Source organism: Pseudomonas sp. P105, assembly GCF_032614175.1.
Classification (GTDB): domain Bacteria; phylum Pseudomonadota; class Gammaproteobacteria; order Pseudomonadales; family Pseudomonadaceae; genus Aquipseudomonas; species Aquipseudomonas rhizophila.
This window is the reverse complement of record NZ_CP126694.1, coordinates 1-57671: the sequence shown is the minus strand read 5'-3', so window position 1 is coordinate 57671 and position 57671 is coordinate 1. Positions and strand designations below refer to the sequence as shown.

55 protein-coding genes (1 of these 55 running past the window's edge) are annotated in these 57671 nt (G+C 54.2%); 9 read left to right on the top strand and 46 right to left on the bottom strand.

Annotation, left to right across the window (positions count from 1 at the left end):
* Positions 1-1117: the 3' portion of a phosphoadenosine phosphosulfate reductase family protein gene (locus QOM08_RS28535; RefSeq protein WP_316913346.1), read on the top strand. The gene continues 659 nt to the left of window position 1, outside the view; 1117 of the gene's 1776 nt are visible here — the last part of the coding sequence; the start codon falls outside the window, past its left edge; the stop codon is at positions 1115-1117.
* Between the two features lie 9 nt (positions 1118-1126).
* On the opposite strand, the gene QOM08_RS28530 is transcribed toward QOM08_RS28535, so the two are convergent.
* A complete protein-coding gene (locus tag QOM08_RS28530; protein ID WP_316913345.1) occupies positions 1127-1771 on the bottom strand; it encodes an SOS response-associated peptidase in 645 nt (214 codons plus the stop codon).
* 201 nt (positions 1772-1972) lie between these two features.
* Between QOM08_RS28530 and QOM08_RS28525 the strand changes: the two genes are divergently transcribed.
* Complete coding sequence (locus QOM08_RS28525) at positions 1973-2401, top strand: translesion error-prone DNA polymerase V autoproteolytic subunit (protein WP_316913344.1); 429 nt, start codon at positions 1973-1975, stop codon at positions 2399-2401.
* Positions 2391-3674, top strand: a complete 1284-nt coding sequence (locus tag QOM08_RS28520; protein WP_316913343.1) for a Y-family DNA polymerase — start codon at positions 2391-2393, stop codon at positions 3672-3674. Before QOM08_RS28525 ends, QOM08_RS28520 begins: the two co-directional genes overlap by 11 nt.
* 50 nt (positions 3675-3724) lie before the next feature.
* Here QOM08_RS28520 and QOM08_RS28515 read toward each other — a convergent pair whose 3' ends face one another.
* From QOM08_RS28515 to mobI, 15 genes are all read right to left on the bottom strand, one after another.
* A complete protein-coding gene (locus QOM08_RS28515; protein ID WP_316913342.1) occupies positions 3725-5659 on the bottom strand; it encodes an AAA family ATPase in 1935 nt (644 codons plus the stop codon).
* A gap of 182 nt (positions 5660-5841) precedes the next feature.
* The gene (locus tag QOM08_RS28510) at positions 5842-6039 is read right to left on the bottom strand and encodes a hypothetical protein (protein ID WP_316913341.1); all 198 of its coding nucleotides are present in this window, start codon (positions 6037-6039) and stop codon (positions 5842-5844) included.
* A 130-nt stretch (positions 6040-6169) separates the two neighbouring features.
* The gene (locus QOM08_RS28505; protein WP_316913340.1) at positions 6170-6736 is read right to left on the bottom strand and encodes a hypothetical protein; all 567 of its coding nucleotides are present in this window, start codon (positions 6734-6736) and stop codon (positions 6170-6172) included.
* A 24-nt stretch (positions 6737-6760) separates the two neighbouring features.
* Positions 6761-7243, bottom strand: a complete 483-nt coding sequence (locus QOM08_RS28500; protein ID WP_316913339.1) for a ParB/RepB/Spo0J family partition protein — start codon at positions 7241-7243, stop codon at positions 6761-6763.
* Positions 7244-7331: 88 nt separating this feature from the next.
* Positions 7332-8081, bottom strand: coding sequence for a hypothetical protein (locus QOM08_RS28495; protein WP_083182202.1), 750 nt, complete (start codon positions 8079-8081; stop codon positions 7332-7334).
* Between the two features lie 13 nt (positions 8082-8094).
* Positions 8095-8442 carry a hypothetical protein gene (locus tag QOM08_RS28490; protein ID WP_244182650.1) on the bottom strand — a complete coding sequence of 116 codons (348 nt, stop codon included), beginning with the start codon at positions 8440-8442 and terminating at the stop codon, positions 8095-8097.
* A gap of 19 nt (positions 8443-8461) precedes the next feature.
* The gene (locus QOM08_RS28485) at positions 8462-8872 is read right to left on the bottom strand and encodes a hypothetical protein (RefSeq protein WP_083182200.1); all 411 of its coding nucleotides are present in this window, start codon (positions 8870-8872) and stop codon (positions 8462-8464) included.
* Positions 8873-8892: 20 nt separating this feature from the next.
* A complete protein-coding gene (locus QOM08_RS28480; protein WP_083182199.1) occupies positions 8893-9090 on the bottom strand; it encodes a hypothetical protein in 198 nt (65 codons plus the stop codon).
* A gap of 96 nt (positions 9091-9186) precedes the next feature.
* Positions 9187-10581 carry an exodeoxyribonuclease VII large subunit gene (gene xseA, locus QOM08_RS28475; RefSeq protein ID WP_316913338.1) on the bottom strand — a complete coding sequence of 465 codons (1395 nt, stop codon included), beginning with the start codon at positions 10579-10581 and terminating at the stop codon, positions 9187-9189.
* Complete coding sequence (locus tag QOM08_RS28470; RefSeq protein ID WP_316913337.1) at positions 10568-10780, bottom strand: exodeoxyribonuclease VII small subunit; 213 nt, start codon at positions 10778-10780, stop codon at positions 10568-10570. The genes xseA and QOM08_RS28470 overlap by 14 nt, the downstream gene beginning before the upstream one ends.
* Before the next feature lie 73 nt (positions 10781-10853).
* Complete coding sequence (locus QOM08_RS28465) at positions 10854-11483, bottom strand: hypothetical protein (RefSeq protein WP_316913336.1); 630 nt, start codon at positions 11481-11483, stop codon at positions 10854-10856.
* Between the two features lie 320 nt (positions 11484-11803).
* The gene (locus QOM08_RS28460; protein ID WP_316913335.1) at positions 11804-12505 is read right to left on the bottom strand and encodes a DUF2786 domain-containing protein; all 702 of its coding nucleotides are present in this window, start codon (positions 12503-12505) and stop codon (positions 11804-11806) included.
* 29 nt (positions 12506-12534) lie between these two features.
* Complete coding sequence (locus tag QOM08_RS28455) at positions 12535-13056, bottom strand: hypothetical protein (protein WP_316913334.1); 522 nt, start codon at positions 13054-13056, stop codon at positions 12535-12537.
* Between the two features lie 583 nt (positions 13057-13639).
* Positions 13640-13930: a hypothetical protein gene (locus tag QOM08_RS28450; RefSeq protein WP_316913333.1), complete on the bottom strand. Its 291-nt coding sequence runs from the start codon at positions 13928-13930 to the stop codon at positions 13640-13642.
* Between the two features lie 583 nt (positions 13931-14513).
* Positions 14514-15008, bottom strand: a complete 495-nt coding sequence (gene mobI, locus QOM08_RS28445; RefSeq protein ID WP_083182193.1) for a conjugative transfer protein MobI(A/C) — start codon at positions 15006-15008, stop codon at positions 14514-14516.
* 259 nt (positions 15009-15267) lie between these two features.
* Here mobI and QOM08_RS28440 point away from each other — a divergent pair, with 259 nt between their 5' ends.
* The 5 genes from QOM08_RS28440 to QOM08_RS28420 all read left to right on the top strand — a co-directional run bounded on the left by QOM08_RS28440 (position 15268) and on the right by QOM08_RS28420 (position 18642).
* Positions 15268-16248, top strand: coding sequence for a ParM/StbA family protein (locus QOM08_RS28440; protein WP_316913332.1), 981 nt, complete (start codon positions 15268-15270; stop codon positions 16246-16248).
* A gap of 36 nt (positions 16249-16284) precedes the next feature.
* The gene (locus QOM08_RS28435; RefSeq protein ID WP_316913331.1) at positions 16285-16557 is read left to right on the top strand and encodes a hypothetical protein; all 273 of its coding nucleotides are present in this window, start codon (positions 16285-16287) and stop codon (positions 16555-16557) included.
* The gene (locus tag QOM08_RS28430; RefSeq protein WP_316913330.1) at positions 16550-17119 is read left to right on the top strand and encodes a transglycosylase SLT domain-containing protein; all 570 of its coding nucleotides are present in this window, start codon (positions 16550-16552) and stop codon (positions 17117-17119) included. Before QOM08_RS28435 ends, QOM08_RS28430 begins: the two co-directional genes overlap by 8 nt.
* A 10-nt stretch (positions 17120-17129) precedes the next feature.
* Positions 17130-18164, top strand: coding sequence for a hypothetical protein (locus tag QOM08_RS28425; RefSeq protein WP_290467328.1), 1035 nt, complete (start codon positions 17130-17132; stop codon positions 18162-18164).
* Between the two features lie 115 nt (positions 18165-18279).
* The gene (locus QOM08_RS28420) at positions 18280-18642 is read left to right on the top strand and encodes a hypothetical protein (protein WP_316913329.1); all 363 of its coding nucleotides are present in this window, start codon (positions 18280-18282) and stop codon (positions 18640-18642) included.
* Between the two features lie 64 nt (positions 18643-18706).
* Here the strand turns inward: QOM08_RS28420 and QOM08_RS28415 are convergent, their stop codons facing one another.
* From QOM08_RS28415 to QOM08_RS28390, 6 genes are all read right to left on the bottom strand, one after another.
* A complete protein-coding gene (locus QOM08_RS28415; RefSeq protein ID WP_316913328.1) occupies positions 18707-21922 on the bottom strand; it encodes a conjugal transfer protein TraG N-terminal domain-containing protein in 3216 nt (1071 codons plus the stop codon).
* An 11-nt stretch (positions 21923-21933) separates the two neighbouring features.
* Positions 21934-23334 carry a conjugal transfer protein TraH gene (locus QOM08_RS28410; RefSeq protein ID WP_083182186.1) on the bottom strand — a complete coding sequence of 467 codons (1401 nt, stop codon included), beginning with the start codon at positions 23332-23334 and terminating at the stop codon, positions 21934-21936.
* The gene (gene traF / locus QOM08_RS28405; RefSeq protein ID WP_316913327.1) at positions 23331-24356 is read right to left on the bottom strand and encodes a conjugal transfer protein TraF; all 1026 of its coding nucleotides are present in this window, start codon (positions 24354-24356) and stop codon (positions 23331-23333) included. The genes QOM08_RS28410 and traF overlap by 4 nt, the downstream gene beginning before the upstream one ends.
* A 120-nt stretch (positions 24357-24476) precedes the next feature.
* Positions 24477-25592: a toprim domain-containing protein gene (locus QOM08_RS28400; protein WP_316913326.1), complete on the bottom strand. Its 1116-nt coding sequence runs from the start codon at positions 25590-25592 to the stop codon at positions 24477-24479.
* Positions 25593-25640: 48 nt separating this feature from the next.
* Positions 25641-26264 (bottom strand): DNA primase, encoded by a 624-nt coding sequence (locus QOM08_RS28395; protein WP_316913325.1) that lies wholly within the window; start codon positions 26262-26264, stop codon positions 25641-25643.
* Positions 26261-26569 carry a hypothetical protein gene (locus QOM08_RS28390; RefSeq protein WP_011078001.1) on the bottom strand — a complete coding sequence of 103 codons (309 nt, stop codon included), beginning with the start codon at positions 26567-26569 and terminating at the stop codon, positions 26261-26263. The genes QOM08_RS28395 and QOM08_RS28390 overlap by 4 nt, the downstream gene beginning before the upstream one ends.
* Positions 26570-26977: 408 nt before the next feature.
* On the opposite strand from QOM08_RS28390, the gene QOM08_RS28385 reads away from it, so the two are divergent.
* Positions 26978-27664: a DUF1845 domain-containing protein gene (locus tag QOM08_RS28385; protein ID WP_083182182.1), complete on the top strand. Its 687-nt coding sequence runs from the start codon at positions 26978-26980 to the stop codon at positions 27662-27664.
* Between the two features lie 259 nt (positions 27665-27923).
* On the opposite strand, the gene QOM08_RS28380 is transcribed toward QOM08_RS28385, so the two are convergent.
* The 24 genes from QOM08_RS28380 to QOM08_RS28265 all read right to left on the bottom strand — a co-directional run bounded on the left by QOM08_RS28380 (position 27924) and on the right by QOM08_RS28265 (position 57290).
* On the bottom strand, positions 27924-28616 hold the full coding sequence (locus QOM08_RS28380) for a nuclease-related domain-containing protein (RefSeq protein WP_244182649.1): 693 nt from the start codon (positions 28614-28616) through the stop codon (positions 27924-27926).
* 49 nt (positions 28617-28665) lie between these two features.
* On the bottom strand, positions 28666-29670 hold the full coding sequence (locus tag QOM08_RS28375) for a TraU family protein (RefSeq protein WP_410479152.1): 1005 nt from the start codon (positions 29668-29670) through the stop codon (positions 28666-28668).
* Between the two features lie 34 nt (positions 29671-29704).
* Positions 29705-30946, bottom strand: a complete 1242-nt coding sequence (locus QOM08_RS28370; RefSeq protein ID WP_083182179.1) for a TrbC family F-type conjugative pilus assembly protein — start codon at positions 30944-30946, stop codon at positions 29705-29707.
* Positions 30940-31512 (bottom strand): S26 family signal peptidase, encoded by a 573-nt coding sequence (locus QOM08_RS28365; protein ID WP_083182178.1) that lies wholly within the window; start codon positions 31510-31512, stop codon positions 30940-30942. Before QOM08_RS28365 ends, QOM08_RS28370 begins: the two co-directional genes overlap by 7 nt.
* The gene (traC, locus tag QOM08_RS28360; RefSeq protein ID WP_083182177.1) at positions 31512-33977 is read right to left on the bottom strand and encodes a type IV secretion system protein TraC; all 2466 of its coding nucleotides are present in this window, start codon (positions 33975-33977) and stop codon (positions 31512-31514) included. Before traC ends, QOM08_RS28365 begins: the two co-directional genes overlap by 1 nt.
* Before the next feature lie 11 nt (positions 33978-33988).
* Positions 33989-34702, bottom strand: coding sequence for a DsbC family protein (locus QOM08_RS28355; protein WP_083182176.1), 714 nt, complete (start codon positions 34700-34702; stop codon positions 33989-33991).
* A gap of 118 nt (positions 34703-34820) precedes the next feature.
* Positions 34821-35165, bottom strand: coding sequence for a TraA family conjugative transfer protein (gene traA / locus QOM08_RS28350; RefSeq protein WP_316913323.1), 345 nt, complete (start codon positions 35163-35165; stop codon positions 34821-34823).
* A gap of 139 nt (positions 35166-35304) precedes the next feature.
* Positions 35305-42699: a DUF4165 domain-containing protein gene (locus QOM08_RS28345; RefSeq protein ID WP_316913322.1), complete on the bottom strand. Its 7395-nt coding sequence runs from the start codon at positions 42697-42699 to the stop codon at positions 35305-35307.
* A 128-nt stretch (positions 42700-42827) separates the two neighbouring features.
* A complete protein-coding gene (gene traV, locus QOM08_RS28340) occupies positions 42828-43325 on the bottom strand; it encodes a type IV conjugative transfer system lipoprotein TraV (protein WP_316913321.1) in 498 nt (165 codons plus the stop codon).
* A 10-nt stretch (positions 43326-43335) separates the two neighbouring features.
* Positions 43336-44652: a TraB/VirB10 family protein gene (locus QOM08_RS28335; protein WP_316913320.1), complete on the bottom strand. Its 1317-nt coding sequence runs from the start codon at positions 44650-44652 to the stop codon at positions 43336-43338.
* A gap of 12 nt (positions 44653-44664) precedes the next feature.
* Positions 44665-45705 (bottom strand): type-F conjugative transfer system secretin TraK, encoded by a 1041-nt coding sequence (locus QOM08_RS28330; RefSeq protein WP_316913319.1) that lies wholly within the window; start codon positions 45703-45705, stop codon positions 44665-44667.
* A 184-nt stretch (positions 45706-45889) separates the two neighbouring features.
* Positions 45890-46528: a TraE/TraK family type IV conjugative transfer system protein gene (locus QOM08_RS28325; protein ID WP_316913318.1), complete on the bottom strand. Its 639-nt coding sequence runs from the start codon at positions 46526-46528 to the stop codon at positions 45890-45892.
* Positions 46528-46815, bottom strand: a complete 288-nt coding sequence (gene traL, locus QOM08_RS28320; RefSeq protein WP_278917684.1) for a type IV conjugative transfer system protein TraL — start codon at positions 46813-46815, stop codon at positions 46528-46530. The genes QOM08_RS28325 and traL overlap by 1 nt, the downstream gene beginning before the upstream one ends.
* Positions 46812-47597, bottom strand: coding sequence for a DsbA family protein (locus QOM08_RS28315; RefSeq protein WP_083182169.1), 786 nt, complete (start codon positions 47595-47597; stop codon positions 46812-46814). The genes traL and QOM08_RS28315 overlap by 4 nt, the downstream gene beginning before the upstream one ends.
* An 87-nt stretch (positions 47598-47684) precedes the next feature.
* Positions 47685-48332, bottom strand: a complete 648-nt coding sequence (locus QOM08_RS28310) for a DUF4400 domain-containing protein (RefSeq protein ID WP_083182168.1) — start codon at positions 48330-48332, stop codon at positions 47685-47687.
* Complete coding sequence (locus QOM08_RS28305) at positions 48325-48681, bottom strand: hypothetical protein (RefSeq protein ID WP_083182167.1); 357 nt, start codon at positions 48679-48681, stop codon at positions 48325-48327. The genes QOM08_RS28310 and QOM08_RS28305 overlap by 8 nt, the downstream gene beginning before the upstream one ends.
* Positions 48682-48695: 14 nt before the next feature.
* Entirely contained in the window at positions 48696-50525 is a 1830-nt protein-coding gene (traD, locus tag QOM08_RS28300; protein WP_316913317.1) for a conjugative transfer system coupling protein TraD, read from the bottom strand.
* A complete protein-coding gene (mobH, locus tag QOM08_RS28295; protein ID WP_316913316.1) occupies positions 50522-53083 on the bottom strand; it encodes a MobH family relaxase in 2562 nt (853 codons plus the stop codon). The genes traD and mobH overlap by 4 nt, the downstream gene beginning before the upstream one ends.
* A gap of 100 nt (positions 53084-53183) precedes the next feature.
* Complete coding sequence (locus QOM08_RS28290) at positions 53184-54227, bottom strand: YqaJ viral recombinase family protein (protein ID WP_316913315.1); 1044 nt, start codon at positions 54225-54227, stop codon at positions 53184-53186.
* Between the two features lie 185 nt (positions 54228-54412).
* The gene (locus QOM08_RS28285) at positions 54413-54916 is read right to left on the bottom strand and encodes a hypothetical protein (protein WP_083182163.1); all 504 of its coding nucleotides are present in this window, start codon (positions 54914-54916) and stop codon (positions 54413-54415) included.
* Positions 54897-55076: a hypothetical protein gene (locus QOM08_RS28280; RefSeq protein WP_278917681.1), complete on the bottom strand. Its 180-nt coding sequence runs from the start codon at positions 55074-55076 to the stop codon at positions 54897-54899. Before QOM08_RS28280 ends, QOM08_RS28285 begins: the two co-directional genes overlap by 20 nt.
* A 95-nt stretch (positions 55077-55171) precedes the next feature.
* Positions 55172-55381 (bottom strand): hypothetical protein, encoded by a 210-nt coding sequence (locus QOM08_RS28275; RefSeq protein WP_316913314.1) that lies wholly within the window; start codon positions 55379-55381, stop codon positions 55172-55174.
* Between the two features lie 234 nt (positions 55382-55615).
* Positions 55616-56707 (bottom strand): RecT family recombinase, encoded by a 1092-nt coding sequence (locus tag QOM08_RS28270; protein ID WP_316913313.1) that lies wholly within the window; start codon positions 56705-56707, stop codon positions 55616-55618.
* Positions 56708-56774: 67 nt separating this feature from the next.
* On the bottom strand, positions 56775-57290 hold the full coding sequence (locus QOM08_RS28265; protein ID WP_316913312.1) for a single-stranded DNA-binding protein: 516 nt from the start codon (positions 57288-57290) through the stop codon (positions 56775-56777).
* Between the last annotated feature and the right edge of the window lie 381 nt (positions 57291-57671).

The window sequence follows — 57671 nt, the reverse complement described above, 5'->3', positions numbered from 1 at the left end:
AGGCGGGCACGACTGGGTACTCAGCCCTATCGCTGAAATGACCACCATGGACGTGTTCAGCTACATCGGCCAGGTGATCGCCGGCCGGATTGAGTGCTACGACCGCTTCAACCAGCTGGTTGAGATTTACCGCGACATGAATGGCGGGGACTGCATGGTGAACGTCTACCTGGCAGGGAGACAGTCCGAGCGCCCCGCGTGCGGCCATCGTACAGGCTGCTGGTCATGTACCCGCGTCTCTCGAGACTCGTCGGCCGAGAGCATGATTGCCAAGGAAGGCGGCGAGTACGACTGGCTCAAGCCCCTGAACGACTTGCGGAACTACATCAAGGCCCGCCACTTCGATCCGAGCGCTCGATGCTGGCTGGCACGCACGATTGATAAGGAAACGGGGACGATAAAAATCGCTCCGAATTCCTACTCCCCGGCATTCACCAAAGAGCTGTTGGGAATCATGCTCACGATCCAGCTCGACGAATTCGACGCCGCCCAGCAAGCCGGTATCAAACCGCGCTTCACGCTCCTGGATATCGAACAACTGCTGGCAGTCGAAGCGCTTTGGGGTCGGTATGGATACCAAAAGCCGTTTACCGCAATGAGAGTGTTCCTGGAGGTCTACGAGCAAGGTGTTCGCTATGAAATCCCAGATATCGCGGCGCTTCCAAAGTACACAGAAGCAGATCTGCGATACCCCGAGGTCGAGGTGCCGTTCTGTGATGATCAGTACCAGGGAATGTTCAACGGCCTGCGCAGTATTTCCCATGCTGCTGCCGATGCTGAGTTCCTGACCACAACACGCAGTGGCATGGTGGTCATGGACGTGGTGACCAGCAGCGGATTCGAGATCGATCGCGAAGGTGCAGAGCTGTTCGTAAACTTCGAGCTGGATAACGCCCTGTCCCGCGTGACCTTCGACCAGGCTCCGACTGCGGGGCTGCATTACCTGATGGGGTTGGGAACCATCGCGATCTACAAGGGTGACCATGGCGACTGGGATCGGATGATGCGGATGTCCAACCAGATATTCAGAAGCGATCTTCAGCCCATCCTGCATGACCGCGCTGCGCTGATAGCCCGACTGGGCGGTGACTCACTGGGCCAGATCGATCTGTTCTGAAATGTCTTGCTAGGGTCTCTCGACCACGGCCAGCCGATCCGCTGGGTAACGCCGCATGAAATCCGCACTCGTATCTACAGAAGCTTCTAGCCAATCGCGGTACAGCCCTCGGGGTAGAATGACCACCATCCGCTTTTCATCCTCAGGTCGGTGATAGTCGCGCATAAAGGCATGGCTGTCGGCGTTTACTGTCAGCATGGTGTAAGAGTGCAGCACCTGAGATGTGCCGGGGGCGCACCATTCTTCCCATAGCCCCGCGATGCCCATCACTTCGCCGTCTACTCGGGCAATCCGGGTTGGGACTGCCCTCCCCGACCGCCAGTCCGGCTCATAGATGGCAGCCGCGGGGATGATGCAGTGTTGAGCACGGTGCCAGGCATTGCGAAAAGACGGCTTCTCGCCCACCGTTTCCGAGCGCGCGTTATAGGTGCGCCTGGCGATTTTCGTATCTTTGCTCCAACTGGGTATCAGCCCAAAAGACCCCATCAACGCCTCAAGGCCTCCCTCGCCACCCTTGACTTCATCTGAGTTCATCGAGCGGCGTAGAAATGGACCTATGTAGCCAGGCCACAGATCCAGTTTCCCTTGAGCCGCCTCAACACCAAACGTGGCGGCAAGCTGGCTTGGTGTCGGTCCCTCGTAGTGACTGCACATTGGTTGGACTCTCTCTGATCGGGGATCTTGAAGCAGCCCCATAGCTCGCATTTCTTAGTAGCAATGGCGGCCGGGCCTGATTTTCGCTCATAAGGTGTTGATTCTCCCGCATACGGAAAGATCCACCTTTCGTCCAGATGGCTCTAGCGGCGCCGAACAGCGTGCATTACTGTACATAAATACAGTAAAACATGGTGCCCAATGAACTCGCTCACCCCTTACCCACTCGCTGCCTCAAATCAGCTGCTGCAAGTCCTGGCCGGCTGCGCAGCGGGCGGATTCCCCAGCCCAGCCGCTGACTATTATGAACCCCCTCTATCCTTGGATGAGCGGCTGAACATTCGCGCTCCTCATGTCTGGCTGGTCCAGGTAGAAGGTGACAGCATGCGCGACGCCGGCATTTACGATGGCGGTTTATTGGTAGTGGACCGCTCGATCACACCCATCGCTGGGCATATCGTACTGGCCTACGTTGACAATCAACCACTAGTAAAGCGGTTGGCACGGTCCCCGGCCGGTTGGTTGCTGGAATCGGCTAACCCCGATTACAAGACAATAACGCCCGATGAGTACGGCACGATCGAGGTGTTTGGCGTCGTGACGTGGGATCTCACTCCTCATGCACAGTGATTCTCGCCCGATCTTCGGCCTAGTCGATGTCAACTCATTCTATTGCAGCTGTGAACGAATTTTCCGGCCTGAGTTACGGCAGCGTCCGGTTGTGGTTTTGTCCAATTCGGACGGGTGCATTGTGGCGCGCACGAATGAGGCGAAGGCGCTTGGTTTGAAGATGGGAGATCCGTATTTCAAAGTCCGGACGTTTCTAGAACGTCATGGAGTCGCAGTGTTCAGCAGCAACTACACGCTTTATGGAGAATTGAGCCATCGTGTCGCCATCGCCATCGCCTCGTTGGCACCTTCCGTGGAGGTTTACAGCATCGATGAAAGTTTTGTTCGGCTCGACGGGCTGCCGGAGCCGATTCTCAACGCTGGTCGGGCTATTCAGGCCCGTGTGCTGGAATGGACAGCTTTGCCTGTAGGCGTGGGCATTGGTTACACGAAGACCCTGGCCAAAGCCGCGCAACACGCCTCGAAGGTCTGGCGTGAGAAAACTGGCGGCGTTGTCGATCTGCGGAAGCCTGAGGCGGTCGAATGGCTGCTCCGTCGAATGCCGGTAGATGAAGTTTGGGGAATCGGCCGCCGCATGCGCGACCACCTGGCCAGTGATGGCATTACCACCGCCTGGGAGCTGTCGCAAGCAGATGCGCGAGCGATGGGACGCAAATACAGCGTGGTACTCGAGAAAACGATCCGGGAGTTGGGCGGCGAATCTTGCATGGACCTGGAGCACGCAGAGCCGACGAAGCAGTCGATATGCACAAGTAAGATGTTTGGCCAGCGGGTACAAACGATAGAAGGGCTTGGGCAGGCCCTGGCGACTTACATTCATCGTGCCACAGAGAAACTACGCAAGCAGCGTTCGCTATGTGGTGCGTTACGGATTGGAATTCAGACGTCATTTCATGGCGACGGACCGAAGTACGCCAATGCATCGACAGTGGTACCTGAGTATCCAACCGATGATGTGCGCCAGCTTACGCGGTGTGCTCTGCGTGCGCTGGAAGGAATTTATAGGTCTGGATACGCATACAGTAAAGCAGAGGTTCTGCTGATGGATCTGCGCCAGCGCGGGGAGTTCACACAGGATCTTTTCAGTCCGAGCCAACCAGAACGCTCCGACGCCCTCATGGCCACCATGGACAGAATCAACCGAAGGTGGGGTCATGACTGCCTCCGGACAGCAGCTGTACCGAAGGCGCCAGAGTGGGCAATGAAGCGTGCCCTTCTCAGCCCAAGCTACATGACTGATTGGGATCAGCTTTGGCGGGTGTATTGCAAATAAAACTGTAACGCCCACGCAGGCGCATCCGGTTTGCCGATTGCCGATGATATCTATGGAGTTGCCTGAGCTTTCGCTGCGGTGGACATATCAGACGCCCAGTCCCGGAGATAACCAGGAACGATGAGCTTGTGACGAGCTCTCGATCCCCCGGTGTAAAGGGCTGCAAAAGCCCTGCTCGCGGCAACACGGTCACCAGGCCCGACTTGACTGAGCAAGTCTGGCGCAAGCATCACGGCGTCGATCTCGGAATTGCGGGCATCCATGACCCGTCCGAGCTGGAGCGCGGCTGTCCCAGATGTATCGAGGTTGAGTAACGATGCCTCGAACTCTGATGAGCTATAGCCCTTGCTGAGCATCCGGTCGATGCGCTGAAAGCTACTATTTTTGCTGCCCATATCAGCCCGAAGATCATCCCAGTTGGTGTACCTGAAGAGCGCGCTGTGGGTTGGCCGTACCTGATCATGGAACAGGCCAATGCAGTCGAGAATGAACCGGCGGAATGTGTTGATTGCTCCAGGTAGCAAGCTGAAGCTCGCGCCAGCGCTGCCCAGGCGCTGAAACCACTCGAATAATCCCCACTCGGAATCAACCAGTATCGTTACGGCCCCGGTGGGAACATCTGGCTTGTCGTAGTAGACAACCTTTGTCTCGATGCCGTTGTTGCCCTCGAGCGAAGCCAATTTCAGTATCGGATGTTTTTCGATGAGGGGGTTTATGACTCCCTCGATCTGCCGGCCGGCGCGAATGGAGTGGGTAATCTCGTGCTTGCGGAGTGTGCTAGCCCGTTGGTAGTAGCTCCCATCCAGGCGCTGGCATGCGTCACCCAGGGTAATCACGGGTTGGCTACAGCGGTCGAGAAATACCGAAAGTGGCCAGCTCAGGTCGTGCGCTTCGTCGACAATGATGTGGGTGAACTCCAGGCCTATGACCGCCTCATGAAGAAGGGTCATGTGCTTGATTCGGTGATACCCGCGAAGCGGGAGCTGAAGGCGCGGATCGGTTGGTTCGATGGTCTGATCCCACAGCCTTTGCGCATACCCCACCAGCACCGAGCGATCTACGACCTCGAGGGCAAGCCCCTTTGGGATGTGCTGCTCTGCTAAAGCAAGGTCAGTGCTGCTGCAAAAAGAAGCAACCATTCTGGCGCAGGCCGTCGCTACTTGGGCAGGGCTGAGCCTACCGATCGACCCGAAGCCTAACCGGGAAGCGATGTCTTCCGGGGTAACCTGGTGCCGAGCGGATGCCCGTTTGCCAGGCCTGTAGTAACCGACACTTCGCTCAAGCACATGATTGGCAAGATCTCCGAACGTCATTCCTCTTACGTTCGCGGCTCCGATTCGCTGCATCAGGGCCTGGAGCTGAACCGCGGTGAACGCCAGCACGAGTGGTCGACATGATGAAAGCGAGCCCACCAAGCGTTCGATCATGTGGGTTTTGCCGGTACCAGCCAGGCCCTGGATATGAATGCTCTCATCAGGTTCGGCGTGAATAACGCGAAACGTCCGGCTCTGCTGATTCGACAGAGAAATTGTTTTTCCCGATGGGGTATCGAACGAATGCTTGAGCGGGTTGAGCTTTTGGGTGTGCGCCGAACAGAAGTTGAAGTCCCAGTGGCCACCACTCAGGAATTGCTTCGCGTCAAGCGCCTCCTGATCTAGGAAGCGAAGCCGCAGCCGAGGCATAAGCGCCAGCCCTCGCTCAAACAACTCTCGCTTGAATCGGCCGGCAATAAGGCTAGAAAACGTACCAGGTGGATGCGTTTGGCTCAGTTCCGTGCCGACTGAGATCAACTCGGCCAGAGCCTTCTCGACGAGCATTTCACTTTTCGGCTTTCCGTCCAGGGCCGGTAAATTCTGGATGACAGCCACCGACGCCACTTGGGCCACGTCCCATTGCCCCAGCAGGACACGGGCAGAACCGCTCGGATCAACCAAGGTATCGGCCTGTGAAGCCAGCAGTGGGATGTAAAGAACCGGGTCGGTCACGCTTTCTTCTCGTGGAATGCACATTGTCGACCACCAGCGTTAGCGCCGGCGGCAGGGCTCAGCTACCCAGTGTATGCCAGGCCAGCCGGAGATCACACTTTCTCGCCAGCGGTATCAATTCAGCTGGTAGCACACGCAAGCAGGCGAGATACAGGCGCTCAAGTTGCTCGGGATATGCTGAGTCACCTGAGCGAGTCAAGACGGTGCATAGAAACCACAAAAACTAATGCAGCACAGCTAATCACCAGCATAATTTTGCCTGCGTATAAAAAAGCCCCACTGACGCCACCGTTGAAAATCTCGTTAGTTACGATCACAACTAAGCCAGCGAAAAAAACACAAACAAAAGCAATGGCGACGGAAAAAAACTTCGTACTCATCAGAGCTCTTCCTCTAAAACAGCACTCGCGGCGCAAACGATGAGCGGACGCCAAAACTGAATCCCTCTACGTCCTCGGCCCCGCATTGACGGCTGGGATTGGGTACTGCCAGTGATATTTCCAACCAATTTTATCCCGCTGACTTCGATCCAAGTTCTTTTGACCTGATCAAGGTTTCCAAATTGGGCACAACATTGACGTCTAGGTGATCCTTCATTCGCTGGCTTAGATGGTGCTGGTTAGGAATATCAATGCCCTCTTGACTCGCCCATTCCCGCAAAACGCCCAGCAGCACCATGCTGACGGTATGACCATCCTCCATATACTGGAGCAGAAAAGCCTTCAGCCTATTCCGCCCCTCATCAGAATGCAGGTCATAACCTCCGGGCACATCATGTAGCCGATGCGCAATCACGTTGCGGTTCTGGAGGTATCGATCCAACTTGTCGTCGAAGGTGGGGTGCAGATCAACCCGCTTCCGCAGCGCCTTTAGCATTTGTCCCAGTGTTGCTTTTGAGTGTCGCTCAAGAAGGATGTGAAGCTGTTCGATAGTTTGCAGTGGCTCGCCATGCAAAGGAAACGTTAGGCAAGTGCTCAACAGGTGCTCAACACCCTGCCCCGCGATCACCGCAAGGCCCAGTGTCTTCAGCACATCGTCCTGTACAGGCTTGTACCCTGATTGCGCTTCATCTTTCATGATTTTGTCAGTCCTGAGAGCGCTCTAGGGAGCATGTTCGCTGCCGATTTTGCAACGCGCGAGAAGAGCGTTGATACGGGCTTGTAGCTCAGGGTCCGCTGCGGCTGCCTCACGCAGTGAGGGCATTTGCTCCATGACCAGTTCAGCTGCATTCTCTCCAAACTCCTCGATCAGCCTCTCCAGGTTCCCAACCGTCTCTTTGGGGGCGATGGACTCGCGACTGGTGTTGGCGATGAGTGAAGATAATGTGAAGGCCTCGTCGTCGAGTTGCAGCACCCGAATCGGGATGATATCTATCCCCAACTTCTTAGCCGCAAGCCACCGAACCAAACCTCCTCCAGGAACTATTTCATAGCGTTTGCCCACCTTCCGAATGAGGATGGGCTCTAGAATACCCATCTCTTTGATACTGGTAGCCATGGCATCCACCTGGCTTTGGTCGGGTTGCCTCACCGGGTCGCTTGTAGGCGTGATTTTGCTGGTTTGGATTACGGTTGGAGTGTTCATCAATTTTCCCTTCAGCTCTGAAAACCGCGGCCCAGTTCGTCGGGGGCTTGGCGATACCGCGATTTTTCTAGCGGAAATTTCCTGTCGACTAATTCTTCGAGGGCATAACGCTGGTGATGAAAGCCGCGCCCTTCAGCACATCGGTCCAGATGCGAAGGGTTTCGACGGATTCAGGCCTGGCCAGAATCTCGGCGCGCTGAGTGTCCAGGCTGCGCTGCAACTCCTCCAGCTTCTGCGCTGGTGACACATCTAGGTCCAAGCTCAGGTAGTCCTGCAGGGCCGAGTGGATATCAGATAACAAGCTGGACACCCGACTGCGATGCCATTGCGCGGTCGTGTGGTTGGCCCAACGCGGCGCCTCCTCTTGCATTGATCTGCGCAACGTCAGGTGGCTCGGCAAATAGACGGCATCCCCCAACACCACCTGAACAACAAGGTGCAGTTCCAGTATCCGCAACTGCTCGGCCACTGTATCGCTGGGTAAGGAGAAGCGAGCTTTAACAAGTTGCCCGGCTTCCCGCGTCCACTGCTGGCGTTTTTTGGCCCTGGCTTTCTCAGCGCGGTCTTTGCGTTCCTTGGCATGCTCGACGTTGTACTTGACCGAATCCAAAAGCGCTGCGGCGTTGGTCAGCAACTCCCGTTGCTCGTGAGAAAGTTTCCCGCCAAGGCGTCCAAGCAGTGAATTGTTCTGCGTAAACGCACGCAGCTCGCGGGCGGCGGTGGTAAGGCCCGTCTGCACACTGCGCATTTCCTTGGCGCTGAAGTACGTGCCAACTTCCATCACCACGTCCGCGGTAATGCCCGTCGCCTTGGTCAGCTCATCACGTTGATTTGCCATGATTATTTTCCATCTATGCTGGACTAAGGATGCGATAGGCGATGCCAGGAACAGCTATTGGGACAGCCAGCGCATAAAGCCAGGGAGAAATCGCACCGCCGAACAGCGCCGATCCTAGCAGGGCGTGCCCGAGAGCAAAAATCAGCATCCCGCCGATACCGCCTCGATAGACGCCGACAAAACTGATAAACACAGCCGCGCCAGCCGCTACTGAAAGCGGGATGTTGGCCATTGCAAGGGGGTTTGCACCAGCGCCAAAGATCAAGGCCCCCAACATGATCGAAAGCAGAGAAGCTGCCCTGAGAGGCATATCCCAGCTACCAGATCCATCGCTTTTAAGATTGTTATTTTGTGTGTTCACTCGGTCCCTTCCGTAGTAATCAGTTGAAGAAGCCCTCGGCCTCCAGCTCTTTGTACTGCTGCTCAAGAATCCAACCTCGAATCTGCTCAGCAGACAACCTGCCAGGTGAAACCTGCAAATCTTTGGATGCAGCCTCGCGGCTTGCTTCAATCTCTGCCTCTTCGGCCAACTCGATCAGCAACTCATCTTCTTCGGTGCGACTCCGGCCAACGGCGATCCTTGAAAAGTCGTACTTATTGGCGCAGCGGCGGCAGAACAGCAAGGCCACCTTCGCATTCTCGACTTCGACCTCCGCTATTTCACCTCGAAGACCACGCCATGTCTCGGTTGCCACCGTAATGGTTACCGTCGATTGCCCGTCAGTAATCCAGGCATTGCACCGCGAGCAATTCGTGATGACGTGCTTGATAGGGGTAACGGTCGCGGTCACGGAACTCTCCTACTTAGTGCTCAGTTCTGGCCATCAGATTGAGCCTTTGAACTTTTCCCCAAGTAAACACTGACCAGGACCACATACCAAAATGCAAGAACGAGCCAAGCTCCCCAATGCCAGCGGCGCGGATCTGGATGAACGTCAAATGCGAAATAGGCGTAAACCAACGCGGTGATCGCGACCAAATTTCGGAACAAGCTAGCTACGGTCGTCATGTGTCTTTTCCAGTGCAGGTGGCCAGGATAACGGCAATTCGCACAACCCCAACTCAATGAGACGAGTTTCCCATACCTCTCGAAGATGTGACCGCATCAATGCGGTGTCGCCACATCCGCAATGACATGGCCATCGGCGAACGCCAGATCCAGCTTACCTGCATCGCGAGCCTGCTCGGCGCTGCTGATGATCACCCCACCAGGGCCACGGATTAAGGCAAAGCCTCGCCCGAGCAGTGCAAGCGGGTTTGTCTTGTCGTAGACCGTGGATGCAAGCTCCAGGCGCGCAGTTTCCTTGGTGATCAGCGCCATACTCAGGGAAGCCACCCGAGAGGCCGCAAAAAACGCCCTTTGGCGCTCAGCTACACACAGGCCAGCCCCGAGCCTTGAAAATCGATCCTGCGCGAGCTGGAGGGCCATGTGCTGCTGACTGAGGAGGCGGTTCCGGCCTTTGTCGAGACTGCTTTGCTGTTGCAACAGTTGCCGCTGCTCCCTATGGAGCGTTTCCGTCACCCGCCGGCTGAAGGTGCTCCAGGCGCGATCCAGATGCGGTGCTTGCCCAGACACCAGGCGCAAGATCATGCCGTTGGCCCGCTCGACCTGAGCCCGAGCAGTTGAGGCCTCAGACATGAGCGCTGTTTTGATGAACCCTATAACCTTCGATGGTGTGTCGAACCGGCGGTGTGCCACGAGGTCAAGCACGCATTCGTCGATCTCGTGCCCAATGCCGGTGAATACCGGAACAGGCAACCGGCAGACCCAAGCCGCAAGGTTCGCGTCGTTGAGCCAGGCCAGATCGCTTTTCGCCCCTCCCCCGCGGATGATGCATACGGCGTCGAAAGGCTGCTGTTGATGTTGCTCATGAACCGTCCGCAACGCAGAGCGGATGCTGTCTGATGCATCACGCCCCTGGAACGTCGCTGAGAAATACTCGAAGCCGCACACCTTGGCCGCAGCCAACTGCTCAGCATCACGCCGAAAATCGGCCAGGCCAGCAGCCTCGTGCGGAGCCACAACCGCAACACGCCAGAACCCCCCTGGACAGGGAAGCCCCCGCTGTAGGTCGAACCACTGCCGCTCCTTCAGGGAGGCAATGATCTTCTGCATCTTGGCCTGCATGTCACCCAGCGTGTAGCTCGGGTCGATGCCGGTGACCATCAGGGAGAAGCCAAATTGAGGGGAAAAATCCGCCCTCACTTTCAGCAGGACGTTCATTCCTGCTTGAGGCAGGCCTCCGGTTGCCTGCTGCCACTCACCAAGTACCTTGCCGGCGACGTTCGCAAACATGGTGCACCGTGCTTTCGCGACCTCGGCTCCCTCACGCGACTCCAAGATGTCCATGTAGCAGTGGCCGTTCGGGCGGCGCTTGAAATCGCTGAGTTCCGCAACAACCCAGCTGCTGTCTGGTACCGCAGCACGGACAGCCTTTTGGATCTGGGCAAGGTATGCGCTGAGAGTGAGGTGCTGCTCAACCGGATCAGGTGCGTTCACCGGACTGATCCTCTTCAGCGCCCAAGGTTGCCTGAACAACGCTCTCGATTCGGGTAAGCCGGTCGGCGCAGAACTTACGTGCATCCGCAAATTCGCGAGCAAGGGTCTCCAGCTCATCGATGCTCACCTCATTGCGCTCCAGGCGCTTTACCGTCTGTTCGATGAAGGCGATGTTGGCTTCGTAAGTGTCTCGGCTCATGTGGGAAGTCCTGGGGAAGAAGAGATCAATCAACGTGCCAATTGTCGCAGCTTCCCCAAAAGACCCAACCCTATCAGCCTTCAGGCCGAACCCACGTTGTCTGACCCTCTGGGATCACGCCCCGATTGCAGCCGTATTTGGACAGGTACAACACCCTGCTCTGCCGCAACCAGGCCTCAACGGTAGGAACGATCATCGCGGCATACTCGGCAAGGCTCGGGTGTTTCTTCCAGTCGCCATTGCCGATCGCGGATTCCAGCGAACGGTCATACCAGGCGTTGACCAGTTGCTCGACTCCCGCCAATTCTTCGCCGGCGGACGGTGCGGAATGGATCAGGTTATGCGCCTCGCGTTTCCTTTGCTCTCGAGTGGCATGTGCAGCTGGTAACGCTCCGAGGGAGAAAAGAGCGTCCTCAAAATTGAGGTGACGCTTCTCGTGAGTTGTCGAGTCCTCGGCTAAACCGGGGACGAAAGAAAAACGGCAGAGCTTGCAGTAGACCACGCCACTGTCCTTCCGCTCGTAGTGCTGCTCCAACGAGCGAGCGATCCACTTGCGAACTTCGTGATAGCTGCGTGCCTGAAGGTGATGCTGCGCCATCAGGTTGAGGCGCTGCGCATGGCTCAGTCCTGGGTGAAGGGCCTTTGCCTGCTTGGCGAGTTTTTTGAGGTTTTCGATATCGCGGAGCGTGATTGGGTTTTGCATACGGCAGCCTCCAAAGGCTGATGCTCAGTATCCACTTCGGAGCACCCATAAGGGTTCCGTTGGTTTGTCGGTAGTGCTTTCGCTTTGCCAATGTGGACGGCAGGCACCTACCCGTGTGCCGAGGGGAATATCTCTGTCTCGATTGCGAACGTCAAGAGTAATGTCGAATTTCGCCCTACTGGTTAAAATTTGAGCATCGACGGGGGAGCGTCCCAGACCGCCACGCCGGGACTTTATCCACAGGCTTACCCCCACTTTCAGGGGACAAAAATCGGACGAAAAAAATCCCGCTCGAGCGGGACTTGTTATTGGGTACCACCTCATTCCAACAGCGCGTGCTCTTCACGGCCCATAGGCTTGTGCAGAGAGACGCTTTCACCATCCCTTTTGCCCTGGATATACGCTCGGTAAGCATCCATATCCAGTTTGCGGCGTTTCATCTTTGTGATCGGAACACCAGGATAATGTCTCTGGGTATAAGCGTGGATTGCCCGCTCCCCTTCTTCCGTAACGCCGGCAAATTCCTCTACACGTTTGTGCACGCCGATGATCCACGCTTCTGCATACATCACTCCCGCTCTGCGCCTTTGCACTGCGCCCTGAACACTGACCCCTGATAGGTATGTTCTCTTGGAGTCTTTCAGTTGCCGGAAAAGTACCTCATACGCATAGGCCGACATTTCAGCGCTACCGATTTCTCCAATAAAAATCAGCGACTGCCCGTTAGGGCCATAGCTGTAGAAACTCACACAGCCAAACGCCTTTGAGACAGTCATCGACAACATGCGAATCCATTGTGGCGGAACGCTTTTGGCCTTACTGATCCGCAGGGAGAATTCCTCCGCCTGGGTAGCACGCACGTCGCCTACTTCCAGCTTGAACTTATCCATAAGTTTGCGGGCTTGCCGCATTGCTGCTTCGGCCTCATGCGGGTTGCTGGATTTTGCGAGCGCAAAACATTTCTTGATTCTGCCTAGTGCACGAGCGCGCTTATCCACGTCTTCAATTGCGAACTCAGTCACCAGCCAATCCTCCGCTTCGCGACACGTTGTTAAGCCTGACGCTTCAGCGACATCCAATAGCGCCCCGTATTCGGGTTGCTCAGCAAATATACTTGCTCCATCCCCTCAAACGAAGTGTCGAACTTTTGGACGCCTACCCCAAAATAATCACCCAGACGCGACAACACTTTTTTCTGTTCTGTCTGGGGCTGATCTTTAAGCTCATCAAGAACCATCTTCAATTCTGTGATAGCTGCAACAAAAAACGTTCTTGCTCGCAGAGCATCGACCTGCCCAAGCGTCGACTCGTATTCACCAAGCACTGCGCGAATTGCCAAAGAACTTCGCTCGCGCAACTCTGCACACTCTTGAGTGAGCACGATTGCAATTAGGAGATCGTGGCTACCTGGAATGTCTGTATGCAGAACCTCTAATATTTCCTCAGCCCACTCCTTATTCCCCGGAAGGCTGTATCCATCGAGAGGAAAACCCCCGCTGGCCCCGATCAACTCATTAATTCCATACATAAAGATCTTCTCCGTAAATTTGTAGGTCACCGTATCGGCCTGCATTCATCCGCTTCGCGAAACGGGGCACATCCCACACCTACCAATGTTTATTTTATGAAAGTGAAGCACTTCACTACTAATAGCATTTCTACCCTGATCGAATAGCCTAACTCTGGTTTCACTGCTAATAACCTCTGCACCATATGAAGCATCTACCACCGGGCCTCCGCGGGTTTGCCAAAGTCCCGATAGGTTAAACACTGCTAATAAATGGGCTGCAACTGTCGTTTTGACTCGTAGCTGATGCGGTTCATCAGGCAGTAGTCAACTGTGTATCCATCAATCCTGGTTACGATTTCCCCTGTCAAATCGAGCAGAGCAGATGCTCCTGCATAAAACCCAATCCCGCCGCTGGCATATTTTCCGCTCCGAATTTGGAATCCTTTCGCGTCGGTTATGGATACCCCGGTTATCTCGTGCCATAGAAGGAACACACCTTCCCCGTACAGGCCTTCGTCCCGCACGGAAAAGAGAACCTGTCTGAGGTGGCTCCCATGGGCCACGCCTATGAAATCGCCGTTTGGTAGCACCGGCGGGAATAACCTGCCGCCGTCTCTTTTCCTGAACTCCAAATGTCACCGCCTGTTCATTGCCGTGTTTCACCGGCTCTTCTTTTCGATATCACCCTGGTGACAAACAACGCTGACTTGATCGCCAGGCTGACGCAACAAGCGAGCCCGGTAATGCACATGCCAGTGAAGATCATCCCGTGGATTGCAGATGTCCATGCTCCGAGGTATGGCAGTTTCGCGTAGTCGGTTTTCAAATCGCTGAGCACATACATCGACCCGCAGTAAGTCATCCAGGCTATTGCTACCCCGGCACTCAATGCGCCGATCGACCCAAGCAGTTGCTCCAGTTGTCCGCTTCCTAGCATCAGATTTACTCCACCTCAATCCAGGCTGCTTACTCACGCCCGCAAATTTGCGCTGCGCCAATCCTCCCACCATCGCATCCAATCCCAAGGATTTTGCGCGCCCTGATCCCAATGGTTGGCCTATCAACCGACGCTCTGTCGATTCACCGCATTCACCCGCTTCGCGAAACAGGTTCAAGAAAACTGCCCTCGCACCACCTCGCTTGCTTATGGGAGTCTGAGGGTTCACCTCACATAGAGAGGAAGTCGCGCCGTAAGTGTTTTGTTGCGCGCTGCTCTGAAACGCAGGAACTACGGGGTGTGTAGCGATATCCGCTTCAAATGGCTGACTTGAAGGGGTGTTGCTATCGTCGAAGGGGTGTCGTGAAGGGGTGTCGTGAAGGGGTGTTGCTGCCCTGTAACGCCCGCAATCAGAGGCCCCGCGCCTATTCAGCCGGATCAATTCGCAGCAAACGGTTCGGTAAAGGGGTGTCGTCATAGTTGAAGGGGTGTCGTGAAGAGGTGTCGTGAAGGGGTGTCGTGGTCGGAGCCCTCGATTTTGTTGGGCTCCACCACTTTTCAGCACCGTACCAGGGCGAAGCGCTCAGTCGGACGCTGCGGGGTAATCGTGAGTGATGAACGCCGCAATAGAGGCGTCAACAACGCCGGCTTTCTTTACCGCAGGGACAAGCTGACGGCGGACTCGCTGAATGACTGAGCACGTTTCCCGGATTTCGGCGAGCTGGGTTTCGTAGGCCCGAACGATGTTCTTCAAGGGCTCCTTCACGAACGAGAACGACGAGACCAGGTACTTGCTTCCTTGACCCTTGTTGATGGTGCGGATGACGCGCGGTTTCTTGGCTTCGCCTTCCTTGAGCCTCGGCAAAATCACTTTCGCCCATTCGATGGTGACTGCATTCGGGCTCGATTGCCGTATACGGATCACTATCGGTATATGCCCAGGCTTGCCTGCGTGCAGAGAAAGGGCTGTCTGGAAGAAAGAGTCGCGCAGCTCTTCGGCTCGGTCGACAAGGCTGGAATAGACGCGATCGAGCTCCGCTACTGCTGGATGCTTGGGGGCTTCAGAAGGTGGGTTCATATGTTGCTCCTTTGTGGATGGGAGCATTTTGCGGCTCAACACAGAGGGTGTGGATCGATTTCAGACGCTAAAACGACCTGAAAACGAAGCACAGGGCTCTCGTGAAGGCAGATTATGACGGCTCGTCGTCATCTGTTGACCGGGTGACGCAGCTGTAGCGCTTGGGATTCTGTAGGTGTGGGGTTTCATGTGTTGCTGGGTCATCTGCGTCGTCATTTGACGCACTTCTTTTGTCTTTTTTGCTGGGAGCGGCATACGAATGGGTAACGCCTTAGGTCTGGATATTGGTTACAGCAACGTCATTGGCGTTTTCGGCGGTGCTGATGGGCAACCGGAGTCGATCATTCGTCCCTCGCAGGCCGCTCCCTTGAGCGTTCTGCCTGGGGATTCTGGGTTACGCCCTGGTGAAGTAATCGTTGAAGTTGATGGCGCGCCCTGGGTGGCATTTGCCGCGCCCGGCCGAGTTCAGGATGGACGAGAGCTGCACGAGGATTACACTTCCTCGCACGCCTATGAGGCCCTATTTAAAGGTGCTCTACTGCATGCGGCCGGTGATAAAGACGTCATTGACTGCTTAGTCACTGGCCTTCCTGTCTCGCAAGCTCGCGATAAGCCCTATGTAGAAGCCCTGATAAAGCGTATGACCGGGACGCATCGGATTACGCCTAAGCGAGAGGTTACGGTTAAGCGAGTAGAGGTTGTTGCTCAGCCTATCGGGACTCTGACGGAGATTTACTGCAACTCAGATGCTTCGGAGGTTATTGAGGAGTCAGTTTCAATCATTATTGATCCGGGTTTTTTCAGTGTTGATTGGGTGGTATTTGACCATCGCGAACTGGTAGTCAACTCCAGCAGCAGCAGCCTCAAAGCTATGTCTGTTGTACTTGAAGCGTGTAACGAAGAAATTGCGAAGGATCATGGCGGTATTCCTGGCGTAGAAAAGATCGAACATGCGCTCCAGTCGGGTAAGTCTTACATCCTGATCTATGGCCGCAAAGTTGAGCTTGCTGAATATCTCGAGCGCGCTGCCGAACGTGTTATCCCATCCGTCTTCACTGAGATCAAACAAGGACTTCGATTCCTGAAAGGACGTGCTATCGACTGTGTAATTCTCGGCGGTGGGGGAGCCTCATTGTATGAGCCATTTGCTCGAAAAGAATTTCCCGATGCTTTAGTAGTCAAGCCCGTGAATAGCGTAAAAAGCAATGCCGAAGGTTTCTGGCATATAGCACGCTCTTAATTAAACGGCTGCGCAGGGAAGCGCTGAGGAGGGAATGTGGATAAAACGATGAGACTACAATGTCGAGTCACGCCAGCGACACAAGAATTGCACGCGCATCTCGAAACTATTGACCCCGATTATCGGGGTAAAAGGCTTGTTGCAATGGCTGCACTGTATCTAAGTATGATTAGCGCGACCGAAGAGATTAAAAATAAACAGACTGATACTCAGCAGCATAATAATCTCTCTGATGGCGAAAAAGAACCAATTAGTAATGAGCCGACGTCTCGCCCAGTTGCTAGCTGGATAAGGGGGGCTAATGTTTAATATCCGCGCCAGCTCCTTTGTTGCTGTCTATGCATGCATTGCAATATTTAATTCAGCAAGCGCCAACGCTAATGGATTTTCATTAAAAGGGACAATGTGGGAACGAGCCTCAATGGCCACCGCATGCAAACCGGACCCATTGCTTCTATATTCACTGGCCCTGAATGAATCTAAAACTTCTGCCGGACAAGGGATGGTTGCACCACACCCATTTGCGCTTCGGAACGCGCCTAGTGGTCCCCTGTACCCTAAAACCTATATGGCTGCCAAGGTTGTACTCGGCAAATATATTGCCGAAGACATTCTTACTGATATAGGGATTATGCAAATAAATTATCGTTGGAATGGCAATCGAGTAGCACGCCCAGAGCTTCTTCTTGACCCTGAAGTAAATATCCGGATCGGTGCCCAGATACTTTGCGAGTCGATTGCGCAATACCCTGTCGACATGCAACTAGCCATCGGTGGCTACCATACACGAAACCCAAAACGTGAACTTGACGCACGTGAGTATGCGAGTAATGTGCTCAGAATTTGGCGTTCACTACAGCGTTTAAAGTAAGGGCAGGGACATGCGAGTTAAGATCAACGCATCGATGATACAAATGGGTCTGCGCTGGCTGACATCTGGCTTGCGTGATTTCAATGTCATTCTCGCTGAGCAGCGCTTGACTCAGAGCGATATGGTTTGGCTTTCTTCGTTGAGCACCAACCAACGTCAGTTGAACGCTGTCGACGCTCTCCCGGTCTCCCTCTACCGGGTCCACTACAACACCCTAAAGGTCGGCAGGGGCTACCTAGACGATGAAGAGTTTAGGGAGATAGGTAACAAAATGGTTATGTTCATGGAGTTTTGCCACTTCTCCCGCGTCAACCAAACAAGCCCAATTCTGGCTGTAGGCCTAGACGATGTTGGGTATCGGGTGTTCGAGGCAGGCTCTTTTGACTCTCGGATGATGCTGGTTAGCCGCGGCGGGTTCTCGGTTGGCACCAGGTGCAACCTCAGGAAGCTGAGGATGAACCTATCTTCGCCAGACGATCAACTCAGGGACGTGACTACAGTATTGCTTGGTGATCTTCGGTACTTTCTGAAGCCTGGCGTGAGTGGCATAGGTCGGATCAAGGACTATCCCTCGACGATGCCCCTCGATGTGGTAGCGACCGAGTTGCTTCAGCAGAAGCTACAGCCCAAGTTGGTCGCGCAATGGACTGGATTGAATGCGGACGAAGTAGTCAGGATGAAGCGCTCCTTGCTACGGGATACCCCCCTTGTTCAGTCCCAGAGTGGACGAATACAGGCACCGAATAAGACACTGGCCGAAAGCCCTCTTCACAGTTTGCTCTATCTGACTGTATACAGGCTGCTCGCCGACAATCCTCTTCGGCGGACGAATGCTCGGGCGGTGGTTGCGGCTCATCGCGAGTATGTAGAGCTGTGCAGAGCTGTCGGCATTGAGGCCAGCGATATGATCTCCCCTTCCAACGGTTACCAGCTCAGCAACGCGATGAAGACCGGAGATATCACGCTCACTCCATGCAGCAAGTGCAAGGAAATCAACGCTCGTTACGCACTCAAGCCCGGCCGATGCATCTGGTGCAACCACTGAATCCCATCCACGTGAAGCTATTCGCAGGCCCTGTTCCCCCTGGCTGGAGCTTTCCGTTTGGGATTCTGCGTGGTAGTGAGATTATGTTGGTGAGATGAATTGAATGGTGAGCGATATGCGAAACGACAAAGTTGAGTGCCAGTGCTGCAAGAAAATGATGGTACCGAAGGTTATCACCAGCGCCCCTTTCTACATCAGCGGCGTCCCTGTTGGTGGCCGTGACCCGGAGGCCTCGGTTTGCCCGTTTTGCCTATCTCCCAAGTGGATGCTGACTGAAGAACAGGTTCTTACTGGTGCAAAGGCGAATACTGAATTTTACGGCATCATCGTGTTGCTGATGATCAACATCGTTGTGTTCACCCGCCTGGGTGCAGAGGCGGTCGGTGTAAGCGTTGGCCTGTCTGTTTTGTTGTTCCTGTTCCGGGCGCAAATCGCAAAGGCGGTGAAGGATCGGCTGACTGAAATCTTCAAGGGGTAAACTATGCAGGTGGGTAAGAAAAAGGCCGGGGAATCCCGGCCTTGTCGTTTCAGCTTAACCTCATCTAGTCAGCGTTGATCCCTGTCGGTCGCTGAGGTTTGTGGTTTGTGGCTCCCGCCGAGGATGGCGACGGTGCAGGTGGTGGAGCGGATCTGGCTGGTTGTGGGGCTGTAGCCTGTGTTGGAACTTGAGGAACATCCTCATTCGAAGGGCCCTGGTACGCCTGGTACTGCACCGCATCCCTTGAATCCGCCAGCGCCGTCAGGGTGGGATAGGAACCGCTTTCAGGGGCCTTGGCAGCATCATCGATCGCAGTAATAGCCCCTGCGATGTAGTTATCATCCCGGATGCCTTGGCTACGATAGTAACCATTCAGCTCTCGATAGGCATCACCCTCGGCCGATCCAAACTCACCAGTAGCCTTGGCGGCAAAGTATTGTGCTTCCTCGGGCTTCAACCCTTGTTTGATACCGATGTCGTAATAGTTTTCGAGCTTTTCACTATCGGAGCCGCTGCGGAAGGCTCCAGCAATCGTGTTGATCCCTGTAAAGGCCGCATTCGCGCCATTAGCTACAATGTTGCCCAGATTCGTACCTTGGCTTGCAGCTTGCCCCCTTGCTGCCAGGGTGTCATATGCAGCTTGTGAGGAACGGTTATCCACGTGATCCTGATTCTGCGAATTAGCATCAATCACTGGCTGCATGTTCTCAGAATTTCGCTGCCCAATAACCGTAGCGCCATCCTCCTTCGTAGCTTGATAGCCACTGACATTCATGTCATTTGAGTTTGCATAGGCCCCAGCATTTGAATTCCATTTTGCATCAAGCTTGCCAGCGATGGCGTCGGTGCCGGCAGTGGCCTTGGCGGCACTGCTTGTGAGACCAGCGTTCGAGTTTGCATCTCCTTGGTTGACGTTAAAATCGAACGGGTTGTATTGACTCATCAACAGATCACCAAGGCGTCCGTCCTGATTGATCGCACGAATCGCTGCCATCGCTCGACGCTCGCTCGTGTCTTTCGACATATCCTGGATGCTCTGGCTACCGAAGGCTTGTTTGTACAGATCTTTACCTGACTCTGTTTGTCCTGCCATTTTCTCGAGCGCCAGCGCGGTTTCATTGCGGCCGAGACCGCGAGTGAGCGCTTTGACGCCGGCGTCTCTAAGGTTGAGTGATTGACCGGCCTTGATCGAATCTTGTTGTGCAGATGCCTGGCTATAGGTCTGTTGCGCCTGGAGGGCGCTCGAACGGGTTTTCCCGATCTCGTCTGTGTTCGATGCGCTCTGCTGTGCCAACGCGCTACTTGAGAAGGCATCGCCCGTCGCGAAGGTCAACGTGCTCGAATCGGTTGCCTGGACAGACTGCGTAAGTTGGGCAAGTGCTTTCTCCGCCTTGGCTTTGCTTTCCTGTGTCATGGTGTCGGCCGAGGTGTTATCCGACCGCTTCATGCCGCCAAGCGGCGTAGAAATACCCATTGCGGCGTTGGACGTGGCCTGATTCAGCGAAGACTCGGATAGGCCGAGGCTCCGCAGGGACTCTTTTGCCTCGTTGTAAGATGCATTCGAACTGAGGACCGAACCTGCCGAAAGGTTTTCGCCGATCTGCGCAAGTGCTTGCCGCCCTGTGGCCGATGAGTTGAGTTGTTGACCAGCTGCCTTGAGGCTTTCTTGGTACTGAGAGGTTGCCGTTTGAGATGCCATACTCGCGCTCTGCACAACAGCGCTTGCAGCTTGTTCGCTGCTGATGGTTTCTGCCAGTTGCGGGCTACCTGTTTTAGCAACGCCGGCCCCTACCTGGTCAGAAGTGAACGAAGCATTGGTACTTAGAACAGGTGCGCTCTCCTGAGATCGAGGATTCACGTCTTCGGACTTGAATTTTTCGCCAGCTGTCATTTGGCTCATGATGCTATTCGCAACCATGGCTGAGCCAGAAACGATGAAAAGAGCCAAAGGCGGCACAGAAGCGGCGAGCAAGCCGCCGATACCGAGAGCCTTGCCGATCGCCTTATCAATGTCCATGAGTTGAAGCATTGCAAAACCAGATCCAGTCGGATCGTATCCATTGAATACGGCCTCCATCTGGGAACCGGCATACCAGAGGGTAAAAGCATTGACGATACTTAACAGCGGCATCCACAACCCAACGGCCAACGGCAACACGAGATACTTGCCGAGGATAGAAAGGCCAGGCCCACCCAGGAGTAGAGCAAAGGCCAAGAACGGCGTCATCGCATAGAGCATGCCCTCGAAGAAGGCGATCATCGGCCTCATGTAATGCTTGAAGCTGTCGCCCTTACCCGCCCATTGAATTTCTTGCTGGTTGAGCGATTCACGGAGAGCCATTGCAGCCCTTTGTTCTTGCCAATGGTTCATGGCGTCGACACGAGAGTCGTTAAAAATCGGGGCTATCAGCGAAGTCAAAACGTAGTCCTGAGCCGACTTGCTACTGAGTGCCAGACTTTGAATTGCCTGGTCTGTAGCGGCTTGAACCTGTATACCGGTGGTCATTCGATTGGTTTTGACTTCTTCGCTGAATCCTTTCTGAAGAATGTCCTCCAGCACGTCTGTGTAGACGTTTTGCAAATGCGCGTTGAGAAACGACCTGGCCTCTGCACAGCTCTTCATGGTGCCGGCGGTACCGTCGTAGACATAGATGAACATCGATGATGTCTGATTTGAGAGCACCTGAGCCCAGCCGGGAGAACGGTACAAGTCAGTCAGGGTTTTATCCGTTCTCAGCGCGACGGGGTTTAGCGAACAGAATGTCATGTACTCGTTTACCGATCGGGGCAGATCCCACCCATCAGACTTTCGGTAGTTTTGAAAACCGTCCAGTGCCATCGGGTTCCGAAGAGCATCGCGCACCTTCGACAACGTACTCAGACTCGAGAACAGCCCATAGTCGGTCATGCTTGGAGTAGAGAACGCTTGCTCCGTGGTTTTGGTGATGCCGTAGGCCACCGTTGAGATGACTGAGCCGACAAATGCAGGGCCAAGAGGCACGTTGTCCACCACCCGCACCTGCGACGACACCGTATCCTCGATAACTGTGGTGGCTGTAGGGCCGTAAAACATCATGTAAAGGACGAGCACAAGGCCTGCCTTTCCAAAGGTAATGGCCTGGTTATTGAAAACTGCTTGGAACGCCAACAGAAAGAGGCCTATTAGCGCGCCAATACGAGCAAGATCTTCTGCGTCTCCGCTGCCCGTGATCATCGCGCAGGCATTGAGCATGATCTCAAGAAACTCGGCGCTGCCTGTTGTGTAGATAGTGAAGTCCATGGATGTCTCCGTTACGCGCCGGCGTTATCGTTGATGGTTCCCTGCGGCAGGGTTCCGCTATCAAACACTGGGGCCATCTGAAGCATTTTTTCTGCTTGGCCATCGGCATCTTTGCCCTGCATTGCGTCCTCAATGTACGAACGGTATTCGTCCATGAGTTCACCCTTAGTAGCCCGCAGGTCCTCGATCACCTTCCCCGCATCCGGCATGTTTAGGCTGGTCAGGCCCTTCTCTGTGTGTCCAAGCAGTTGATAGATCAGGCTCATTGATGCATCCGCAGCAATTTTCTTGGCGAACTGATTCAGATAGTCATAACCGGATTGAGCACCTGCCTTTTGGGTGATTTTCATCAGATTCACCCCTACGCGGCTGGATGCGAGGTATCCAATCCGGTTTCCGTCAGCAGCCGTTGCGGTGCCATTGGCGAAACGCTCAAGGATTCCATTATTTTGAAGATCCTCAAGAATTCGGGTTTCGAGGCCCTTGAAACTGGTGAGAGTGCGGATCTTAGGGTCTGAGCAGTCAGCGTCATCCTGGTCGCACTGGTAGACCTTGACATCGAGGTTCGTAGAACCCTCAACCAGAATTTTGAGACCTTCGCCGGTGATGAGCTTCGGCATGGGATGCGCAGCGAAGTTTTTCCCCCCGCTGGCATCGTTGGTGAGCGACACGTTGTAGCTACCGACCATCGACATGATGAATTCTGCGTTTTCATCGCTGCCGAACAGAATCTGTGACTGGAGGCCAGACTTCATCATGGCGCACCACAGAACGTTACCCGTGTTCTCGCACTGAACGGCCTTGCCTGAGGCCGCAATCCGGTTCGCAGGGGAGTCTTCTTTGGTAGATTTCGCGGTAAAGAAGTCAGATGCGACGTTCGACCCGAAGGCCGTCATCGCGGATTTGAAATCTGTGCTTTCTTCGTATGCCTTTTTGGCGTTTGTAACCAACCCACTCGCCAACTGGCAGCTGTTGGAAAACATTTGGTTGAGCGCCTGGATTTTGTTGGCCAGGTTGCGGATAACGCCACCTGTCTGTGCATCCATCGCATCGAGGGCCAGCTCGAAGGCGAAGCCCGAAACAATGCCAGCAGCGTTCGAGGCCACATTCCTCATGAGCGCGACGAACTCTTCACCGTTGATGAAAGAGAACGAGCCACTGTAAAGATTGATACCTCCGCAGCCACCCTTTGCGCTTGGAGGGGTAATGCTGATGAGGTTGGCAGTGGATATCCGATTCCGAAGGACAACGGAGCCGCCGGTTATTACCCCGCGCGTGGCTGTTTTATACGCCCCTGGACTGGTGACATTTATCATGCCGCTGAACATTTCATTGACCTGCTGTTGAATGTTCGCGTGAGCCCCGAAGGGCACCATCAGCGCTACAGCAAGGGCGATCGGTTTGATTTTCACTGGGCACCTCCGTTGTCTTTTTGAAAGGCGCGACGAGCTTCATCACGCATGCGATTCACGAATTCGCTAGGGTTCTTTGTTGCGTCCGGCGGGGCATCAGCCAATTTGGTGGCGTCGATCAAACCCATGGTGTTTAGGCGTGATGTGGAGTTGTATTCCTGATCGGAAATCAGGCCAGCTTCATTCGCCGCCATTAGAATCCGAGTGGTTGCCGTTTCCATTGAAACGGTGCTGAAGCTGACGATCTTCACGTCATTCGGCGGGATGACTAGGGCCAACGCCGGCGAGGTGATGATGCCAAGCTGCTCTGCGAGGCCAGTGTCGTACTGTGTATTTGGATACTTGCCTCCAGGAAGAGGAGCCCCGTCCATCGATACGGGCATGACAGTAAATCCGTACCTGAACTCGAGAGCTGAGACCGCGGCCAGAGCCTGCTCGCAAAGAATGCAGTCGTTACCGTTGTAGAAAAACATCAGCGCAGAGCTGCCGGCGATCATCTTCAACAGAGTTTCTTTTTGCTTGCCGGCCGCCGTTGCCAGCGCGTCGGAGGCGGCGTTCGAGGCGGGATAACGCATATCCTCGTCGAGGAATGGATCGTTACGGATTACCTCGACGGAGTGACGTGAGAATCGCTCGGCTTTATCGAGCATGATTCGCTGAGCCCAGTAGTACGCGCTCACATTCTCCTTGGTGGGGTTATCCATAGCTGCATCACGCAGTTTCGGAAGCACTTCGCGAATCCACGCCACGCTGCCAGTCGGTGGCAACTCGGGCGCGGCAGGTTCCGAAGCTTTCTTCTCGGCTGGAGGTGGGGCCGGCGACTCCGGCGCGGGCTTCGGTTTTTCGGGTTCCTGTTCAGGTGGGGGATCTTCGTACCAGAACCAGCCGCGTTCTTTGTCCTGATAGAACGATGAACCAGCAACCTGGGGCGCTTTTGACTCGGCGGGCTTGGGCTCTCCCGCAAAGGAACCGCTGCTTATAGCGGCAGCAAGCAACAAGATAGGGAATTTTAGGGGTGTCATGAGTCCGTCTGGCCAAGATGGGGGATGCTCGAATTGTGAGCGTTGGCCAGCAGGAGGGGGCGCGTTTTCAGGCGCTTTTACGGTCGGAAAAAGAGGGGTGAAGTTGAGAAGGCCAGAGGCCTATCGCTGTGCGCGATAGACCTCGTGACCGAGGAAGCCGAGAGAACCACGTTCACGTAGAACGTCATTCCAATCGACACCTTTGGAGCCGTCAGGGATGGGCATGTCCGGCAGCATTATTTGCGCCTTGATCCCCATTTCCCACAGACGTTTTTTCAAGGCGAATGCCGCTTTTTGGCCTCCTTCCTTGCGGTCCTTATCAGCCCAGATTCGGACTGCTTTGGTGCAGGCTGGTGGTACGAAGCTCTCCAACAGGTAGGAATTCACTAAGGGCCATACTGGTATACCCATAGCTGTTTCCACCGATAGAGCTGTTTCCAATCCTTCACATACATCCAAGACTTCTCCTGGATGAGATGTTGGAACCGCACAGCCGGGAAGCTTTCGGTTGCTGGGGATTGGGAACATTTTTTTCGGCTCAGCGAGATCCGCTTTCTCACCTTTCATTGTCAGGTAGTGACGGTTGATGGTCACAGCCTGGCCTTCAGGATCGATGAGCGTACACACTATGCCCGGATGCTTGGAACGCTTGCCGGATTTGTCCTTGTAGGTCAATTCCGGATGGAAGCGAACGTAGCGGCTCAGCTCTGGTCGATCCCAAGCAAGGATGCCTCGGGAGCGAAGATAGAGCCTTGCTGGCTCCGCTGATGGATCTGTGAGAGGAACTGTCCCCTTCCACAGGTTGCGCATTGCCTCACGCAGCCAATCGTCGGAAGCCTCTGGCTTGCTCGGAGCTCGCTCCTTACGGATTACAACGCTTGGGACAAAGCCATCAGCGGTGCGCCCATGCGGGTCTTTGACCCGAAGCAATGCCCCAACCTCCTGTAGGGCGTGGTGAAAGCTCCAACGGTTGACCCACATCAGTAAGGCTATGCCATCAGCCTTTACTCCGCAGGTACGGCAGATCCCACCGCTCGACGTTCCAGCCGTCTTACGGAAAATCTTGAACCCGTCTTCCCCACCATGCACCGGACATGGGACTCCACGTCCTGCTTTTTTGTGTGCCGGCACCAAAGAAGATGCGAGGCTTGCGTATATGTCATGCCAGCGGCCATCAGCGGCTACCAGCACATCTTGCTTCTCTGGGGCGTAATTGCCTTCTGAGTCTTTGGACATGGGTACCTCCGGTTGGTTGAGATGCGCCCGGACGGGCGCATCTGCTGGCTATTTCACGATTTTGATTTCCCAGGAATTACGGTAGGTATCAACCCACTCCTGTTCTTTCTTACCGTCGACAACGATCTCTTTGAGTACACTCACGGCGGTTTTGCCAAGGTACGTCAGGGAGATCTTGTCACCTTGTTGCGCTCCAGATTTGCGTAGCTGAGCGTTAAGCTCGATTCCCCAAACAAGGTGTTCACCGATACGCAAGAAGAACGACTTTCCGTTCTTCTTGAGAAATCGATAATGGGCGAAACCTGAACCGCGGTATTCGCCGGTGACAGACCTGCCAGCAACGCCTTGGAAATTGAGTTCTGGTGCGCGCTCAACTTGATCCACATCGCCTTGGGCGACTTGTATCTCTTGAGCTGTCTCTTGATGCGCGGGCTGGGATTCGCGAGGGATGAACTCCCCCTTGATCTCGCCCTGCTCTTGGTTCTCGATCGATACAACCTGGTTGCGGCCTTGCGGCCGGTACAGTGTGTTGATCACCACCGGTTCAAGCGCTTGGTGCAGCGCTTCATTGCTTTCTGCCTCGGGAAGCTTATGAGCCAGGCGCTCTGAAACAATGCATAGGCCTTGCGGCAGTCGGAGATAGCTTGGAACATCGAAGTCAATACGGATCATTTCTCTTCTCCCTGGCGACGCAGGTAGGAGGGAATGTAGTAGTTGTCATAATCGACGCTGCTACACCAACGGGCGTTGGGTAAGGTCTTGGTTGCTTGAGGAGCCGAAGCCTTAAGACAACCGCGTAGGTAGCTCAGAACACCACGCAGGATCTGCTCAGCATTCAGGATTACCACGGCGAGGAACACGCAGAGTGTCAAAGGCAAAACATGCTTTGCAAACTGCGGTGCGTATACAGCTCCCAACGTAGCAACGAGGAAGCCAAACGCGGTCAGCACTTTAACTTTGAGGGTTGTAGATGCCATTTTTCAGTTCTCCATTTTTTAAAACGGAGAACGCCCTAACGGGAGTTCCCCGTCAGGGTTTTTGTGACACAAAAAAAGGAAGCCAATGGCTTCCTTTTTTGATCGGCGCTACGCGAACGTAGGCTTGGTTTTTAAGCTGATAAGCTCAGCTTGGCTTGCTCCCAGACGCATACACGTCTTGGGTACCAGTGGCAGCAGCATGCTGTCACTTAGGGTCAATGGCCTCCAGGAGGCAAATTCTTAATCGACCTTAGCCGATGAGTGATGTAATTCTCGCCGCCATTTCAGTCTGTCGTCAACCAGAAAAAATCACTTCAAATTCCGACGCAAATCGTGCGCGAAATCGAAATCCAGAGGCTCCGCAAGCTGGTGCAATAGTCCGGCCACCAACATCCGGAGAAACCGCTAATGGCGACCACTCAACCACAACCGACGAAGTACCAATATTCCAAGCCATCCCTCAAAGGGAAGATGGTACTGAACACTGAGCAGGCGAAGTTCTTTGCCGGCAACCGTTTCGATAGCCTCATGACGGCCCTTTTTATCATCGACGTTACGTCCCGCAAGCTGGCCAAAAACCTCAAGACTTTTGATCACAAAGCTGTGGTCGATGCGGTCTCGAAGAAAATCGAGCGCATGGAAGTAGCCGTGCGTGACGAGGCTGAGCGGATGGACACGCTTTTGAAGAGCCTGGGAATCAAAGAGCTTGCAGGGTACAGCTCACCACTGACTCGTGAATTCGAAATCACAAGCCCAGAAATCAAGCGGATGAGCAGCCTGCTTCAGGCATTTGACCATCTGATTATCCAGGTTGATACAGCCTGGCTGCATGAGAAGATCGATAGCTCGGAGGCTGAGGAGTTTCGTGCAAGCAAGAGCAACCAAATGGCACGGCTGATCCGCTCGCTCGTTGGGCTCGGTCAGAGCGCGCGTGCAAAGGCATACGCGAGCAAGGTCGCAGAGCTCCAAGAAGATATCGAGAAGGCTGAAGCCAAAGTGACCGCTGACAAGGAGGAGCGCGAGGCGGCTGGTCACATTGAGCCTGATGGCAATGCCGACCCTCTCGATTCGCTTCCTGAAGAAGCAGTTGCTTGATCGCGCCAGTAATGAAAACGCCCCGCATTGCGGGGCGTTTTGCTTAGGAGAGTCATTATGCTTGATGATCTTACGTCAACACAGGCAAGAAGCAGTAGAAGACGCAGAAAAGCGACGGATCAGCCTCCTTCACGCGAAGCCACCCCACTGTGGGAAGAACAGCTGGCCACCGACGAATCACTTGAAGCGCCCTCAGAGGCAGTATTTTGGGATAAGGTCGCGATCGTCTCTGTCACTGCTGCTGTTCTTATTGGAGTGGCTATAGGTGTTCCTCTCGGGGTCTATCTTCATGGCACGCTGTAGATCCATCCTCCCCTCGGCGCTTCAGCTTTTCGACATGTCGTCTGGCAGCCCAATACCCCCCCTTGACTCTGCGCTCGCTCAGCGCCCGGCAAATTGACACCACATGGCCCCGAGTAAAAACCGGGGCTTTGTAGGACTGGATTTTACGAATCACGCCCCAAATGCTGTAGACCCGCTCAGGCATTCCATGGGTAAAACTGGCCTGGCCTGCCATCACTGCGTAGCTGTGGATTTTCTGAGAGTGGACTCCGGTGACCTTCTGAACTGCCTTCACGTGTGCGTAGTTCTGCATCAGCGGGTTTTGCACGCGATATTTCCTTCGACCAACGATCTGCAACCAGCTATCAGGGGCTTCCGGGTAGGTAATGATCTTGCCCTTGAAACACTTCGTTTCCAGGACAAAGATTCCGTAGCGCGACACGATGATGTGGTCAACCTGCGTCGACTCTCCCCTTGTCTTGCCACGATAGATCGCGTTGGCGAACACCTTGTAATCGCCACTGAGGCATAGGCGCAGCATGAAGTTAACCTTGTACTCCCCCCACCACCCTCGATAGGCAGGGAATTCAAGTAAACGGACGTGGGCGATGCCCGCTAGAACCCCCAGTATCAAAACCGGGGGCAGATACAGCATTAGAAAGTCATTCATACCATCGCAAATCCGCCCTTGCGGGCGGATTCTCCATTAGAACGGTTCGTCACAGCTTCGAGCAGCAATCGGTCCATCGCCAGAACATGTACATGGCATCGTTCCCAGTACCTGGAACATGCCGACTAGGCCCGCCCTCCCAAGTCTGGGGCGGTTCTCCGAGCCACATTGCTCTGCTGTTCTGCGACTTTGGCCAGAACTGGGTCACTTTGTACTGACTTTTCGGAATCGTCGGGTAGATCCCCGCCTTGCACACGTTCTCATCACCCATAGTGCGTCGAGCGAGGCCCCTGCGGTGTTGCTGTGCGATCACTCGCGCAGCCAGCAATGCTGTCGTCCGGTTTGCATCTTGCGCCACGGTTACGCCGGCAAATGGGTAGATGCTCCCCCATGTACCGGTACACCACCAAAGCGACTCAAGAGGCTCCTTTCGAGCGGTAACCAGCGCGGATTCGGCAGCACATGCCGCAATAGCGATTGGGTTTGCCACGGCCGCGGACTCGGGGTGCTGGAAGAAAGCCAACGTTCCGTTGTTCCAGGTAGGGTCGATCTCAGTGAAAGAGATGATATCGAGGTCGAGATAACCGTCCGGATTGCATTTGGTAGGCGTGTAGAGATCGAGGATTTGAAGCAGCGGGAAAGCATACAGGTGAGCGTGGTAGAACGAACCGGCGGCCTGTCCTGTCTGGGTACTGTTGTCCTGCCGTAGCCGACCATAGCTGCGCTTGTTGCCAAGCGGGAGCGTTACACCGCCTAGGGTTGGCGAGCAACCAGGCTTACGGACAGTTTCAACCATTCGTGCCGGCTCCCACATCGCAGTAATGATTCCGGGCTTGTAGATCGAGGACGAGCCTTCCTGGCAAATACAGAAGACCATTTTTGTAGCCTTGGCGGGTGCTGTGCCGGGGGTTATTTGCACACCAGATACACGGATTGGGAATAGGCATGCCCAGCAGATGTCGGTGAACAACTTCGGACCAAAAAGGCCAGAGTCCTCACACATCACCTCACCGGACGATGCCGCATCAGCCGCTATCCCTGGCAGGGAAAACATACCCGCAATCACCAGAAGTGCGGTGGCTATTACCTTATTGATGCTCATGATTGGCCTCCTCGAAGGCGGATTGAGCAACCTCGCGGACGATGAAGTTTTCCGTGTCGGCTGTTACGACAGAAGGGGCGCGAAGGATCTGGAAGCGCTCCGCCATGTCAGGCGGCAATAGGTAGAGAGGCGCATCCAGGTTGTCCTGTACGCTGTTGAACAGTTCCCAACCAGAAGCAGTGGGAATCTGAGTAGCCATTATCGTGACGGTCAGATTTTTCCCGTGGTCTGCGTATTCGCGCTTCGCCAGGGCAACCTGCCAAGGCTGCGTCGGATCGATTACCACCAGTTTCTGGTCAAACGGCATCATGTCGAGTGGATTAATCCTTCCCGCCTTCTGAATGACTCTGCCTTGGCTGTCGAGAATGTCATCGGGCACAATGACCGATGCGTCGACGAGGCGGGTGGCACTCTCAGTTACCGGCGGCAGTGGATGCCCTTTGTGGTTATCCCAAAACCGGGCGATTGCTCGCTTTTTCATGGCGTTGGTGTCCAGATCTGCGATGCGCTGTTTCGCAATCTCCATGAGGTCAGGCTCGATGATTTCCTCTGTGGAACCAATAGTGCCTAAATCTCCCCTCTTGCCTTCCTTGACCGCTCCTTCGATGTAGCTGACAGAAGACGAACCAGCGGCTTTAGCGATCAGAGCATCATTCGGTGCTTCGAGAGCCACGGTGGGTACTGCTGACACCATATGACGTTGGAATGCGAGAGGATCAAGCAGGACGCTCACTGTGCTTTGCGTCTCTTGCGTGAGAAGGTGCATTTTGGTCACAGCATCGCCCATCGACATACCATCAGGTATTCCTCGAAAAACAATGCCAACACCTGGCAGTCCATCGAACGACAGAAGTATGTCTTTGAGGGCGGTAGCGCCCATCGACCACGACACAAAAATCAGAGTGCGATTTCCATCGCCAAGGGGATGTTTTTTCTCGCGATCTGAGCCGTCTGCGCTAGCCAGCGCTGAGTCGTTCTGCTGCGGATTTTCATCACCGGCTTGAACGATGGCCTTTTCGGCCATCTCACTCACCCAACTCATGTCATCTTGGCCGCTTGCTTCGGCGCGCGCGGCACTCGCATTTCGACTGATTTCTTTAACCTGATCGAGGAGCACAGGGTTGAATTCATTGATGTCGTACTTGCGAATGCCAAGGTCATCGCCGGCGATGGCCATCGTGCAACCAAAGGCCAACCCAATGCACAGGGCTAGTTGCTTTTTCACCATATTGGATACGCCTTTCCGATGATTTGGTCTGTCGAAGCTGAGCCCCAGTAGCGCGAGTCGAAAGAGTCTGGCGTGCGGCCGAAGAACCAGTAACGGCCCTCGCCTATTTTCCCTTCGCGGACATATTTCTGAGGATCAATCCCGTGCTGGCTGGCGACCTGAAGCCCCTTGCCTACGGGAACACCATTGATGGTTGTTTCATCAAGCGTGACCTTGGCGCGATCGCCAGGCATTCCCTCAAGTACCTTCACGATGATCGTGCCATCAGCAAAAATCGGACTCAGACCTTTGGAGTGAAAGGCGTAGATTTCACCGCGCACCAGGTCATCGTCCTTTTTATCGATGATCCATAACCTGTAAGGGGGCAGGCACAGGGAGTCCTGACTAGCGATAGCAATCGAGTAACGGGTTGCCAGCAGCACAACGCTGCCGGCAACCACTGCTGAAAAGAGTAGGCCTTTGCCGATGAAGACTGCCGAGAGTCGCTTTGGCGCTCGATCTCGATCAACCTTTGCGATTGCCCTTCGCACCTTGGCCTCAATGCTGAAGGGGTTAGACAACACCATTACGCGACTTCCGCCGGATCAGAGTTGTACTCGACACCTCGATCACGGAGCACGCGCAGAATTGCCTCATCCTGCGGAACACCGGTGAGCGTGTAATTTCGGATCGCTTGCACATCTTCGGGTGCGGTCGAGTAGAGGAGGATCGAATATGGGTCCACCGTGAGCCGCACGATCCCAGCACCGCGGGGGGTGAGCATGAATATCTCGGAGTAGTGCCCCTTGTATGACTTAACAGTCTTCAGGATTCGGTACCCGCCCTCACCCAGCGGCAGCCGCTTGTTTTCCTGGATAGCATCAATAGCTTCGGCCTTCTGCCCTAGCAGTAGGGTGAACGCGGAGTTTTCAGCGATGGCTTGTCCGACTTTATTCTGATAGAGATCGTTGACCCCCTGAGTAATGACGATGGCACTACCGCCATATTTCCGGAATCGCCGGTAACCGTGCTCAATGAACTCCCCAACGTTGCCCTGGGAGAGAAGCGACCAGGCTTCGTCAATGATCACGATTTTTGGGCGGTCCCGCTCACCAAGGTACATGTCCTGCTGGATCTGGTAGATGAGCTGAAGGAGTACGACTTGCTGAAGGTGTTGACGCCCCTTCAGTTCCTCAAGCTCGAGTACGGTGAAGGGGTTCTTGAAGTTGAGATTGTTCTTTCCGTTAAAGAAGCGGCCGTACTGACCCTTCGAGGTGAATGCAAAGAGCTGGTGGCCAATATCTTGAATACGCGGGTCTGGGTCGGCAAGCAGAGAGTCAGCGATGCTGTCGACAATCATCTTCTTGCCCAGCGTTTCCCAGCATTGTGTGAGGTGCCTTTTTAGACCGGCGGTTTGGAAGTCGATCAGAGGTACGGTCGGAGCAGCCATAGCAGAGAGTAGCCCAACCAGGACATCCTCCTCCTCGCTGTAGTCTTCAATCAGCTCGAAGGGGTTGAGGCAGAGGTTCGACTCTTGGTCAAAGCGTGCAAAGTCGCCCTTGTACGCTTCAGACAGCTTGAGGTAGGAAAGGCCCACATCGATGACCCAAACCTTCGCTCCGATACTCAAATACGACGTGATGAGATAGTTAGTCGCAAACGACTTACCAGAGCCCGACTGGGCGGCAATCATTGCGTTGTAATTGGTATCGGAGTCAAAGAGGTGGAAGCTGACCGGCTGACCGTTTCGGGAAATGAACGGGGCCACATGAGTTCCAGTGCCCTTCCAGTCGCCATAGATAGGGAGCAATGGCAATGCCTGGGTGAGGCTCAATGTTTTGAATCGGAACAGCTCCTTCATCGCATCCGGGTCGGCGCACATCGGCAGGGAGTTCACGAACACGGGTAGCACACAGAACTTGTCCTCCATGAGACTGAAGCCCTGCGTAGCGAAGTGGCTTTTAGCATTTGATGCCGCCTGAATAAGGTCTTCCCGGTTCCGGCCGAACACCACGAGGGTCATCGTCGCCTGTACGTTGGGGAGCCCTTTGTCTAGGTCTTCAAACAGCGTGTCATAGGCTTCCTTCGTCTTTCTTAAAACGGGAACGAAATGCACCATCGGGCCGAAGCTCTGGTTGATGGACCATTGGCGGCGTTTCGACAGCTTGTCCTTTGTCTCCAGCTGGGGAGGGAAATACAGGGTCATGTTGATAATGCAGTTGCCCCTGATGCCGCCACGCTGCGACAGAATGTCAGCGAGATACTGCGAGGCATCGCCCTGCCACATGACATCAGGAAAGCGCTTGGCCGAGAGCGTTTTTACAAAGCAGTCCTCTCCGATCTGAAGGTGGTCTTTCTTCACGTCGAGGCTGCGGTTGTAGTCGAGGATCTGCTCGTTCAACGGCTTATCTGTGTCCGCCTTCATGTCGGGATCTTCGCGCCACGACGCTGACGGCCCCTGGTTCAGGATGGAGGAGAAAATTTCTCGGTAGGAATCGTTGGTGAGGGGTACGGCTGCAAGATTGCAGCTGTCCAGCGAGGTTCGCAGTCCGTCGAAAAGCTCCTTCGCCGCGTTCGCTTCTGTCTGGGTAGGCAAAGCATTGGCAATCGGAACAGTTACGGATACGACGAGACTCTGCTCACGAATTCGTACACCTGAGATTGAATCAACTGGGCGCATGGTGCGGTCGCTGAAATAATCGGCTCGCGCATTCGTCACTTTCTCCAGCAACGCCTGTGTTTCTACGGGAAGGTCAGTACGGCCGGACTCACGGAAGGCCCGGCGCAGACGAAGGAATCCCGTCTTCATCTCATTGATATTTTCAGTGCAAATGAGGCTGAACTGGATCGTTGTCTTCTCGGGCCAGTCGACCGTCAGACCTGCCTTCAGGCGGTCGCCTTCATCCCCGTTTGAGCCTGAGAGAGGGGAACACAGGAAGGCGAATCCTAGGCGGTTCCCTTCCAGCTGGAACAAGTAAAGATTCGGCTCGTAGGCAAGACCGTTGATCAGTTTCGAGAGCCGAGGTGTTGAGCGGATAAGCGCTTTGAGCATTTCTGAATTCCTTAGAGGGTGCGATTCGATTCAATCCAGGCGCGCAAGCCTTCTTCAGGCTTGCCTTCTCGGGTCAAACCATCATCACGAATTAGGAAAGGAACATTTCGAGCGCCAAGAAACTGAGCTGTCATCCGGCGCTTCGAGATCACGTCCAGATCACACTGCGCTGTCGGAAGCTGTTCGAGAGGAGCTTTCATGTCGCCGGCCGCTCCGGCTTTCCAAGCAGCAACCTTGTCTTTCGCGCAGAGGAGTTCTTTGGTACGCACAGCGCTCTCTTGGCTGAGCAGCGGCAACATCAGCACGTCGAGTCGATACCCCTCTGGAAGAGACGTGCGGGCTTGTTGAATGATCTCTTTGCAGAACCCGCAAGCAGGGTCGGAGAACATGGTGATCGCTTTCTCACCGTTGCCGACAGTGAGAGGGGCCAGATCCTTGAAACCGAGGTTGGTCTTGTCCACTGGGATGTAGTTGGCGGCGATCCGAGCGTCCTCGATGGTTTTCAACTCTTTCTTCGCCCACACGTCATAGACCGTTCCCTGGATGATGAATCGCCCGGTATCGCTGATGATGGCGAACTTGCCGTTCTTCTCGATCGCCAGCATTGCAGACGCAGGAAGCATCACTACCTTGTCTGCGTTCTTGTCCGCGGGGCTCGCAGCTACTGCGGTACCAGCCACTGCAAGCAGCGTCATAGCAAGAATGGTTTGGGTGGGTTTGAACATGGGCTTACCTCCTGAGTCGATTCACCCAGAGTATTTGGCCCGGAAAAGAAAAGGCCTCTTTTTCAGGACGTTTTAGCGTCGGAAAAAGAGGCCTTTCAGAGAGTCGTTCTGACTGAGATCAGAAGCCTACAGGCATGGCTTGGAGAGCGTTGGTGACTATAGCTGCTGCTGGGATAGTTGCCGACATTACCGACTCGATAACATCCGGCGCAGCATAGAGGCCAACACCGCCGCCCACGCCAGTAACGAACGGCATGAGCGATTGGCGAAGAACGCCTGCGCCGATGCCAGTGAGGATCATCAGGCCGATGAGAATACGGCCGAGGGTACCTTGCATCCACTCAGTCAAGGTAATCCACACGCTATCGAACGTATCGCCGCCGGTACCCGCGAGCGCGGTACCGGCAACCATCATTGCCGCTGCGATGGCCATCGTTTGGAGGGTTGCTTTGTTGACGTGCATTGGTCTTGCTCCTAGAGGTTGACATGCGCAGGGGCTGCGCTCCGGAGACATTTTTCGTGCTTTCCGCAAACCTGTGTTTCGCTTTCAAGCGCATTTGTCGACGGAAATTAAAAAGGGCCGCTTTATGCGGCCCTTCCCTTTACTTGTTGGAGACTGGAGGAGATTCCGCGCCAGAGTTATCGATGCCTACCAGGGTAATTACCGGTTCGCCATTTGGATAACGCCACATTGGTACAGAGATGCTGTTAGCGCTGAGAGCCTGCTGCTCACCATTGATGAACCAAAGGTTTTTGGCCATCCGGCCATCTTCATCAGTACAAACGGCTTTTGCCAGCCAGGAGGTTCGACCGACCACAACCTCTAGTTTGCAAACCGGGGGCTTATTCCTTGCGACCGAAATGTCAACCTCGCCTGCTGCGGTGTGGCCCATTGCGCTGGCGACATCCAGTTTCACCGTATACACACCCTCTTTTTCAAGGGTCGCCCGCCCATAGTCCCCCGAGCTAGATAGCGTCTCCCCGTTGAGACTGAACGTTTTGCTGAGTATCTGATCCTTAGGGTGTCCGCCGGTGATTGACGGTCGGATCAGAACGCCCAGCGGGGCACGATTCGCGTCGTTATCCCCACTCCAGGACAATTTCACATCCCACGGAATAGGCTCCAAAAACTCCATCTCTGTTTCGGCATAGCTATAGTTGCCCCGCGAGTCGGAGATATGAGCGCCGAATGTGTAGATACCCGGCTCAGTCAGCCGCACGATACGACTGGTCTGGTTGGTGTCCTTGATCATTTGTAGGCCAGCGTAGGGTGGGATATCCCACTCGATGGTCAAGCCCTCGAATTCTCGGAACAAGCCAAGAGAGCGAGCTGTCATGGTCAAGTCTGCCGGCGCATACTTCGCTGAGTATTTCGTGTTGATCTTCCACTCAGGCCAGTCATAAGACCAGAAAATAAGACGGTGCTGAGTTAGTCCCAAACCGCCTCGATCCTCATACCCATTGATCCAAGATCGAACGCTGATGTAGCTCTCTTCTTTCTCCATGTCCTCCCGAGTGGGGGTGTACTTCACTTCAGTGGAGTCGACGACCGTGCCGTCAGGCAGAATGAACTCACCATCCATTGTCATATCCATTTTCGGGTACGGCATCATCAAGTTGGCGACCCAGGTAGCTTCCTTTCCTACCTCAGGACGGCGCGGCCCGATTATCTGTACCCGAGGCGGTCGGACAGGTCTGAACGCAACACCTGCGCGGAGGGTTTTGTAGACGCGCTTGTCCTCTGGGGAGTCGGAGTACTTCAGCCTGGCCGTCAGGTACACACGATCAGCGGAATTACGGCCCAGTCGGTAGGAGCCGTCCCCAGCGACCCAAGTTTTACCGCGATCCTCCGACCATTCCACAACCATTCCGGTCGTATCGAGCGTATTACCTTTGAGGTCAGTGAGTTTGAACGTGCCGCTATCACCAATAAACACGTTTGCTGGGCCTTTGAGGCGGGCAACGGGCACGACATAGGCAATAACTTCGACTGTAGGCGTCATGGATTTCGCGCCGCTATGGCGGTTCGTCAACTCTGCCCTCAGCAGATATGTACCCCGCTGAAAGATCATGCTGAGACGTTGCGGCAGCTTCGCATTAGCCTCAACGCCTTCCCACGACACACCACCGTCTTTGCTCATTTCCCAGCGAACCTCACCAATGTCTCCTGCCTGGTAGCGATCATTGGTGACGGCGTAGAAGCTGCTGCGAAGAGGAGCTGGGCCGATAACGCGCAGTGCCTGAATTGACCCATCAAGGGCGTCGCCGTTGAGAACGGAGAGCACCATTGGCGAGCCCGACTCTCGAATCAGCTCGTATTCCGGCACCGGAGAGCGAACACGAGCCTCAGCAATGATGCGAACCGCTTTGTTCGTTAGCGATTGCAGATCGACCTCGAACTCAACTTCCCCGTTCTCGTCGATTGGCTCCCAGTTTGTCATTGGCTCGTAGTTGACCCCGGCAGTTGTCGAAAGCAGGCGAATGTCCCAGTCGCCCATGCTGCTCAGCCGATACGCATCCTCCATGTAGCGGGTGTCTTTGATGGCCACGCGGATTGGAAGGCTAACCGTATCCAGGACGGTTCTCTCGTCATTGAGAATGACAGGGAGAATTTTGTCGTGAGGGACCGCCAGGAGTGATGCGGTCTTGGTCGACCTCATATTTGGGAGCGCGGTGTATCCAACGTCAACGGAGTATGGCGTTACGCTCCACAGGGGGGCCTCGGCCCCTTCGATGTAGCGCGTAAACCGCTGGGAACGGCCGTAGCTCGGAATCGTGGAACGTTCAATCACTGCATCCGCCCGGTTAATCGCCACGTCCAGGGAAGCCGCGATTGCGGTCACTGATGCGCTACCAACATAGCCGCCGAGCTGTGAGACCGAATACAGCCCCTCCTTCACCAGGTTGCTTGCCGGCATATCGATTTCGATTTCGGGCGGCTGGATCACATTTACGCTGTGCTCTCCGTAGCCGATATCAATTTCCTGACCACTCGGAGTAAACATGGATGCCTTCCAGGAAATATTGTTTGCCCCGAGCAGGCTCATTGCTCCTTCCGCAAGTGGAGTGACGGTGTTGCGCTGCTGGGCCATGCCTTCTGGCATCTGCATCCAACGAATAAGACAAGATGGGCGGCTCGACCATTGCTGTGCTGTCTTTTTTGCAACGCCTTCGTTCGCTGTTGCATCACATACCGGACCATCGGTGTGACGCAGCGACAAGGAAAGCTCCTGGACTTTCTGATAGGCCTCTCCGGGTGCTGGCTTCAAGGCAAAACGGATCTGATCAGCGACCGGAAGGATCTTCAGATCACGAGTGAAGCTCGCAACCTTGTATTTAACGCCACTAGGGTCAAACACATAGGCGGTAGCCTCGATAGCTTGGTTCCCCAAAGAACTACCACCGGCATCCATCATCAGGTTGGCCAAGGTACTAGCGTTGCGCCACTCATCTGGGGTTTTGGTCCAGGTGACGTAGCAAGCACGATCCTGAAGTGCATTTTTCGTCTTCGCGACAACTTCGCTGGTCATGATGCTGCATGCCCCATTGCTCGGGCTGAAGCTGATTTGAGTACGGCCAGACGCTTGCAAAATCTCCCATGTATCAGCCGTCAGTGTGCCCTCCGGAGCCCATACGGTCACCGGCACGGAATACACGGGGCCGGTCATGTCCGCGCGACTGAGATAGACGATCGCTTGCCCATCTACCCCAACATCCAGGCCGCCTAAACGGGCCTCCAGCAGTTCAGCACTCAATTTGGCAGGTACCAGACGCATACCAATACCTTGAGAAAGCTCACGATGCTCCAGCGTCACCCCAACTTTCGAGTCAGGCGTGACGATAGCAATGATCTCGCCGCCGAGCGCCTGAATCACTTCCTGGTCGGGAATCCTGAGCGCAAAGGCACCCAAACGAGTAGTCATTTGGTGCCTCACGGCGGGTATGCTCGGGGCTACAGAGGTAGGCTTAACTTCGCGGTCTTTGAACATTTCCCAGGCCGGGACAAGCTTCAGGACAATATCTTGATCGACATAGAGACCATCTTGGTCGATAGCACGAATTTGAACCGAGGTTTCAGCCTGGCCATCGGTTTTATAGGTGATGCTCATTCCCTCAACTGTCACGTGGCCATGAGCTGGCTGTTTGACGACTTGTAAGGTGTGCGAGCCCCAGTTGTTCGGATCGATCACTTTCAGATCGGCCGTTCCACCGATTCCTGCATACACCTTCACCGTCGAAGGGGTGATAGCCGTTGGCGCAAAATTGAACTGAGTAACTGTGACCTTTCCCTCCCCTTCAACACTGAGCCCTTCCTGATCCGTGGCGCTGAAGGTGAACGAATCCTCCCCGTAGAAACCCGGATTAGGGGTGTACTCCATACGGCCATAGAACACACGGACAGTCCCGTGCGCCGGGTTCGTGAGGATCTTGAACGTATGGCTGTCCCAGAGATTGATGTCATGCACCTCAGGATCAATTTGGTCACTCACCTGACCTTCGCGGGCCTGAATGGTTACTCCCGTCCAGGTAGGGGCGTAATTGAACTTCGCGACGTTCACAACCGCGGTCGCTTCAGCCCTCATCCCTGACACGTCCTGCACGCGGTACCTGAACTCATCGGAGCCAACGTATCCAGTGTTCGGGGTGTAGGTGAACCCGGTAGGGGTCGCGACTACAGCGCCATGGGACGGACCCGACAGAACTGAATAGGTTTTCTTCTCCCACGCCGCAGCGAAATCCTCTACCGGAGTTGCGTCCACCGATGAGCTTTCATTGACGTCGACCGTCAGTTTCGTTGTTACAGGCGGCTCTATTACCTGAATTACCGATTGCCCCTCTTCGAGGGTGATCTTTTTCCCGGTGGTGTCGTAGACGCTAGCCGTCCAGCGGATCGGATGCTGCCCGGAACGAGTGAAAACGCCGGTCAACTCAAGCGGATCGAGCGCTTTGATGCCCAGGTCTTTCGGGACGACCGAGAACTCAATCAAGCACTTTAAGGCCCCGCCACTCATGCCTGCGCTCTTTGCCGCTGCGTCATCACCAGTGATCGAGCACGTAGGTCCGGAACGCTGCGTCATAGTGACGGATGCAGTCTCAATCGCACGAGTAACACCTTTCTCATGCAGCGATTGGACGAAGGTTGTTGAGCCGGTCGCGGCTTTGACGCTCAGTATTTCTTCACCGCTGCTGAGCAGTACCTTTTCAGTGCCCCTGTTGAATACATAGAGAGAATAAGCAACCTTCTGCTGGCCTTCGTCGAGGACTCGCCCTGTCAGCTGAGTGACCGGGTGAGGTGCACCGGAAACCTCTACTTGTTGAAGGCCTCGGGGAATGCTCGTCCATTCAAGCAAGCAGATGGGCGTCTTGATGGCATCGGCAGACCTTGCCACCGCGGGAGATGTCGTTAGAGGGCAAATGCTGCTAGCTGAAGCTGACAGTTTTACCGTGGTGTCAGTCATTGCCTGAACTGGATTCTTATCGTTGATGCCCAGCGTGACCTTGGGCATCCAGGTATTAATATCGGCATAGACCACAGGAGCGTTCGGCGCGGAGGTAGAAATGATCACGCCATTCCTCCCTGTAGCACCTTGAGTTACTGGGACAACAGGGAGTGATATTTTACCGCTGGTGTTTGTGAAGTTGAGTTGGCTAATAGTTACTGTTGCTCCCGGATTGACGAGCACACCGCCAATCATTAGAGGTGTTGCTGCGTCAGACCTGAGAGTTGCTAGCAGATCATAAACACCAGAAACTGGCGTCCCATCAGCAAGCTTTAGTTGCTCGCTATTAATCACTACAGAGCCATCGTTACGATTAAACTCTTTTGGTACCGCAGGGATATTAACGAGACCGTTAACATGTCCCACAATCCCAGCCATCTTAGGACTATAGAGGAATGTGGTTGAGCCGACGCCCACATTCTGCTGTGCGTCCTGCGCATTAACTCGAAGGGTGTAACTCTCTCCTGCTGTCAGCGACGGGAAAAGGATCGGATACTCGAGGCCGTAGGTAGTCGCATTGATTTTGCGGAACGAAAGAGCAATCGACTCATTTGCAGGTCCCCCGGTCAATGCAATAGAAGTAATCTTGGGCGCAGGATCTTTGTTGTCTGTTACGGTAAAAGTGATTTTGTCGAGTGTATCAATAGTATCGCTCGCACCTTTGCTTACTGTAACAACAGGTTTTGTCCGGTCACTCTCGAACTTGAACAGTGGAAGCTTTGTTATTGCACCTAAGTTTTCGCTAGCGACGCCAACAAGGTCATGAGAGCCCTCCGGTAAAGTTTTCAAATCAAATTCGTACTCAAAATACTCCCCAGACGACGAAGTAAGTTTCTTTGTGACGCTTAGCTGCGTACCGCTAGCATTTTCAAGCCATGATGCTCCATGGCTAAGAGCATTTTGAAATGCGCCCTGTTGCGGCTGTCTGACGTTCAGAGTAAGAACCATACTAGACGAGTCATATGTGTAACTGAGGATTGGCAGGTACAGGTCGTTCCAGTAAATATTCGCCCATTGCCCGGTTGCGATCAAAGAACCATCCGCACTCTTCAGAACTCCTTGGTCATGTAGGTAACCAGCAGTGCCTTTACTGAGTTTGACATTAACCGCAATTTCGCACTGGGTCTGCCCAGCGGGAATAGTACAAGTGCCCATATGGGTAGCAACCTGATCAAACGGCCGCGCCTCAACGGTATAACGAACTTTGCTTACAGTAAGAGGGAGTTCTTGCGGCGAAACTACCCTACCGGAATAATTGAGCCATCCTTTATCACTAAAGTAGTACTCAATACGGCTTATAACAGGCGTTTTCGGAGCGGATGGGTGTAATACCAAATTGTAAGAAATAGTACCTTGCGAGCCCCATTCCCCGAAGTTATAAAACCTAATATAGTTATTATCCTCAGCGCGATAGGGAAGCGATCCGACAAGGTATACGTATGCGGAATCCTCACCAACAACTTGATTTTCACCAAAGCTATTGATGAAGCGCAACCCGCCCTGCCGATAGGTATGCCAATTGCTCTTAGGAATTCTCCATGCAAGTCGTATCGGGTTAGTCTTTACATAAGACCCTGCTACATACGGAACAAACCCTTTTAGGCCAGGTGCAAGGGTAGTCGTCGTACTTGGGTCATACACACCAAACGGTTCAGTTGGAACGTTTGCAATATTGTCGAACATAACCTTCTGACGCTTGGTTACTGTCGAGTTACCTGCTTTGTCGGTAACAACAAACTCTAGCCCGAATACTTCATCCAAATCAGAGTCAGGGAAGAAATTTGTCCGGTACTGAATCGAGGCGGTCTTAGTTTCTTCCGAAAACAGCACATTGTGTTCTTTATAAAGAGCGCCAGACTCGCGGTAAACCTTAGCAGTGACCTTGCTTATGCCCGATGAGTCAGAGAAGCCATCTAGGACGAAGCTCGAATATGTCAAAGCATCAATTGCTGCAAGGCCTAGTTTCCACACTTCGCCAGAGAGAACCGGATCACCCCATGTATATGGACGTGGGGCAAATTTCCCTGCTACTGGGCCGGCAGTATCAATGACAAGAGGTACGTTCTCAGTTTGAACAATCGCGCCTGCACTAGAAAGTATTTCTGTTTTTACGGTATAGCGGCCATCGGGTAGCTTTGGACTAGTAAATTCTTCCGCGTAATAGTTGTCGCCGTTGTATGAGATAACGTCGCTCGCCCCAAGAACCCTTGAGCTTTCCTTAGTGAAGGCAGGTGCGCTGGCACCGTTCGCAGTCACCGCTATGCGCAGCTTTCGGTCAATACCACCGCTAACCATGAACGAGATGCCAGAGGATGGGCTGATAAAGCCTGTGCCTGGCTCCGTATTGGTTTGATTCCCCTCACTGTTCGTATAACCGTATTTAACAAGGTCAGCATACGCACCATTGATTGGCACAATGGCCAAAGCGAGTGCGCCTAAAAGCGCACCACTCACCTTATTGAGGAACGATGGTCCTCGGGTCTTATTCTTACCCATCGTGGAACTCCTTTAACTCGCGTTGGCAAGCGAAACCTTAGAGTGTGTTTTGTTAGGTCTTGAAACGACCAAATGCGCCCGCTTTCGCAAGGCGCATTTCTGCTCCATCACCGGCACTTCGTTATTTTCTACTTGGCAGGTTTAGCCTGCGGCGGCTGAACGACTGTAAGGGGGCGCAAGGTAGGTGTTGGCTGGGGGTTTCGAGCGCCGATCTCCCAACGTCGCGCTTCAACTTCGGTATAAATGAAACCTGGAACGTACAGGTCGCCTTTCTCGTCCTCCCATGGATCAATTGCAATACGCATCACCACAGCTTGCGAACGAATCGGAAGCGGATTCCGGGCTCTCATTGGTACAGGTGCGTTATCTGATCCTTCAGCAATCAGCACGCGGGTAGCATTGCCAGTCGATGGGTTGTCGCTGCTAACCGACCCTCCCTCTTGTTCTTTTTCAAGCTGTGTCTTGTAATCATCACCTTCGGTGGACGAATACACATCTTTTGCAGACATGCAGGTGACACCTTTTGGCATACCCTTACATGCATATTCATCTGAGCCCAAGCCTATGAGGCTATTGCAACCAGTGAGGGCCGTTACTGCAACCACCAACATAAATATCTTGATCATTACGTTGTCCTTACTGATTAACATCATTGACTTTAAGAGTGGTGGCATTGAACTTTACGGTCATGCCTTTATTAACGATGAAGTCGACTTCACGCATTGCGTCGATTTCAATAACAGGAAAGATGTTTTCTGCCATCTCTAAGTAGAAATCTGCTATACGTTCAAGGGCTGAGCCTGCTCCGCTAAATCCGGCAGACTGAAGAGCGTTGCTATCGAATGCCTGCTCGTAAACCGGAGCTACTGTTTTGCCATTGTCACTAGCTCGAGTTACGTTGATTGTCGGCACCTTTTGGACGTTAAAAGCACTGGCTATACCTTGGAGAAAACCCGCCCCCAAGCTTCGTGCGATGATTTGCCCTTGTTTGCTTACCAGTCGGCCACGCAAGCCTGCTTTTCCGTCTTCACCTGTGGCAAAGGCCTCAATGCTTGCTTCAAGCACCGAGCCGTCATTGCGGACGCACGACATACGTTCTGCACGCATATAGGCCCGTTCAGAACTTAGATCCCCCCACCCACCAGCGATCATGAAACACTCACGGAAATCCGCTCTGAAGCGGTTGGGGAGAATTGCTTCACTCTTGATACGGATGAGGCTTGGGAAGGGGTCACGCTGTGCCTGCTTACCTGTCGGCGCATCCATGCCTGTGACCAAAACACCCGACAACATTGAGCCCGCGGGCAACGTCACAGAAAGCTCCTCTGGCTTATCGTTTTTACCCTCGTCCTCCTTTGCTTTGATTACCCGGATCTTTGGCGCTTCCGTTTTCTCGGTGGATCGGGACTTTGGGTCTTCCGGCGGCTCTGGTGGCAAATTCGAGTAAACATCTGTCAGCTGTGCCGGCGAGCTCGTTGCCTTGTTGACGAATACCGATTCGCGAGGAGGGATAGGGGACCGTGTCTGGTTGGCGGCGGAACTGTCGGAGGAGTTATCCCCGTTCTCACCGGTGCCTTTCTTATCGCGTCCAACCCGCGCCAACTCTTTCTGAACCAGCTGGAGCTCTTGCTCCAAGCCGCTCACCTTCTCTTGCGTGTTTTTTAGTTGAACGTCTTTCTCTTTCTGCCCCAGAGTTCGCTCAAGACGGTTTAGCTGCGTCTGAAGCTGTCGTTGTTGGCTCGCAAGGGAGTCCATGCCCAGCGCACGAGGGTCTTCGTCAGTCAGGATGGCCTCGACCTGAGGCTTTGCCGCTGCGCGTGACTTACGCTCGGGAGTCGCTGCGTTCATGGCCAGGCCTACGACAGTGCCGACGATCAAAACCGTCCCACCGATGGCAAGCATCAGCTTGCCCCTCGGCGTGAGTTTTTCGAAGAATTGCTGAATCGCTTTCACGGATGGTTCCCCTTACTGCAACAGGCTTGGGCGGGTGGAGCTTTGCGGCACTTCGGTCGGAACCCGAGTGACCACAAACACCTCTGTTTTCTGGCCAGGCTCAAGCACCTCATCTGGCCATGCGCTTACAGCCGCTCGATGAGGGTGAGTGCAAGAGGCGTGATCGAACTCGACAGTCTTGGCCGACACGTTCTCCGCCGTGGCCACGAAGACTTTGAAGTCATGACCTTCGATCAGCTGCGACTTGCTGAAATCGAAGCTGAGGCTTGGTTGCGCGCAGGCAGGGATCTTGTTGCCGTTTGTAAGAGCACCGAAGCTGTATCCACGTGGGAGCTTGCCCAGCGCCATTTCGCGCATCAGGGAGCGAAGCGTGTCCATGTACGGCTGAGAGCGTTCCCATTTCCGGGCTTGGCCGCTGTAGTTCGTAGACGAACTGACTGGCAGGCCGCTCGCAAGGCCTTGAACATTTTTCGCCAGAATCAGGTTTGCTTGGATGGGAGGAACGCCCTGCGGCAATAAGGTCAGGGAGATTGCTACGGTCTCATCGTCGTCCGGCGTGACGTACATAGTCACCGGCTTATCTTCGAAAGTTGTGACGTAAAGAACGTTACCGCTTACCGAAATATCGGCCGTGCTCACTGTCTGGACTTTAGGTACATCGAACGGCGTGACGATACGGTTCATTTGGCCACGGCTGATGGGAATCAGGGTATTGGTGCCACTCGAAACAACCACGTCTTGGCGGGACTCGATTGGCTGCGCTGGCACAGGCTTTTTCATAACGCTGGCCGGCACGCTGGGGTTTTCAGCAGAGCCCGGAGTGACGGCGACCAGACGTTGCTTCTTTTCCGTCTGAGGTTCCTCCTGGCGTTCCGAGACGCTTTCTGGAGTAGCGACAGGCTTGGCAACCACATGAGGCTGCACGCTGGCAGCAACTGGCATGTTCATGCCTGGTATCTGAATCTGATCCTGGGCAACAGCTGGCAGTGCAGCCGCCATAGCCAGTACCAGCACAGCTGGCTTGAAAAAATGGAGGGAAACTGGAAGTGACATCGAGACGACCTCTGCTCTGAGTTGTCGTCAATTCTGGAGGGCATTCCGCCGCTTGAGTCGCGTTTTCAAGCAACTTTTGCGTCTGAAAACGGAGGGCAATTCTGTATAGGCGTTGACCGGCGATACCCAAAAAAAAGCCCATGCCAAAAACATCGGCATGGGCTTTTTGTGCCTCAACTTGGCGCTACTGATTCTTTTTTCTTTTCTCGCGCTCTGCTTGCTTCTCGGCCTTACTGTTCTCGCGATCAACTACATCCTGAGTTCGAGCATCACCAGAGTTCGTGCTGAGCCAACTCAGTACTGGCTTGTAGTCTTTGATCACAATCTCAAACTCGTAGGTTCGGTTGCTACGCTTTTTATCGCCAGCCGGCCCTTCACTAACGGAGCGGCCAGTAACGTAGAACTTGTTCTCGTTGAGATTATCGCGGAGCACCTTCTGCGGCTCGAAGCTCAAAGTCACACGATCCTGGCGGATCTGATGAATTTGAGTATCGAGAACCTTCATCGTGTCTTGATAGATGGCCTTATCGAGGATAGGCCCCAGGGCATCCTTCACTACAGAGGCATTATGCGGAGTGACGTTACCCAGCATCATCGCGATGTACAGAGCCCATGCGTCGGCATACTCACCGGAACTTTGTGTTTTGCTGACCCAGGCCTTCTCGGTCAGAGTGGGTGGTATCACGGTGACCACTTCATCCTTGTTGAGAGCAGAGCAGGACACCAGCAGATTGCTCAATACAAGGCCAGCAACGGCAATGCGCAGAAACTGATTTTCTCCGCGCATGCCATCAAACGAATTGCTAAGCGACTTTAAAAGCATCAGACGAACTCTCTCTCGTAGGAATTGGGCATGGATCGCACTCTCTTCCGGCCGATAGCTCCCCAGTGCCAGTAAATGGCGTGAAGCAGATAGCCGTCAGGGCGGTTGTCGCAGAAGCGGCGATAGAAGCGAGCGAGCAACAGACCCGCCACCGTGCAGAGAATTAGCTGTGCCAGGAGAACGCCGGCAACCAATCCAATTCCGATAGGCATCACCTCATCCAAACGCCAAAACATCACGTGAGGTGGCTGGTCGATGTATGCAGGTATTTTGATTGGCTCACTCACTTTGCACCCCCTGCTTTGCTGATGCTGGCGATCGCCTTAAGGATGCCTTCATGACTGGCGTTGGCACCTTGAAGAACCATCGACATGCCTGTCTGATTATCCAGGAGCAGGGTCGAAGGAGTCTGTTGGATGCCCAGCTTTATTGCTTGATCAAGGTCGCCGGTTACTCGTTCGATCGCCTGCTTCGAATCTGTGCAGGCCGCAAAGCGCTTCCCATCCAGGCCAAGCTGAGTCGCAAGGGATACGAGCGATTCTGAAACCCCCTTGCCGTTGCCACCTGTTTTATCGAACACCGTCTGGGTGTACTTCCAGGCAGCATCTGAACCACCTTGCTCACCAGCACATTCGATGGCCAGAGCTTGCCGGCGCGAAGCCTCACCAAGAGCTGGAACATGGAGAATTGCGGCATTAATTTGCCCCGCTGACGACTCGATGAGCGCTTTCAAGAGGGGGAAATGGTCGCGGCAATAGGGGCACTCCGTGTCCGTCATCTCGATGAGAGTGTATCGAGCAGATGCAGCGCCATAGATCCAGTTGTCCGGAGCTGCGGGGATATCCTCTTCTGGGTGCTGTTTGAGGTTGTCAACGATCTCCTGAATGGCGGAGGGGTCAATTGCCTGTGCTTTCGCTATAGCCAGTTCACCCTCGAGACTTTTGACCTGGCCTTGCAGCTCGCTCATGGTGGTGACGTGGTAGTACGAGCCCACTACCAGAGCGGTGGCTAGAGCTGTGATAGCGATAGCAAACGGGATCGTTTTCGAGGATGTCGTTTTCGTTGCCATAAGGGTCAGCCTGTCGTTGTGTTAGGGGCATTCTGCGGATAAAAGCCGCCTGAAAGTTTCGTTTTCAGGCGGTTTTTTGGTCAGAATTCAAATGCGCTTTGGCAGATTGCTAATCAGCACAGACAGCACGACAGGCAGCATGATGACGATGAAGGTTGAGATAACGAGCGGCGGTAACGGTAGAGGCATCAAGACGCTGAGCACGATGAGCATTCCGCCCCATGACAGGACGATCGCCGCGTTGTTATTCAGGAAGGGCGATGAGTAGTCGAATCCATGCCGCTTGGCATTCCAACGCATCCAGCCGGCATAAATAGCCGGTACCAGAACAGCGATCAGCAGCGGCAACCAGTAGAGCGTCAAAACGATCCGGTACACCATCTGGTAGATGATTTTCTGGACCGCCTCGCCTCGGGACTCAAGATACCGAAACCACCAATCTACGTTCTTCTCGAAAGCATCCACTGTACCGCCTCGAGGCATCAGCATATCGGAGACAATCTTTTTTGCCCCGGAGTCGATGACCAGTGCCGAGTAGTAGCGATTGGTCTTATCAAGCACCTTGTCCATGTCCGAATTGCCAAGCAACTCGACGCCCCACTTCCGCTCTTTCAGCATCACCGTATCCACAAGTTTGTTCGGAGCAACTGTGGCTAGCATCAGGATCAGTACGAAGAAGAACGCTATAGAGGCCATAACACCCTTTGGCCACTTTTCTTCAATTACGTCAGCCATTGATCAGGTACTCCCGGATAGGTTGCGGGACATTGGTTGTCTCGCACCAGCGGACGACATCATCCTGTGCAGGGGCGTTGCCGTAGCTCGTGAGGATCTGGAGGATGTGGCCAAGCACGACCCGAAGCCGGATGAAGTCGCTGATGCCCTCGCGACACATACGCTGGTAAGCCACCAGCACGTCGATCAGGGCAGCGCCAATCACCTCGGGTTTATGACCCGCCTCAAGCATCTTGAAGATGAATTGCGTGCCACAACGCCATTCCAGATCAAACGTGCGCAGGCGAGTTGTTGAGGCCTCATCCAGGCCAGTGAGCCGCTGAATTTCTAGTGGAATCGAGACAGTCATTTTTTACTCCGGAATCAGTTGGCAGTCGGGCCGGTGAGAATAGGGAGTCGCCCCTTGCGGATATCGCCGCCGGCGAAGATCGCAAGGAATTCCAAGTCGGGTAGTTCTCCGAGAAGAGCGGCAGGGAAGCGCTCACCCTCCTCCTGCATAAGACGCTCGCCGACATTACCTCCCTGCAACACTCCACCCTCACCTGCTGAGTTGCCCTGAGTTCGCATCACGTATTTGAACCGCGTCGGTGTCATTTTCTTCGATACAAACTCTTGGGTATCGGAGTCCAAGACGCGGAAACAAATGATGTTGTTGCAGTTACCAAGTACCTGCATTGCCTTGGCCTCGTCGCCCATACGGGCTACGAAATCGGCAATTGTCTGCGTCGCAATGTAAAGATTGATTCCCGCGCCACGCCCCTTGTTAAGCAGTTGAATGAGCTGGTCGTTGATTACTTCAGCAGCCTCATCAACAAATATGTTTACTGGTTTAGGCAACCTATGGTTGTAAATCTCACCAGCTGTAGAGGCCAAGTCGGCCAGAGCAAGCGAACCGATAGTCGAACCAACCATTGGGTCCGCAAGTGAATCGAGGCCGAGGTACAGAACTTGGTCAGCGTTGATTACCGAGTTGAGGTCGCTTATTAGTCGAGGATCTTCGTCGTCGGTGTGCGGAGATAGCAGTGGGCCCATCTCGCCCGATGTGAGCATTGTGAGAATAGGCAATAGACCGGCGATCATTTTGCTGAAGTGTGCCCGCTCGTGTTCGAGCATTGTCAGCAAACCTTCAAGGTCAGTATTCGCTTTGACCTTCGCAATGTCGTTGTAGTAAACGCGGCGCAATACCTTAGCTTTTTGCTCAAGGTCTTTTACTTTTGCGGACAAAACTGCTGAGTCCGCCATGCGTGTAAATTCAGCCTCCCCAAACACTTTCGCTCCATAGGCCATCACAACTTTGATTGTTAGCCCAGGAACGTCACCTTCGAGTGTCCGCCTGATTCCAACGAGTGTTGGAAGAATGTTGCATATCAGCATGGCCTGAATAACGCTGTTCAACGACATTTGGGCAAAGGCCTGGAACGGATCACCTGCCTTGCTCTGCATTAACACCGCGACCCTAGACGCAATTTCAGTAGCTCGGCCGAAGTTTTTCGTCAGAGATAAACGAACGGATTTGTCTGGATGCGCCGGATGGAAATATTTGAACAAGCTCGGTTTACCGACCGCAGCACAGGCGCGCTTACATGTAGCAGCAAGACCTTTATCCCCTTTTGGGTCAATTACGATAACCGCCTCTCCGCGGGCAACGCACTGAGCAATAGCGATATCAAACCATCGACTTTTTCCGGCACCGGTAGTACCAGTTATCAAATGATGAATAGAACGTTGATCGTGTGGCCGAAAGCATGGCTCTTCTTCTGCCATACCAATACCGTGTATCCACCGCGTGCCCTTCACATTGGCCTGGCGCCTACCTCTCTTTCCTAGAATGGCCTCTACATCCATTGCCTGAAGCTCAAAGGCGTATTGCCCGTGCATTTGCCTCCAAGAAAACGCCTCGCCGAAATAGAATTCGTGAGGATGACGCTTTACCAGCTCCATCACCTCCTCCAAGGTGATAAACGACAACTCTTTTCCAAGCAGACAAGCTTTTGCTTGGTAAACGCGTAACGCCCGTGGGATAGCAGCTAACGCGAATCCAGCCTGCACTCCAAGCGTGATCAGATATGGGGTTACCGGCATCTGCGTCATCAATTGAACGGCGGTGCCGGCGAGCATTGAAGAACCCCACGCAGCAGCTTCCCGCGCCTCGTAGTTTTTCCGCCAGTAACTGGTGTAATCCCATTCACTCATTTTTTGGGAAGCTCCTCGCAAAGGGGGCGAACGAAGATTTTTCTGCGCTTGGCGACCTTGACGGCATCGCGGAAGCAGAACACTGCGTTCTCTAGAGATGTTGATGTGATACCGAACTGCTCAGCGACATTCGTGAGCATGAAAGTTGTGAGACTGAGCACAGGCGAGCCGCCTATTTCCTCAAGTACGGCCTTCTCGATAAGCGACTTCACAGCTTGCTCGAGGCTTGGGATGTCGGCCTCGCGAAGCCGAGATATGTGAGGAATAGCCCAGTCCAGCTCCGCTAACTTGCAGTAGATGACGCTGTAGTCGGCGGTGAGCATGAAGCCTTCACGAGACTGTAGGGTGCGGGTCAGGGCCGGCCCTTCGACAGTAATGTCCTGCCACAACCATCCCGCATGGACGAGCGGATGGATGTCCTCAGCAAGGAACGAGGACTTTCCCAGCCGAACGAATACCTTATTTCTTGCTAATGCAGCATTCTCGGGGTCTTGAGTCGCCGTAATGAGCTTTTGGGTAAGGTCGGGTTGTTGCTCCAGTAGGTAGCACTCGTGCGCTGTGAGCTTCGATGCGACATCGGCGGGCAAGATGCTGGAAGCGGCTGAAGCCTCACCCGCCACAGGGCCAGCCTCTCCGACTTCTTGTTTCTTCGTTTCCATCGGCGGCGTAGCCTTACGCGTGCGTTTGCCTTGCCCCATGATGGTGTTGAGGGAGATCTTTTCCTGGCGAGGCAACAGCTCCTGCGCCCCTTGCCCTGATCCAGCTTGGGTATCAGCGTCAGAGGACTCGGTGCTCGTTTCAGCCTCAGCGGCCGGGATAGCCTCTTCCTGAGGGGGCTCAGCCACAGGCGGATGGGGGCTCAAAAAGAGCAGCATCTCCTCAAGACTGGCAGGAGGCTCCTGAGTTGCTTCCTCCGGCTCCGGCTCCGGCTCCGGCTCCATAGCTTCCTCTGGTTGGGAGGGAACGGTTACAACGGTGTTGTCAGCCTCCGGCTCTGACTTCGCAGCAACAGGGTCGCCTTCGACGGTGATCCACGCTTGATTGAGCGTTACCCCTGAAGAAGCAGTCGTTGGTACCGGCGCTGCTTGCCTTGGAGCAGCCTTTTTCTTTCTTGCTGGCTTCGAAGCCGTGGATTCTTTGTGAGATGCCTGCCCTGAATCGGCGTCAGTATCACCGTTCGAGTCACCGGTCAGATCAGCCCCAAACAGGTCTTCCTGATGCTCACTGAGCGCGTTCGCGGCTGCGCCGGCCGTATCGTTAGGGGCAATGACATCCTTCTGCTTTCCCTCCTTCCCAAGGCTGATGGATACGGGCGGCGGGATCGGTGTCGTTGGGAAAAGGATGTCCGGATTAACCAGCTTCATGCAGCGCAGCGCCGGACCTTTTCCGTTCTTACGCAGAAGGTGCGGTGTAACCAGCCAGTACAGCTCTCCGTTTGGCGCTCTCTCTGCTATTCCGTGCTCTACCAAGGTACCAATTAACGTGTCAGGTGACCTCGGGATGGCCACAACCCCGTCACCAACCAGCATCTTCACAATCTCTTCCGCACCCTGGTTCCAAACGATGTAGACACCATCAGTTGCAACCCATACGCGCCCGGCAGGAGTGTTTATTTTCCAGGTTCCGTCACTCAGCAAACGCAGCATTGCATCCGACACCAATCGCGGTACCGGGACGCCTGTTGCGTTGCCGCCGCCATTATTCGAGCCTCGATTGAGATCGCGCTTGGTGGATGCAGAGTCGGCCCACTTGACCAAATCGGTTAGAGGCGAGCTGCCGTTCCCGGAAATGGCATCGAGGAGCGCTTCGTAGATGTCGTGGCCACCTTCTATCAGCCACGCCTGTACAGCTGGCGGGATGATTCGAGTGGCTTGCGCTACGGAGACCTGAACGTGATTCCCATGCCTATTGGAATTCCAATGAAGGAAATAGCGGTTCAGCTTGTTTCGCACAGACCATTCATGAAGCGTCTCTTGCGCGTAGATCCACTGGTTATTGCCTTCAAAGTCAGTGGCGCGAATATCCGTGAGAGGCTTCCCTGCATCGTGTAGCAGACCTGATGCGATGCCCGCTACATACCACCGACGTAGACGCATACTTCGCCGTGCAGGCGTCTCGTTCGTGTCAAAAGCTGTCGTAAGGCACCCATCCAGGGTAAGTGAGGCGACCTCGAGGCTATGCCGGAGCAGCCCCCCTGGGCCTGAGTGATGGTGGTTCTCCGACGCCGGCAGCATGTGCGCCAACTCAGCGAAATTCACCAGGATCGGCTCAACGTAGAGCTGGAGGTCACTGGCAGGCATTCCGACTGAATGAACAATCCGATCGAACAGCTCGTGCTGATAATTGCGCATGAACCACTGCCCGCTAACCAGCCCCGGATAACCCTCTTGGTAAGGTGGGTACCGAAGGTTTCGCCAGTTATGGTTCTCCAGGTACCGCTTGATTTCAGGAGTAATCATCTGTTCGGCCGGGTGCGCGAAGCTGTCCGTAAGGGCACGCTCGCTTCGAGGCCACAGGCGTTTCAGGAATGAAAATGGAGGCATACGCTTCTCGGCCATGTTGTGTGCTGAGAATGATGCGTGAGGGATACCGCCTTGAGTTTCGTTTTCAGGCAGTTTTATGGTCGAAAAAAAACCCGGCAAGTGCCGGGCTGAGGGGTTAGAACCAGAAGGTTCCGAAAAACTGCGACGGTTCTTCGACCGTCTCATTCATTGCGTCCACCTTTTGCCGTATGCGGGGCAACGGTTCAGGCTTGGCCTTACTTTCATCGTAGGAGGCATCCACAGAGACCCGCGTAGCCATTGACGAACCAGTCTGGTGTCTCGCGATCACATCGGGCGGAATAACCGCCTCCAGCTCATGCGCAACACCTTTCCAATCCACAGTGCCAGCCACTTCGTAGCTCGTGACTTTCACACCCAGAGCATCGGCCCGGCGGAACTCCCCCAGCAACGGCAGGATCTCGGCCTCAAGGTCTTTTGCTTCCTTCGTGAGCACTTTCAACTGGGCCTTCAGCTCAGCAATCTTGCTCTCCTTCGCCCTCCTGGCATGTGCTAGGGGACGCCATGCAGCCAGGTCCAGCCTATCCAGCGGAATAACGTCCCGCTTCGGATCGGCCTCAGGCGGCACACCGCGTATCACCAGCCCCCAGAAGATTTCTTCTGCCTGAATGATTCGCCTCACCAGGAGGTCATCCCAGTCAACGATCAAACAGCAGGGTTCATGCTTCGGCGACCAAAACCAAAGGTAGCCGCGCCGTGCTCCACTGACGATCATTTGATGCATCACTTGCCAGCGGTACAGCTTAAATGCCTTGCTATGCTCCCTGAGTTGCAGCACCTCTAGATGGTTGGTTTCTGAGAGATTCTTGATCTCTACCGGAGACTTGTCATCCAGAACTCCATCGAACGATGCCCTAATGAAAGGGTATGCGGTCGACTCTGCACAGAACGGCAAAGCCATCTTGCCGTACTTGTCCTCAAAGGCTTGTAGCGCTAGCGGTTCGAACTTGACTCCCCTCCTAACCTGCGGGATTACCGACAAGTCAGCTGGCTCGACAATTCCGACCAGTTCTTTCCACAGTTCCAGGGGCGTTTTATCTGGGTTCTCACCCATGATGACCGCGCAACTGGTTGCACTGATGCCTTCCCTTCGCCACTCATGCCACTCGGGAGTCCGCTGTGCGATGTCAACGATCTTCATTGCTGACACCCCCATAGAACTCCAGCAAGCGGCTGGATTCAAAGGTCTTCATCTGATTTCTCCTTTTCTCAAGTTCACCACCCTGGCTCGAAAACCCAAGTGGCACCCCCAAAAAGGCGAAATCCCCTGAGGGCTTTCGCCCCCTGGGGGATGTTCTTTCTCTGGTGTTCCAGTGATGCTCACGCTTACGCAACCTTCGCATAGCGGGAGTAAATTTCTTCTCGCTTGCGCATGGCATCCTCGAAGCTCAACTGACCTGCATTGCAAGCCTGAATCACTGCGACGATCTCCATGCCGCGCTGCCATTCAACGGTACCCGACAATCGATCAAGCGCCCCCATATCGAGAAGCGCGTATCCATCGTCAAGCATGTCGCCAATGCACAGCTCCGGCGTGTCATGCGTGCAATGGCCGGTGAAGCCATCACGTTGAAACGCCTGCCACCGAAAGCGCCCTTGCTGAGATGCGTCTGGGATAAGAACACCCCAGGCATCCCGGCTCCGATGCTTCAGCGTCAAGCCAAGTCCATGGATAGCGAACTGACAGAGCAGGTATTCCAGGAGAATGAGCTTCACCTGAAATTGCTCGATCATTTCGTCAGCGTATTCCGCGAACGCACCACCCTCCTCTTTCATCTCCCCCCAGCTAGCAAGGGATTCCTTCAGGCGCTCAACGGTTGACGGTCGCATTGTTCTGCTCTCCTGGCAGGGAGTTGGTCAGAACGGAAAAGAAGCCCGGATGAGCTTTTTCTGCTTTGTCGATCGCTTCGCCGAAGGTGGTTGCTTCACAACGGAAGGTAGCCTTCTGCCGTGTATGCAGGATGGTCATCGATAGGATGTAAGTCCGCATGGTGTATCTCCTTCTCAGATTTTTAGCCCTGAAAAAGAGGCACCTTCCCTGTAGGGGCGATGCCCCCTCAGGGTGGTGTGTATTGCGGCTAAGTCTCAGTAAACAACGTCGACCGAGCGGCACAGCTCGTTGTAGTGATCAACCAGCTGATCGAGGAAGTAGAGAAGCTGAGGCCCTGTGAGGGGCGTGTTTTGGCCGATCATTCCGGCCTTCACCAAAGCGTCTCCGATTGCGGAGGCCAGTAGATCCCTCTGTTGTTCAACAGAGGGATCTAGGCTTTCTGCATCTTGGGTATGAGTTGCCATATCGTTTTCCTTTCAGAGATCGACAAGGGCAATCACCTGGCGGGATATGCCCCGTCAGGGAGTTTTTTTGCAGATGCCTACGGCAGCAGCAGGGTCAGAATGAAGACGATCAAGTCAGCCATCTGATTGGTTCCTTTTTAACTGACGGAGCCCCCCTTACGGGAAGGCCCCGTAGGGTTGTGGTCAGTTCGAAGCGCCCTATGCAATAAGGCCCCCCAAAGCGTTTTTTTAGCGTCACTCGCCTTGCGACTGAGCAACGTACTGGGCTGATTTCAGCTGGGTTACAGCGTAATCCCGAGCATCCACTGGCCACGTCGAAACGTACTCGAACGCCGGCTCCCAACTTTTTGCATCACGCGCACGACGCACGACTTCCGCAACCTTCTTGATCACCTTTGCAGGCAAATCAGCAGGTGGCGGAACTTGGCTTCCATCACGGACAACTTCACCTTCAATCACGTCACCTGCCGGGGCAGGATCTGCAAACTCTGGATTAGCCGCCTGTTCGGGCTGAGCGACAGGTGCCGGCTCCTGATCAACCTGGTTAGAGGTAGGCAACGGTTCAGGTGCCACGACATCAGCAGTGCCCATGTATCGCTCAACAACCTCAACTGGTACATCGTTTGAAGAGAACCCTTCCCCAGCGTCTGTATTGAGATACTGAATCACTCCGTCCAGCTTTGAGCCAGTCTGAGGCCAGTATTTCCTTGCGATCTTGATGGCCGACTTCTTGCGCATGGAATCTTCGAAGTCGACCCAAGGGCCTTTCTTCTTACGTTTCCACAGCTCCGAAGCATCGCGAGCAGCATTGATTTCATCAGCGGTAACCGCCTCAACGTGAACACGGCCATCAGGCAGAAGAGCTTCGACGTAGCAACCTACAAACTCCCCACGATCAGCCTTCTTATCGAAGGGGTTGAACGTATGGGTCGGGCTTTGTCGCTTCCCTCTGTACTCGAACTTGTCTTTCGAGTAGACCAATTCAACGATGCAATCACGGATCGCACCGTCGTTCACAGCGACCTTGACCATGCCCCTCCAGGACACGTCCAAAACCACCTGCCCGTCTCGGGGCACCAAGTACGCGAGCTGTCGGGATTGATTAAGAGTCAATCCGTATGCCGCAACCTGGCTAAACGCATTTCTAAGGCTTAGCGGGTTAGTCGTAGCGCACTTGCACAGATAGTCGTTGTTCATCATGGCCTGCGATGCAAACAGCAGTTCATTTTTGAACATCACGTCAGTCTTCGACGACTCCACTAGCTTGATGAACTTTTCTTCTTGCTTCGCAATAATTGCAACTGCGTTTTGGAAGTTATCGCTCATTTCATTTTCCTTTCTAAAAAGAAAACGCACCCGGAGGTGCGTTAATTCTTGACTGACTTCTGCCTGATTAGATGATGTTTAGAAGCAAACGGCTAATAGGGGCAAAAGGGATGTCGTCGTCGAAGCTGTCAAAATGCTGATCATGCTGTGGAGCAGGATCGCGTGGTGACTGACTAGGACGTTGTTGTTGCTGTTGCGGACGCTGCTCACGGGGTTGCCCTTGAGAGTTGTCGCGCTCTGGCCTACCACCCAGGAGCTGCATTTTGCCCTGCATGTCGACGATAATTTCGGTGGTGTACCGTTTGATACCGTCTTTTTCCCACTCTCGTGTTTGAAGCTTACCTTCGATGTATACCTGCGATCCTTTCCGCAAATACTCACCAGCGATTTCAGCGACTTTCCCAAACAATGAAACACGGTGCCATTCGGTCTTTTCGACTTTCTGTCCCGTCTGTTTGTCTGTCCACTGCTCACTTGTTGCAAGGCTGAGATTGGTTACTGCATTACCGTTAGGTAAGTAGCGAGTTTCTGGATCTTGACCACAGGTACCAACCAAGATCACTTTATTTACGCCGCGAGCCATAGTATTTCTCCATTTAGATAGAACTACGGGGCGGCATTACCCCAATACGGGGGCAATAGCAGCCCCGTTGGGGTTTGGTTTTTCATGGGTTTTTGGTTGTACTTTTGAGACGGCCAACAAGCCGACCATGCGACGAAGCGCATGACTAAATCAGTCCACACATGTGGGCTGACTTAATCTGGGAATTCATGATGGTTGAGATCCAACCATGAGGCGCTGGGCCTGAGAGATGGACTGCAAGGCCTGCAATCCGAATTTATAACGCCGAGCTACTCGACGTGATAGGAAGTCTGCAACAAGCAGAATCCATTGGCAAGCGTGTTTTTTACCAACGTTTTTTCAGTCGCTTTTTCGTCCTGAAAACGGGCCATCCCCTCATCT

Coding starts and splice junctions, on each gene's coding strand:
- QOM08_RS28530 (WP_316913345.1), bottom strand. CDS start 1,771: ATGTGCAGTCACTACGAGGGACCGACACCAAGCCAGCTTGCCGCCACG.
- QOM08_RS28525 (WP_316913344.1), top strand. CDS start 1,973: ATGAACTCGCTCACCCCTTACCCACTCGCTGCCTCAAATCAGCTGCTG.
- QOM08_RS28520 (WP_316913343.1), top strand. CDS start 2,391: ATGCACAGTGATTCTCGCCCGATCTTCGGCCTAGTCGATGTCAACTCA.
- QOM08_RS28510 (WP_316913341.1), bottom strand. CDS start 6,039: ATGAGTACGAAGTTTTTTTCCGTCGCCATTGCTTTTGTTTGTGTTTTT.
- QOM08_RS28505 (WP_316913340.1), bottom strand. CDS start 6,736: ATGAAAGATGAAGCGCAATCAGGGTACAAGCCTGTACAGGACGATGTG.
- QOM08_RS28500 (WP_316913339.1), bottom strand. CDS start 7,243: ATGAACACTCCAACCGTAATCCAAACCAGCAAAATCACGCCTACAAGC.
- QOM08_RS28495 (WP_083182202.1), bottom strand. CDS start 8,081: ATGGCAAATCAACGTGATGAGCTGACCAAGGCGACGGGCATTACCGCG.
- QOM08_RS28480 (WP_083182199.1), bottom strand. CDS start 9,090: ATGACGACCGTAGCTAGCTTGTTCCGAAATTTGGTCGCGATCACCGCG.
- QOM08_RS28470 (WP_316913337.1), bottom strand. CDS start 10,780: ATGAGCCGAGACACTTACGAAGCCAACATCGCCTTCATCGAACAGACG.
- QOM08_RS28465 (WP_316913336.1), bottom strand. CDS start 11,483: ATGCAAAACCCAATCACGCTCCGCGATATCGAAAACCTCAAAAAACTC.
- QOM08_RS28455 (WP_316913334.1), bottom strand. CDS start 13,056: ATGCAGGCCGATACGGTGACCTACAAATTTACGGAGAAGATCTTTATG.
- QOM08_RS28450 (WP_316913333.1), bottom strand. CDS start 13,930: ATGCTAGGAAGCGGACAACTGGAGCAACTGCTTGGGTCGATCGGCGCA.
- mobI (WP_083182193.1), bottom strand. CDS start 15,008: ATGAACCCACCTTCTGAAGCCCCCAAGCATCCAGCAGTAGCGGAGCTC.
- QOM08_RS28440 (WP_316913332.1), top strand. CDS start 15,268: ATGGGTAACGCCTTAGGTCTGGATATTGGTTACAGCAACGTCATTGGC.
- QOM08_RS28430 (WP_316913330.1), top strand. CDS start 16,550: ATGTTTAATATCCGCGCCAGCTCCTTTGTTGCTGTCTATGCATGCATT.
- QOM08_RS28425 (WP_290467328.1), top strand. CDS start 17,130: ATGCGAGTTAAGATCAACGCATCGATGATACAAATGGGTCTGCGCTGG.
- QOM08_RS28420 (WP_316913329.1), top strand. CDS start 18,280: ATGCGAAACGACAAAGTTGAGTGCCAGTGCTGCAAGAAAATGATGGTA.
- QOM08_RS28415 (WP_316913328.1), bottom strand. CDS start 21,922: ATGGACTTCACTATCTACACAACAGGCAGCGCCGAGTTTCTTGAGATC.
- traF (WP_316913327.1), bottom strand. CDS start 24,356: ATGACACCCCTAAAATTCCCTATCTTGTTGCTTGCTGCCGCTATAAGC.
- QOM08_RS28400 (WP_316913326.1), bottom strand. CDS start 25,592: ATGTCCAAAGACTCAGAAGGCAATTACGCCCCAGAGAAGCAAGATGTG.
- QOM08_RS28395 (WP_316913325.1), bottom strand. CDS start 26,264: ATGATCCGTATTGACTTCGATGTTCCAAGCTATCTCCGACTGCCGCAA.
- QOM08_RS28390 (WP_011078001.1), bottom strand. CDS start 26,569: ATGGCATCTACAACCCTCAAAGTTAAAGTGCTGACCGCGTTTGGCTTC.
- QOM08_RS28385 (WP_083182182.1), top strand. CDS start 26,978: ATGGCGACCACTCAACCACAACCGACGAAGTACCAATATTCCAAGCCA.
- QOM08_RS28380 (WP_244182649.1), bottom strand. CDS start 28,616: ATGAATGACTTTCTAATGCTGTATCTGCCCCCGGTTTTGATACTGGGG.
- QOM08_RS28375 (WP_410479152.1), bottom strand. CDS start 29,670: ATGTTTTCCCTGCCAGGGATAGCGGCTGATGCGGCATCGTCCGGTGAG.
- QOM08_RS28370 (WP_083182179.1), bottom strand. CDS start 30,946: ATGGTGAAAAAGCAACTAGCCCTGTGCATTGGGTTGGCCTTTGGTTGC.
- QOM08_RS28365 (WP_083182178.1), bottom strand. CDS start 31,512: ATGGTGTTGTCTAACCCCTTCAGCATTGAGGCCAAGGTGCGAAGGGCA.
- traC (WP_083182177.1), bottom strand. CDS start 33,977: ATGCTCAAAGCGCTTATCCGCTCAACACCTCGGCTCTCGAAACTGATC.
- QOM08_RS28355 (WP_083182176.1), bottom strand. CDS start 34,702: ATGTTCAAACCCACCCAAACCATTCTTGCTATGACGCTGCTTGCAGTG.
- traA (WP_316913323.1), bottom strand. CDS start 35,165: ATGCACGTCAACAAAGCAACCCTCCAAACGATGGCCATCGCAGCGGCA.
- QOM08_RS28345 (WP_316913322.1), bottom strand. CDS start 42,699: ATGGGTAAGAATAAGACCCGAGGACCATCGTTCCTCAATAAGGTGAGT.
- traV (WP_316913321.1), bottom strand. CDS start 43,325: ATGATCAAGATATTTATGTTGGTGGTTGCAGTAACGGCCCTCACTGGT.
- QOM08_RS28330 (WP_316913319.1), bottom strand. CDS start 45,705: ATGTCACTTCCAGTTTCCCTCCATTTTTTCAAGCCAGCTGTGCTGGTA.
- QOM08_RS28325 (WP_316913318.1), bottom strand. CDS start 46,528: ATGCTTTTAAAGTCGCTTAGCAATTCGTTTGATGGCATGCGCGGAGAA.
- QOM08_RS28315 (WP_083182169.1), bottom strand. CDS start 47,597: ATGGCAACGAAAACGACATCCTCGAAAACGATCCCGTTTGCTATCGCT.
- QOM08_RS28310 (WP_083182168.1), bottom strand. CDS start 48,332: ATGGCTGACGTAATTGAAGAAAAGTGGCCAAAGGGTGTTATGGCCTCT.
- QOM08_RS28305 (WP_083182167.1), bottom strand. CDS start 48,681: ATGACTGTCTCGATTCCACTAGAAATTCAGCGGCTCACTGGCCTGGAT.
- traD (WP_316913317.1), bottom strand. CDS start 50,525: ATGAGTGAATGGGATTACACCAGTTACTGGCGGAAAAACTACGAGGCG.
- mobH (WP_316913316.1), bottom strand. CDS start 53,083: ATGGCCGAGAAGCGTATGCCTCCATTTTCATTCCTGAAACGCCTGTGG.
- QOM08_RS28290 (WP_316913315.1), bottom strand. CDS start 54,227: ATGAAGATCGTTGACATCGCACAGCGGACTCCCGAGTGGCATGAGTGG.
- QOM08_RS28285 (WP_083182163.1), bottom strand. CDS start 54,916: ATGCGACCGTCAACCGTTGAGCGCCTGAAGGAATCCCTTGCTAGCTGG.
- QOM08_RS28280 (WP_278917681.1), bottom strand. CDS start 55,076: ATGCGGACTTACATCCTATCGATGACCATCCTGCATACACGGCAGAAG.
- QOM08_RS28275 (WP_316913314.1), bottom strand. CDS start 55,381: ATGGCAACTCATACCCAAGATGCAGAAAGCCTAGATCCCTCTGTTGAA.
- QOM08_RS28270 (WP_316913313.1), bottom strand. CDS start 56,707: ATGAGCGATAACTTCCAAAACGCAGTTGCAATTATTGCGAAGCAAGAA.
- QOM08_RS28265 (WP_316913312.1), bottom strand. CDS start 57,290: ATGGCTCGCGGCGTAAATAAAGTGATCTTGGTTGGTACCTGTGGTCAA.